Annotated in this window: 45 protein-coding genes, 1 pseudogene and 1 riboswitch (2 of these 47 cut by a window edge); of the genes and pseudogenes, 22 read left to right on the top strand and 24 right to left on the bottom strand. The window is 65.9% G+C overall.

Annotated features, from left to right (window positions below; all coding sequences use genetic code 11):
* The 3 genes from V9K84_RS19975 to V9K84_RS19965 all read left to right on the top strand — a co-directional run.
* Positions 1–4,791 carry the 3' portion of an Hpt domain-containing protein gene (locus V9K84_RS19975; protein WP_088514722.1) on the top strand. Its footprint begins 528 nt before the window's first position, so the window shows 4,791 of its 5,319 coding nt (coding positions 529–5,319); its start codon lies off the left edge, out of view; it ends in the stop codon at positions 4,789–4,791.
* Complete coding sequence (locus V9K84_RS19970; protein WP_043862137.1) at positions 4,784–5,248, top strand: chemotaxis protein CheW; 465 nt, start codon at positions 4,784–4,786, stop codon at positions 5,246–5,248. The genes V9K84_RS19975 and V9K84_RS19970 overlap by 8 nt, the downstream gene beginning before the upstream one ends.
* 77 nt (positions 5,249–5,325) lie before the next feature.
* The gene (locus V9K84_RS19965; protein WP_043862136.1) at positions 5,326–5,943 is read left to right on the top strand and encodes a hemolysin III family protein; all 618 of its coding nucleotides are present in this window, start codon (positions 5,326–5,328) and stop codon (positions 5,941–5,943) included.
* A 69-nt stretch (positions 5,944–6,012) separates the two neighbouring features.
* Here V9K84_RS19965 and V9K84_RS19960 read toward each other — a convergent pair whose 3' ends face one another.
* Both V9K84_RS19960 and V9K84_RS19955 read right to left on the bottom strand, forming a co-directional pair.
* The gene (locus tag V9K84_RS19960; protein ID WP_043859631.1) at positions 6,013–6,732 is read right to left on the bottom strand and encodes a 16S rRNA (uracil(1498)-N(3))-methyltransferase; all 720 of its coding nucleotides are present in this window, start codon (positions 6,730–6,732) and stop codon (positions 6,013–6,015) included.
* 107 nt (positions 6,733–6,839) lie between these two features.
* A complete protein-coding gene (locus V9K84_RS19955) occupies positions 6,840–8,246 on the bottom strand; it encodes an adenosylmethionine--8-amino-7-oxononanoate transaminase (protein ID WP_088514689.1) in 1,407 nt (468 codons plus the stop codon).
* A gap of 190 nt (positions 8,247–8,436) precedes the next feature.
* On the opposite strand from V9K84_RS19955, the gene V9K84_RS19950 reads away from it, so the two are divergent.
* The 3 genes from V9K84_RS19950 (at position 8,437) to V9K84_RS19940 (ending at position 11,608) form a co-directional block, all read left to right on the top strand.
* A complete protein-coding gene (locus V9K84_RS19950) occupies positions 8,437–10,209 on the top strand; it encodes a flavin monoamine oxidase family protein (protein WP_088514690.1) in 1,773 nt (590 codons plus the stop codon).
* Between the two features lie 236 nt (positions 10,210–10,445).
* Positions 10,446–10,997 (top strand): cytochrome b, encoded by a 552-nt coding sequence (locus tag V9K84_RS19945; RefSeq protein ID WP_043863618.1) that lies wholly within the window; start codon positions 10,446–10,448, stop codon positions 10,995–10,997.
* Positions 10,998–11,029: 32 nt separating this feature from the next.
* Positions 11,030–11,608 carry a YceI family protein gene (locus V9K84_RS19940; RefSeq protein WP_088514691.1) on the top strand — a complete coding sequence of 193 codons (579 nt, stop codon included), beginning with the start codon at positions 11,030–11,032 and terminating at the stop codon, positions 11,606–11,608.
* Between the two features lie 65 nt (positions 11,609–11,673).
* Here the strand turns inward: V9K84_RS19940 and V9K84_RS19935 are convergent, their stop codons facing one another.
* From V9K84_RS19935 to ahcY, 5 genes are all read right to left on the bottom strand, one after another.
* Positions 11,674–13,566, bottom strand: coding sequence for a DEAD/DEAH box helicase (locus V9K84_RS19935; RefSeq protein ID WP_043863616.1), 1,893 nt, complete (start codon positions 13,564–13,566; stop codon positions 11,674–11,676).
* A gap of 222 nt (positions 13,567–13,788) precedes the next feature.
* Positions 13,789–14,574: a transporter substrate-binding domain-containing protein gene (locus V9K84_RS19930; RefSeq protein ID WP_088514692.1), complete on the bottom strand. Its 786-nt coding sequence runs from the start codon at positions 14,572–14,574 to the stop codon at positions 13,789–13,791.
* Between the two features lie 48 nt (positions 14,575–14,622).
* Complete coding sequence (locus tag V9K84_RS19925; protein WP_088514693.1) at positions 14,623–15,705, bottom strand: hypothetical protein; 1,083 nt, start codon at positions 15,703–15,705, stop codon at positions 14,623–14,625.
* Positions 15,706–15,809: 104 nt separating this feature from the next.
* Positions 15,810–16,655, bottom strand: a complete 846-nt coding sequence (metF, locus tag V9K84_RS19920) for a methylenetetrahydrofolate reductase [NAD(P)H] (RefSeq protein ID WP_088514694.1) — start codon at positions 16,653–16,655, stop codon at positions 15,810–15,812.
* A 95-nt stretch (positions 16,656–16,750) separates the two neighbouring features.
* Positions 16,751–18,160: an adenosylhomocysteinase gene (gene ahcY, locus V9K84_RS19915; protein ID WP_054915763.1), complete on the bottom strand. Its 1,410-nt coding sequence runs from the start codon at positions 18,158–18,160 to the stop codon at positions 16,751–16,753.
* 21 nt (positions 18,161–18,181) lie between these two features.
* Positions 18,182–18,287: riboswitch (S-adenosyl-L-homocysteine riboswitch) on the bottom strand.
* A gap of 183 nt (positions 18,288–18,470) precedes the next feature.
* On the opposite strand from ahcY, the gene V9K84_RS19910 reads away from it, so the two are divergent.
* Positions 18,471–18,869: a hotdog domain-containing protein gene (locus tag V9K84_RS19910; RefSeq protein ID WP_043863612.1), complete on the top strand. Its 399-nt coding sequence runs from the start codon at positions 18,471–18,473 to the stop codon at positions 18,867–18,869.
* Between the two features lie 18 nt (positions 18,870–18,887).
* On the opposite strand, the gene V9K84_RS19905 is transcribed toward V9K84_RS19910, so the two are convergent.
* Together V9K84_RS19905 and V9K84_RS19900 are read right to left on the bottom strand one after the other, a co-directional pair.
* Positions 18,888–20,183, bottom strand: coding sequence for a cation:dicarboxylase symporter family transporter (locus V9K84_RS19905; protein ID WP_256582819.1), 1,296 nt, complete (start codon positions 20,181–20,183; stop codon positions 18,888–18,890).
* A 45-nt stretch (positions 20,184–20,228) separates the two neighbouring features.
* Entirely contained in the window at positions 20,229–20,642 is a 414-nt protein-coding gene (locus V9K84_RS19900) for a VOC family protein (RefSeq protein ID WP_088514695.1), read from the bottom strand.
* A 92-nt stretch (positions 20,643–20,734) separates the two neighbouring features.
* On the opposite strand from V9K84_RS19900, the gene V9K84_RS19895 reads away from it, so the two are divergent.
* Positions 20,735–21,616, top strand: a complete 882-nt coding sequence (locus tag V9K84_RS19895) for a LysR family transcriptional regulator (protein WP_043863610.1) — start codon at positions 20,735–20,737, stop codon at positions 21,614–21,616.
* On the opposite strand, the gene V9K84_RS19890 is transcribed toward V9K84_RS19895, so the two are convergent.
* Positions 21,600–22,835, bottom strand: coding sequence for a sodium:proton antiporter (locus V9K84_RS19890; RefSeq protein ID WP_043863609.1), 1,236 nt, complete (start codon positions 22,833–22,835; stop codon positions 21,600–21,602). The genes V9K84_RS19895 and V9K84_RS19890 overlap by 17 nt on opposite strands.
* 170 nt (positions 22,836–23,005) lie before the next feature.
* On the opposite strand from V9K84_RS19890, the gene V9K84_RS19885 reads away from it, so the two are divergent.
* Positions 23,006–23,839 (top strand): DMT family transporter, encoded by an 834-nt coding sequence (locus V9K84_RS19885; RefSeq protein WP_088514696.1) that lies wholly within the window; start codon positions 23,006–23,008, stop codon positions 23,837–23,839.
* 23 nt (positions 23,840–23,862) lie between these two features.
* Entirely contained in the window at positions 23,863–24,249 is a 387-nt protein-coding gene (locus V9K84_RS19880) for an MAPEG family protein (protein ID WP_054915760.1), read from the top strand.
* A 1-nt stretch (position 24,250) separates the two neighbouring features.
* Here the strand turns inward: V9K84_RS19880 and V9K84_RS19875 are convergent, their stop codons facing one another.
* A complete protein-coding gene (locus V9K84_RS19875) occupies positions 24,251–25,408 on the bottom strand; it encodes an MltA domain-containing protein (RefSeq protein ID WP_054915759.1) in 1,158 nt (385 codons plus the stop codon).
* Between the two features lie 131 nt (positions 25,409–25,539).
* Here V9K84_RS19875 and V9K84_RS19870 point away from each other — a divergent pair, with 131 nt between their 5' ends.
* The gene (locus V9K84_RS19870) at positions 25,540–25,983 is read left to right on the top strand and encodes a cytochrome c (RefSeq protein WP_173925103.1); all 444 of its coding nucleotides are present in this window, start codon (positions 25,540–25,542) and stop codon (positions 25,981–25,983) included.
* A 98-nt stretch (positions 25,984–26,081) separates the two neighbouring features.
* Here V9K84_RS19870 and V9K84_RS19865 read toward each other — a convergent pair whose 3' ends face one another.
* The 4 genes from V9K84_RS19865 to V9K84_RS19850 all read right to left on the bottom strand — a co-directional run bounded on the left by V9K84_RS19865 (position 26,082) and on the right by V9K84_RS19850 (position 30,507).
* Positions 26,082–26,477 carry a DUF1090 domain-containing protein gene (locus V9K84_RS19865; protein WP_043863604.1) on the bottom strand — a complete coding sequence of 132 codons (396 nt, stop codon included), beginning with the start codon at positions 26,475–26,477 and terminating at the stop codon, positions 26,082–26,084.
* A gap of 59 nt (positions 26,478–26,536) precedes the next feature.
* On the bottom strand, positions 26,537–28,189 hold the full coding sequence (ligB, locus tag V9K84_RS19860; protein WP_088514697.1) for an NAD-dependent DNA ligase LigB: 1,653 nt from the start codon (positions 28,187–28,189) through the stop codon (positions 26,537–26,539).
* 112 nt (positions 28,190–28,301) lie between these two features.
* Positions 28,302–29,492, bottom strand: coding sequence for a methionine adenosyltransferase (metK, locus tag V9K84_RS19855; protein WP_043863602.1), 1,191 nt, complete (start codon positions 29,490–29,492; stop codon positions 28,302–28,304).
* Positions 29,493–29,511: 19 nt separating this feature from the next.
* Positions 29,512–30,507 (bottom strand): metalloregulator ArsR/SmtB family transcription factor, encoded by a 996-nt coding sequence (locus V9K84_RS19850; protein WP_043863601.1) that lies wholly within the window; start codon positions 30,505–30,507, stop codon positions 29,512–29,514.
* 257 nt (positions 30,508–30,764) lie between these two features.
* On the opposite strand from V9K84_RS19850, the gene tkt reads away from it, so the two are divergent.
* From tkt to V9K84_RS19805, 9 genes and pseudogenes are all read left to right on the top strand, one after another.
* Positions 30,765–32,762 carry a transketolase gene (tkt, locus tag V9K84_RS19845; protein WP_043863600.1) on the top strand — a complete coding sequence of 666 codons (1,998 nt, stop codon included), beginning with the start codon at positions 30,765–30,767 and terminating at the stop codon, positions 32,760–32,762.
* Between the two features lie 145 nt (positions 32,763–32,907).
* Complete coding sequence (gene epd, locus V9K84_RS19840; protein ID WP_043863599.1) at positions 32,908–33,975, top strand: erythrose-4-phosphate dehydrogenase; 1,068 nt, start codon at positions 32,908–32,910, stop codon at positions 33,973–33,975.
* A 12-nt stretch (positions 33,976–33,987) separates the two neighbouring features.
* Entirely contained in the window at positions 33,988–35,151 is a 1,164-nt protein-coding gene (locus V9K84_RS19835; protein ID WP_043863598.1) for a phosphoglycerate kinase, read from the top strand.
* Between the two features lie 32 nt (positions 35,152–35,183).
* Entirely contained in the window at positions 35,184–35,402 is a 219-nt protein-coding gene (locus tag V9K84_RS19830) for a hypothetical protein (RefSeq protein ID WP_043863597.1), read from the top strand.
* Between the two features lie 51 nt (positions 35,403–35,453).
* On the top strand, positions 35,454–35,780 hold the full coding sequence (locus tag V9K84_RS19825) for an MliC family protein (protein WP_043863596.1): 327 nt from the start codon (positions 35,454–35,456) through the stop codon (positions 35,778–35,780).
* 100 nt (positions 35,781–35,880) lie between these two features.
* Positions 35,881–36,945 carry a class II fructose-bisphosphate aldolase gene (fba, locus tag V9K84_RS19820; protein ID WP_043863595.1) on the top strand — a complete coding sequence of 355 codons (1,065 nt, stop codon included), beginning with the start codon at positions 35,881–35,883 and terminating at the stop codon, positions 36,943–36,945.
* Between the two features lie 263 nt (positions 36,946–37,208).
* Positions 37,209–39,317, top strand: a pseudogene (locus V9K84_RS19815) (EAL domain-containing protein); the annotation flags it as partial.
* Positions 39,318–39,378: 61 nt separating this feature from the next.
* Complete coding sequence (locus V9K84_RS19810) at positions 39,379–39,879, top strand: M48 family metallopeptidase (RefSeq protein ID WP_043863594.1); 501 nt, start codon at positions 39,379–39,381, stop codon at positions 39,877–39,879.
* A 17-nt stretch (positions 39,880–39,896) separates the two neighbouring features.
* A complete protein-coding gene (locus V9K84_RS19805) occupies positions 39,897–40,193 on the top strand; it encodes a winged helix-turn-helix domain-containing protein (RefSeq protein ID WP_043863593.1) in 297 nt (98 codons plus the stop codon).
* Between the two features lie 67 nt (positions 40,194–40,260).
* On the opposite strand, the gene V9K84_RS19800 is transcribed toward V9K84_RS19805, so the two are convergent.
* On the bottom strand, positions 40,261–40,713 hold the full coding sequence (locus V9K84_RS19800; protein ID WP_043863592.1) for a GNAT family N-acetyltransferase: 453 nt from the start codon (positions 40,711–40,713) through the stop codon (positions 40,261–40,263).
* A gap of 242 nt (positions 40,714–40,955) precedes the next feature.
* Between V9K84_RS19800 and V9K84_RS19795 the strand changes: the two genes are divergently transcribed.
* Positions 40,956–41,693: a transporter substrate-binding domain-containing protein gene (locus V9K84_RS19795; protein ID WP_088514699.1), complete on the top strand. Its 738-nt coding sequence runs from the start codon at positions 40,956–40,958 to the stop codon at positions 41,691–41,693.
* Here V9K84_RS19795 and yccS read toward each other — a convergent pair whose 3' ends face one another.
* From yccS to putA, 8 genes are all read right to left on the bottom strand, one after another.
* Entirely contained in the window at positions 41,694–43,874 is a 2,181-nt protein-coding gene (gene yccS, locus V9K84_RS19790) for a YccS family putative transporter (protein ID WP_043863622.1), read from the bottom strand. It abuts the gene before it with no gap.
* A gap of 121 nt (positions 43,875–43,995) precedes the next feature.
* The gene (locus V9K84_RS19785) at positions 43,996–45,177 is read right to left on the bottom strand and encodes an NAD(P)/FAD-dependent oxidoreductase (protein WP_043863590.1); all 1,182 of its coding nucleotides are present in this window, start codon (positions 45,175–45,177) and stop codon (positions 43,996–43,998) included.
* Between the two features lie 111 nt (positions 45,178–45,288).
* On the bottom strand, positions 45,289–46,626 hold the full coding sequence (dbpA, locus tag V9K84_RS19780) for an ATP-dependent RNA helicase DbpA (RefSeq protein ID WP_229589801.1): 1,338 nt from the start codon (positions 46,624–46,626) through the stop codon (positions 45,289–45,291).
* Positions 46,627–46,731: 105 nt separating this feature from the next.
* Positions 46,732–48,159, bottom strand: coding sequence for a multidrug transporter subunit MdtD (gene mdtD, locus V9K84_RS19775; protein WP_043863589.1), 1,428 nt, complete (start codon positions 48,157–48,159; stop codon positions 46,732–46,734).
* 110 nt (positions 48,160–48,269) lie between these two features.
* On the bottom strand, positions 48,270–49,601 hold the full coding sequence (locus tag V9K84_RS19770; protein ID WP_054915755.1) for a TldD/PmbA family protein: 1,332 nt from the start codon (positions 49,599–49,601) through the stop codon (positions 48,270–48,272).
* Positions 49,601–51,043 carry a TldD/PmbA family protein gene (locus V9K84_RS19765; protein WP_088514700.1) on the bottom strand — a complete coding sequence of 481 codons (1,443 nt, stop codon included), beginning with the start codon at positions 51,041–51,043 and terminating at the stop codon, positions 49,601–49,603. Before V9K84_RS19765 ends, V9K84_RS19770 begins: the two co-directional genes overlap by 1 nt.
* Before the next feature lie 31 nt (positions 51,044–51,074).
* The gene (locus V9K84_RS19760) at positions 51,075–52,877 is read right to left on the bottom strand and encodes an acyl-CoA dehydrogenase (protein ID WP_338792138.1); all 1,803 of its coding nucleotides are present in this window, start codon (positions 52,875–52,877) and stop codon (positions 51,075–51,077) included.
* A 204-nt stretch (positions 52,878–53,081) separates the two neighbouring features.
* Positions 53,082–57,035 (bottom strand): trifunctional transcriptional regulator/proline dehydrogenase/L-glutamate gamma-semialdehyde dehydrogenase, encoded by a 3,954-nt coding sequence (gene putA, locus V9K84_RS19755; protein WP_088514702.1) that lies wholly within the window; start codon positions 57,033–57,035, stop codon positions 53,082–53,084.
* Positions 57,036–57,386: 351 nt separating this feature from the next.
* Here putA and putP point away from each other — a divergent pair, with 351 nt between their 5' ends.
* Positions 57,387–57,671, top strand: partial view of a sodium/proline symporter PutP gene (gene putP / locus V9K84_RS19750; RefSeq protein ID WP_088514703.1) — the 5' portion only. The gene runs 1,200 nt beyond the window's last position; 285 of the gene's 1,485 nt are visible here — the first part of the coding sequence; the start codon lies at positions 57,387–57,389; the stop codon falls past the right edge of the window.

Genomic DNA, 57,671 nt, shown 5'->3' with positions numbered 1-57,671 from the left:
GCAGTGCGCGAAGACCTGGTGCGCATCAAGGAGCAACTGGACCTGTTCGTGCGCAGCGACCGCCAGCAGGTCGAGGCGCTGGCCCCGCTGCTGGCGCCGTTGCGCCAGATCGCCGATACCCTGGCGGTGCTCGGCTTCGGCCAGCCGCGCCGGGTGATCATCGACCAGGTGGCGGTGCTTCAGGCCCTGGCCCAGGGCCAGCGGGTGCCCGAGGACGCGCTGCTGATGGATGTTGCCGGGGCGCTGCTGTATGTCGAGGCGACCCTGGGCGGCATGGTGGGCTCGATCGAGTCGGTCAGCCAGGCCAGCGTACCCGGCACCGACCTGGACGACATTCGCCGACTGGTGCTGGACGAGGCCCACGGCGTGCTGCTGCAGGCCAAGGACCTGATCGCCGATTGCCTGGAGGCCGGCTGGGATCGCCTGCGCCTGCAACCGCTGCCGGGGCTGTTCACGCAGATCCGCGGGGCGCTGGCGATGCTCATGCTGCCCCGGGCGGCGGCGCTGGTGCGGCGCTGCCATGATTACGTCGAGACCCACCTGCTGTACGCCGAGCGGCTGCCGGACAACGCCGCGCTCGATCACCTGGCCGATGCCCTGTGCAGCCTGGAACTGTACCTGCAATGGCGCGCCATCGACCCCCAGGCCGACCTGGACGAATGGCTCGAGCGCACCCAGCTGGCCCTGGCCGCACTGGGGTTCCCGAGCCTGCCGCCGGCCCCGCCGGCACCAGCGCCTGCGCCCGAGAGGCTTGAGGCGCCGCTGGACGACGAGCTGCGCGAGGTGTTCCTGGAGGAAGCCGAGGAGGTGCTGCAGCAGTTGCAACAGCACTGGGCGATATGGCGGGGCAACCCGGCGGCACGTGACGCGCTGGTGGAAATGCGCCGCGCCTTCCACACCCTCAAGGGCAGCGGCCGCATGGTGCGCGCCCAGGTGCTGGCCGAGCTTGCCTGGGCCGCCGAGCACCTGCTCAACCGCATGCTCGAAGGCCGGGTCGAAGCCAGCGGCGATGTGCTGGCCGGGCTCGAGCAGAGCATTGCGCTGCTGACGCCGTTGCTGGATGAATTCGCCCAGGCCCAGGCTCTGCCTCATGCCGAGGTCGAGCGCCTGGCCACGCGCCTGCATGCGCTGGCGATGAACGACCCGCTGGGCGTCACAGCCCCGGAGCCGGCCTTCGACCCGCGCCTGCTGGAGATCTTCCGCAACGAGGCGCAGACCCACCTGGCCAGTGTCGACGAGTTTCTGCAGGCCGCCGAGGCGCAGTTGCCGGTGCCGGTCAGCGACAGCCTGCAACGGGCGCTGCATACCCTCAAGGGCAGCGCCGCGATGGCCGGGGTGGTGCCGATCGCCGAGCTGGCCAGCGCACTGGACCTGCTGGCCCGCGAATTCAAGGCCCACCAGCTGGGCCTGGACCTTGACGAGCTGTACCTGCTGCAGATGGCCGAACCGCTGCTGCGCCGCGGTCTGGCACAGCTCGACAGCACCCCGCTGGCACCCATCGGCGGTGCCCGGACCCTCATCGAACAGATCGACCAGGTGGTTGCTGCGCGCCTGCAGGCACTGCGCGATGCGCCGAGCCAGGGCCTGCGGGTCAAGCGCGACCCGCAACTGATCGCCAGCTTCCTGGCCCAGGGCATGGACATCCTGCTGGACGCCGAAACCCTGTTGCAACGCTGGCAGGAGCACCCCGGCGAGCGCCAGGAGCTGACTGCGCTGCTGGATGAACTGACCACCCTGGGGCAGAGCGCGCACCTGGCCGACCTGTGGCAGGTGGACGAACTGTGCGAGGCGCTGCTGGACCTGTACGGCGCGGTGGAGGAGAGCAGCCTGGCGGTCAGCGAGCGCTTCTTCGGCGAGGCGCAACGGGCCCATGAAGCCCTGATCGACATGCTCGACCAGATTGCCGCCGGCCAGGAAGTGGACCCGCAACCGCAACGCCTGCACGCATTGCGCGAGCTGCTCGAGCAAGGCCTGGCGCCGGATGCCATGGGCCTGGTGCGCAGCCAGGGCGAGCAGCCCGGACAGATCGCCGAACTGGGCGATGCCACCCGCGCGCTGCAACGCCAGGCGCACGACAGCGAGGTGGTCGAGCTGTTTCTGGAAGAGGCCCGCGACATCCTCGAAGGGGCCGACCAGGCCCTGGCGCGCTGGGCCGGCGACCCCGACAACGGCTCGGCGCTGTCGTCGCTGCAGCGCGACCTGCAGACCCTCAAGGGTGGCGCACAGCTGGCGCAGGTGGGGGCGGTCGAGGTGCTGGCCCAGGAGCTGGAGTTGCTCTACGAAGGCCTGGTCGATCGCCGTTACCAGCCCGGCAACCTGTTGCCGGGCCTGCTGCGTGAAAGCCATGCGTTGCTCGGGCGTCTGCTCGAGCAGGTGCAGCAGGGACAGGCAACGGAGCTGGTGGTGGAACAGCTGGCAGCCCTGCGCGAGTTCCGTCACACCGCACCGGCACCCGAGCCCCAAGGCAAGCCGGCGGAGCCCCAGCGTCACGAGGGCGACAAGGAACTGCTGGAGATCTTTCTCGAGGAAGGCTTCGACATCGCCGAAAGTGCCGGTGCCGCGCTGCTGCGCTGGCAGGCCGACCCGCGCAACGGGGTGGAGGTGGAGAACCTGCTGCGCGACCTGCACACCCTCAAGGGCGGTGCGCGCATGGTCGAGATCGCGCCCATCGGCGACCTGGCCCATGAACTCGAATTCCTCTATGAACACCTGGCGGCCGGGCAGCTGCAACCCAGCCCGGCGCTGTTCAGCCTGCTGCAGAACTGCCATGACCGCCTGGCGCACATGCTCGATGCGGTGCGCCTGCACCAGCCGCTGCACGCCGCCACGGCGCTGATCGACTATATCCGCAATTTCAGCAGTGCTGCCCTGAGCGACACCGCCGCCGCGACGCCCGGCGCCGAGGTGGCCCCGGTGGAAGTGGCGGCGCCGAGCCCGGAGCGTGCCCCGGCCGACATGGTCAAGGTAACGGCCGAGCTGCTCGACGACCTGGGCAACCTGGCGGGCGAGAACTCGATCATTCGCGGGCGCATCGAACAGCAGGTGAACGATGCGCAGGTGGCCCTGGGCGAGATGGAAACCACGCTCGAGCGCATGCGCGACCAGCTGCGCCGGCTCGATACCGAGACCCATGGGCGCATCCTCAGCCGCCAGCAGAGCGAAGGCGAGGCGCTGGGCTATGACGACTTCGACCCGTTGGAAATGGACCGTCATTCACAGTTGCAGCAGCTGTCGAGGGCCCTGTTCGAGTCGGCCTCCGATCTGTTGGACCTGAAGGAAACCCTGGCCGTGCGTGCCCATGACGCCTACAGCCTGCTGCAACAGCAGGCGCGGGTGAACAGCGAGTTGCAGGAAGGCCTGACGCGCACCCGCATGGTGCCGTTCGAGCGCCTGGTGCCGCGCCTGCAGCGGGTGGTGCGCCAGGTTGCCAGCGAGCTGGGCAAGCAGGTCGAGCTGGTGGTGGGCAATGCCGAGGGCGAGCTGGACCGCAGTGTGCTCGAACGCATGGTGGCGCCGCTGGAACACATGCTGCGCAATGCCGTCGACCACGGCATGGAAAACCGTGCGGCGCGCCTGGCGGCGGGCAAGCCGGAGCAGGGCACCATCGCCCTCAACCTGCTGCACGAAGGCGCCGATATCGTCATCGAAATGACCGACGATGGCGCCGGCGTGCCGCTGGAGGCGGTGCGGCAAAAGGCGATCAAGCGCGGCCTGCTGGACCCGGCCACCGAACTGAGCGACCACGAGGTGATGCAGTTCATCCTGCGGCCCGGGTTCTCCACTGCCGAGAAGATCACCCAGATTTCCGGGCGTGGCCTGGGCATGGACGTGGTGCACGAAGAGGTCAAGCAACTGGGCGGCTCGATGGTGATCAACTCGGTGCCGGGCAAGGGTGCGCGTTTTCTGATTCGCCTGCCGTTCACCGTGTCGGTCAATCGCGCACTGATGGTGAACTACGGCGAAGAACAGTACGCGGTGCCGCTGAACACCATCGAGGGCGTGGTCCGTGTACCGCCGGCCGAGCTCGAGGCCTGCTACCAGCTGGACCCGCCGTGCTACCGCTACGCCGGCCACCGCTATGAACTGCGCTACCTCGGCGAACTGCTGCAGGGCGAGGTGCAGCCGCGCCTGCTGGGGCAGAGCCTGCCGCTGCCGGTACTGCTGGTGCAGGCCCACGACCAGCAGTTCGCCGTGCAGGTGGACAGCCTGGCGGCCAGCCGTGAAATCGTGGTCAAGAGCCTTGGCCCGCAGTTTGCCGCAGTGCACGGGCTGGCCGGGGCGACCCTGCTGGGCGATGGCCGCGTGGTACTGATTCTCGACCTGCTGGCGCAACTGCGTGCGCTGCACCTGCAGTTGTCCAAGGTGGCCCAGGGCGCCGCACGCCTGCGCCTGGAGCACCCTGGCAATGCCGCCGCACGTCCGTTGCTGGTGCTGGTGGTGGACGATTCGGTCACGGTGCGCAAGGTGACCGGGCGCCTGCTGGAGCGCCATGGCATGAACGTGCTGACGGCCAAGGATGGGGTCGATGCCATGAGTGTGCTGGCCGAACACCGTCCCGACATCTTGCTGCTGGACATCGAGATGCCACGCATGGACGGCTTCGAGGTGGCCACCCAGGTGCGCCAGGACCCGCACCTGAAGGACCTGCCGATCATCATGATCACCTCGCGCACCGGCCAGAAGCACCGCGACCGGGCCATGGCCATTGGCGTCAACGACTACCTGGGCAAGCCCTACCAGGAGTCGGTGCTGCTGCAGAGCATTGCCCGCTGGAGTACCCCGCATGCTTGAACAGACCCCTCGCAACAATCGGCGCAACACCCTCACCGGGCTGTTGCTGCCGTTGAGCGACCGCAGCCTGGTGCTGCCCAACGTGGCGGTGGCCGAGCTGATCGGCTACCAGCCGTGCACGCCCTTGCCGCATCAGCCGGCCTGGTTGCTGGGCTGGATCGACTGGCGCAGCCAGCGCCTGCCGCTGCTGAGCTTCGAGGCGGCCTGCGGTGGCCAGACCCAGGTTGGCGAGCGCGCGCGCATCGTGGTGCTCAATGCCCTGGGCGATACGCCGCGGCGTTTCTTCGCCCTGCTGGTGCAGGGCATACCGCGCACGTGCAAGCTCGACAGCCAGCTCAACTACGTCGATGTGCCGCTGGCGCCGCTGGAGCTGGCGGCGGTGCAGGTGGGCGAGCAGGTGGCGCGGGTACCGGACCTGCCCGGGCTGGAACAGCTGTTGCAGACGGCCGGGGCCTAGTACCAACCGCGTAATGCACTTGATGCCGGGCTTGTGTAGGGTAGGGGAGCGAATCATTCTACGGAGGGCATCAATGCATGTACCACGGTGAACGTTTCAATGCCTGGACCCACCTGGTGGGCGCGGTTCTGGCCTGCATCGGCGCGATCTGGCTGCTGGTGGTGGCCGGGATGCAGGGCGACCCCTGGAAGATCGTCAGCCTGGCCATCTACGGCTTCACGCTGATGCTGCTGTACAGCACTTCGACCCTTTATCACAGCGTGCGCGGGCGGGCGAAGGTGATCATGCGCAAGCTCGATCACCTGTCGATCTACCTGCTGATTGCCGGCAGCTATACCCCGTTCTGCCTGGTGAGCCTGCGCGGTCCGTGGGGCTGGAGCCTGTTCGGGGTGGTGTGGGGGCTGGCGGTTATCGGCATGCTGCAGGAGATCAAGCCGCGCTCCGAGGCGCGCGTGCTGTCCATCGTTATCTACGCACTGATGGGCTGGATCGTGCTGGTGGCGGTCAAACCGCTGCTGGCCAGCCTGGGTACGGCGGGGTTCGCCTGGCTGGCGGCGGGGGGCGCGCTGTACACCATCGGCATCATCTTCTTTGCCTATGACAGCCGCTTCCGCCATTGGCATGGCATCTGGCACCTGTTCGTGATTGCCGGCAGCCTGCTGCACTTTATCGCGATATTTTTCTACGTGCTTTAGGGCCCCTTCGCCGGCAAGGCCGGCTCCTGCAGTAGGAGCCGGCCTTGCCGGCGAACGCCGCGACGCGGTCTAGAAGTCGCCCCACAGCTGCTGCGCCACTGCCAGCGCCACCACTGGCGCGGTTTCGGTACGCAGCACCCGCGGGCCCAGGCGCGCGGCATGGAACCCCGCCGCCTTGGCCTGCTCCACTTCTACCTCCGACAAGCCGCCCTCCGGCCCGATCAGAAACGCCAGGCTCGCGGGCCTGGCATGGCTGGTCAAGGGTTCGGCCACCGGGTGCAGCACCAGTTTCAGCGCTTCGTCTCGCGCCTTGAGCCAGTCTGCCAGCAGCACCGGCGAATGGATCGTCGGCACTGTCGAGCGCCCGCATTGTTCGCAGGCACTGATCGCCACCTGGCGCCAGTGGGCCAGGCGCTTGTCGGCACGTTCGTCCTTCAGACGCACCTCGCAGCGTTCGCTGACGATCGGGGTGATCACGCTGGCGCCCAGTTCGGTGGCCTTCTGGATCGCCCAGTCCATGCGCTCGCCACGGGACAGGCCCTGGCCCAGGTGCACGTGCAGGGGGGATTCGGCCTGGCCGGGGAGGGCCTGGGCGAGCGTGACGCGCACGCTCTTCTTGCCGACCTCGAGCAGTTCGCCCAGGTATTCCTGGCCGCTGCCGTCGAACAGTTGCACCGCATCGCCCGGCGCCATGCGCAGCACGCGGCCGATGTAGTGGGCCTGGGCCTCGGGCAGGTCGTGCTCGCCCAGGCTCAGGGGGGCGTCGATGAAGAAGCGGGACAGTCTCATGGTTCTGCTCTGAATAAGATGGAGGCAGTTCGGGCGCCATCGCGGGTCAAGCCTGCTCCTGCAGGGTTACAGGTGATCCCTGTGGGAGCTGGGACCCGCGATGCTGTTTAGCCCGGATCGCGGAAATCAGGATGGAAATCGGTCGGCACCGCCACGCTCACGCTGCTGCGCGTGGCGATATCGATGCCCTCGCTGGCCACCTCGGCCAGGAAGTCGATCTGTTCGGGGGTGATCACGTACGGCGGCAGGAAGTACACCACGCTGCCCAGCGGGCGCAGCAGCGCACCACGGGTCAGGGCATGCTCGAACACCTTCAGGCCACGCCGCTCCTGCCACGGGTAGGCGGTCTTGCTGGCCTTGTCCTGCACCATCTCGATGGCCAGGGCCATGCCGGTCTGGCGCACTTCGGCCACATGCGGGTGGTCGACCAGGTGCGCGGTGGCCGCGGCCATGCGTGTGGCCAGGGCCTTGTTGGCCTCGATCACGTTGTCCTGCTCGAAGATGTCCAGGGTCGCCAGTGCCGCGGCACAGGCCAGCGGGTTGCCGGTATAGCTGTGCGAGTGCAGGAACGCGCGCAGGGTCGGGTAATCGTCGTAGAACGCGCTGTACACCTCGTCGGTGGTCAGGCACGCGGCCAGCGGCAGGTAGCCGCCGGTGAGGGCCTTGGACAGGCACAGGAAGTCGGGGCGGATGCCGGCCTGCTCGCAGGCGAACATCGTGCCGGTGCGCCCGAAGCCTACGGCGATCTCGTCGTGGATAAGGTGCACGCCGTAGCGGTCGCACGCCTCGCGCAGCAGCCTGAGGTACACCGGGTGGTACATGCGCATGCCGCCGGCGCCCTGGATCAGCGGTTCGACGATCACGGCGGCGATGCTCTGGTGGTGCTCGGCCAGGGTCTGTTCCATGGCGGCGAACATCGTGCGCGAATGGTCTTCCCAGCTCACGCCCTCGGGGCGCAGGTAGCAGTCGGGGCTGGGCACCTTGAGGGTGTCGAGCAGCAGTGCCTTGTAGGTCTCGGTGAACAGCGGCACGTCGCCCACCGACATCGCCGCGATGGTCTCGCCGTGGTAGCTGTTGCTCAGGGTGACGAAGCGCTTCTTGTCCGGCTGGCCCTTGTTGAGCCAGTAATGGAAGCTCATCTTCAGCGCCACTTCGATGCACGAGGAGCCATTGTCGGCGTAGAAGCAGCGGTTCAGGCCCTCGGGGGTGAGCTTGACCAGGCGCTCGGACAGCTCGATCACCGGCTGGTGGCTGAAGCCTGCGAGGATCACGTGTTCGAGCTGGTCGACCTGGTCCTTGATGCGCTGGTTGATCTTCGGGTTGGCGTGGCCGAACACGTTGACCCACCAGGAACTCACCGCGTCGAGGTAGCGCTTGCCTTCGAAGTCTTCGAGCCATACGCCTTCGCCACGCTTGATCGGGATCAGCGGCAGGTGCTCGTGGTCTTTCATCTGGGTGCAGGGATGCCACAGGACCTTGAGGTCACGTTCCATCCACTGTTGATTCAGGCCCATGGGCTCTCTCCTGGCGACGCGGGTTCGGGTAACCGCGCAAGCCTATGCAAAGCGCCGGGGCAGGACAACCCATAAGGCGCAAACGGTGCGGGCATTAGTGGCAGGCCCGGGCGGCCTGACGTATCCTTCACCGACGTTTTTCCCGGGGGGTTCACCCCGCATTTTCCGCCTTTGATCCGGAGTTCGCCGAATGTCTGCTGGTTGGCTGCGCGCCTGCGCGCTGGTAATGATAGGGCTGTTCAGCGCGGGCGCCCTCGCGGCTGCCAAGCAGCCGACGGCCATCGTGGTCGGTGGCGGCCTGGCAGGCCTCACCGCCGCCTACGAACTGCAAAACAAGGGCTGGCAGGTGACCCTGCTGGAAGCCAAGCCGGGCATGGGCGGGCGTTCGGGCCTGGCCACCAGCGAGTGGATCGGCAACAGCAAGGCCCAGCCGACCCTCAACCGCTACCTCGACACCTTCAAGCTGGCCACCCTGCCGGCGCCGGAGTTCGTGCGCGTACCGAGCTACCTGATCGATGGCGAGTACTTCAGCGCCGCAGACCTGGCCACCAAGCAGCCGGCCACCGCCGAGGCACTCAAGCGCTACGAGAAGACCCTCGACGACCTGGCGCGCTCGATCAGCGACCCTGAAAACCCGGCGGCCAACAGCACCCTGTTCGCCCTCGACCAGCTCAACGTTTCCGGCTGGCTGGACAAGCTGCAACTGCCACCGACCGCGCGCCAGCTGGTCAACCAGCAGATCCGTACCCGCTATGACGAGCCTTCGCGCCTGTCGTTGCTGTATTTCGCGCAGCAGACCCGCGTGTACCGCGATGTGAGCGATCGCGACCTGCGCGCCGCCCGTCTGCCCGGCGGCAGCCCGGTGCTGGCGCAGGCTTTCGTCAAGCAACTGAAGACCATCAAGACCAGCGCACCGGTCAGCGCGATCATCCAGGACAAGGACGGCGTCACGGTCAAGGTCGGCGCGGTGGGCTACAGCGCCGACTACGTGGTGCTGGCGGTACCGTTGCGCGCCCTGGCCAAGATCCAGATGACCCCGGGCCTGGACAACCAGCACCTGGCGGCGCTCAAGGGCACCAACTACGGCTGGCGCGACCAGCTGCTGCTCAAGTTCAAGACCCCGGTCTGGGAAAGCCGTGCGCGCATGTCGGGCGAAATCTACAGCAACACCGGCCTGGGCATGCTGTGGATCGAACCGGCGCTCAAGGGTGGCGCCAACGTGGTGATCAACCTGTCCGGTGACAACGCGCGCCTGCTGCAGGCGTTCGGCGACAAGCAGATGGTCGACCAGGTGCTGATTCGCCTGCATGCGTTCTACCCGCAGGCGCGTGGCGCGTTCACCGGCTATGAAGTGCGTCGCTACAGCACCGATGCCGGCACGGGCGGTGCGTACCTGGCCTACGGGCCGGGGCAGATCAGCAAGTTCTGGCGCCTGTGGGAGCGTCCGGTGCAGCGCGTGGCGTTTGCCGGCGAACACACCGATGCGCTGTACCCCGGCACCCTGGAAGGCGCTCTGCGCAGCGGCCAGCGCGCGGCGGGCCAGGTGGTGGACATGTCCAATGGCAAGTCGTTCGACCCGGCCAAGCTGGCGCCGGTGGCGGCCGGGGCCGCAGCGGCAGCGGTGGCGGCCAAGGACAGCAAGCCTGGCTTCTTCTCGAGGTTGTTCGGTGGCGGTGACAAGCCGGTAGACAAAGCGCCGGCCAAGCCGGTTGATGCGGCGCCAGCTCCTGCGCCAGCCCCAGCCCCAGCCCCAGCCGCTGCACCTGCGCCGGCGCCAACGCCCGCTGCGGCTGCGCCGGTAGCCAGGCAGGCGCCGGCAAAGGCGGCGCCTGCTGCCAAGAAGGCCCCGGCGAAAGCCGCGCCAGCCAAGAAGCCTGCGGCCAAGGCCCAGCCGGTCAAAAAGCCTGCGGCCAAGCCGGTGGCGAAGAAGCCAGCCACAGCGACCCAGGCCAAGGCGCAGTGATGCGTTGAACCCTTCGCCGGCAAGGCCGGCTCCTACAGGTGCAGCACAAGCCCGTAGGAGCCGGCCTTGCCGGCGAAGGGGCCACCTCAATTCCTTCCTGCCGAGTTAATGTTTCCTTAACCTGTTCGTCTCACACTAAAGATCATGTTTCTCGATCGTTCAAAGCGAAATTTTCCGCTTTAATTCGATAGATAACCGGTTAGTCTTGGGCACAGTTCTTACAGGGAAACACGGCAATGCAACTGCGCAATTCTCCTTCTCGCTATGGCGTGGTCAGTATCGTCCTGCACTGGGGCGTGGCCCTGGCGGTCTTCGGCCTGTTCGGCCTGGGGCTGTGGATGGTCGGCCTGGACTACTACAGTGCGTGGCGCAAAACGGCACCCGACCTGCACAAGAGTATCGGCCTGACCCTGCTGGCGATCATGCTCGGTCGCGTGCTGTGGCGCTTCATCAGCCCGCCACCACCGGCCCCGGCCAACCACGGCCCGCTTACCCGCTTCGCCGCCAAGGCCGGCCACGGCCTGCTGTACGTGGGCCTGTTCGGGGTGATGATCACCGGTTACCTGATCTCCACCGCCGACGGCGTGGGCATCCCGGTGTTCGGCCTGTTCGAGGTGCCGGCACTGGTCAGCGACCTGCCCAACCAGGCGGATGTCGCCGGGGAAATCCACTTCTACCTGGCCTGGGGGTTGGTGATCTTCGCCGGCCTGCATGGCCTGGCCGCCCTCAAGCACCACTTTATCGACCGTGACGCGACCCTCACCCGCATGCTGGGCCGCAAAGCTTGATGTTCAACCTCAACTCCAAAGGAATAGAAGTAATGTTGAAAAAGACTTTTGCCGCTCTGGCGCTCGGTACCGCCCTGTTCACCGCTGGCCAGGCCATGGCTGCCGACTACAAGATCGACAAGGAAGGCCAGCACGCCTTCATCGACTGGAAAGTCAGCCACCTGGGCTACAGCTTCATCCACGGCACCTTCAAGGACTGGGACGGTACCTTCAGCTGGGATTCCGCCAAGCCGCAGGACAGCAAGATCTCGGTAGACGTGAAGACAGCCAGCCTGTGGTCCAACCACGCCGAGCGTGACAAGCACATCGCCAGCAAGGACTTCCTGGACGTTTCGAAATTCGCCGACGCCAAGTTCGTCTCCACCGCCGTCAAGCCCACTGGCGACAAGACTGCCGACGTTACCGGCGACCTGACCTTCCACGGCGTGACCAAGCCAGTGACCTTCAAGGCCACCTTCAACGGTGAAGGCAAGGACCCATGGGGCGGCGAGCGCGCCGGTTTCAACGCCACCACCACCCTGGACCTGAACGACTTCGGCATCAAGCTGCCTGGCGACGTGGCACAGACCGCCCAGCTGGACATCTCGCTGGAAGGCGTCAAGCAGAAGTAATTGCCTGGCCTGTAAACAAGAACGCCGCCCCTAGGGGCGGCGTTCTTGTGTGCGCAGTGGCGGGATCAGCGGTTGCGCGTCAGCAGCGCAGGCTTCTCGCCACGTGGGCGGCTTGGCAGCTGCTCGAGCTGTTCGGCGGTCGGGAACCGGTCGATCTTGGATTCCTTGTGCACGATCTTGGGCTGCGACTGGCCGTCACGCGGGTTGCGCACTGCCGGTTCCTGCGACGACTGATCGTCACGGGCCGGGCGGCGGTTGCGGTTGTTGCTGCCGTCGCGGCGCGCCTGGCCATCGCGACCACCGCCACCGCTGCGTGCACCACCGCGCTTCTCGCCATTGCTGCCGGCGCCACCGCTACGTGCACCACCACCGGTGTTGCTGCGTGGCTGGCCACCGCGGGGTGCGCCGGTGCCGGTACCGGCGGCTGCCGGTGCGCCCGGGCGACGGTTGCGGCCCTGGCCGCCCTTGTTCTGGTACGGGCTGACGTAGTCGGCACGGTTGCCGAAGTTGTCCACTTCGTCGTCCAGGAAGGCTTCAGGGTCACGGTCGGCCGGGATTTTCGGAACTACTGCTGCCTGACCCGAGGGTGCCTGGCGGGTTTTGCTGTTGTCACGGGGCTTGCGCTCTTGGCGCCCGCCGGCGGCCTTCTCAGTGGCTCTGTCGCCTGCGGGCTTATCCTTTTCCTGGCCTTTGTCCTTGCCCTTGTCCTTGCGCCCGCCGGCATTGCTGCCGTCGGCACGCTGGCCACGGCCACCGCGCGGGTTCATCTGCGGACGTTCACGGGCTTCGGGTTTTTCGGCTTCGACCGTCGAGGCATCGAAGCCCATCAGGTCGCCGTCCTGGATTTTCTGGCGGGTGACGCGCTCGATGCTCTTGAGCAGCTTCTCTTCGTCCGGCGCCACCAGCGAGATGGCCTCGCCGGAACGGCCCGCACGGCCGGTACGGCCGATACGGTGCACGTAGTCTTCCTCGACGTTGGGCAGCTCGAAGTTGACCACGTGGGGCAACTGGTCGATGTCCAGGCCGCGGGCGGCGATGTCGGTGGCGACCATGATGCGCACGGTGCCGGCCTTGAAGTCGGCCAGGGCCTTGGTGCGCGCGTTCTGGCTCTTGTTGCCGTGAATCGCCGCGGCAGTCAGGCCGTGCTTCTCGAGGTACTCGGCAAGGCGGTTGGCGCCGTGCTTGGTACGTGTGAAGACCAGCACCTGCTCCCAGGCACCCTGGGTGATCAGGTGGGCCAGCAGGGCACGCTTGTGGCTGGCGGGCAGACGGTACACACGCTGCTCGATACGCTCGACCGTGGTGTTGGGCGGCGTGACCTCGATGCGCTCGGGGTTGTGCAGCAGCTTGTCGGCCAGGTTGGTGATGTCTTTGGAGAAGGTCGCCGAGAACAGCAGGTTCTGGCGCTTGGCAGGCAAGCGTGCGAGGACCTTCTTCACGTCATGGATGAAGCCCATGTCGAGCATGCGGTCGGCTTCGTCGAGCACCAGGATCTCAACGTGGCTCAGGTCGACGCTGCCCTGGCCGGCGAGGTCCAGCAGACGGCCGGGGCAGGCCACCAGCACGTCGACGCCGCGGGACATGGCCTGCACCTGCGGGTTCATGCCGACACCGCCGAAGATGCAGGCGCTGACGAACTTGAGGTCGCGGGCGTAGATCTTGAAGCTGTCGTGGACCTGGGCGGCGAGTTCGCGGGTGGGGGTCAGCACCAGTACCCGCGGCTGGCGTGGGCCATGGCGCTGGGACTTGTCGGGGTGGCCACCTGGAAACAGGCGTTCGAGAATCGGCAGTGCAAAGCCACCGGTTTTACCAGTACCTGTCTGCGCCGCGACCATCAGGTCGCGACCTTGCAACACGGCGGGAATGGCCCGCTGTTGCACCGGCGTAGGCTGGGTATAGCCCGCTGCCTCGATAGCGCGGACTAGAGCCTCGGAGAGACCGAGGGAAGCAAAGGACATGAGTAATCCTGTTCTAGTGGGGGCTAAGCCCTATGGGAAGTTCGTGCCTGGCGCGACGGGCATCAGGTGATGCTATCGCGTCCGGTCCTGCTGGGCCTTCAATGCGCATCCGGGGGGCGGCGGGCGGGCTCTGGGCGCGCTGTCCTGCCGATCGGGATGCCTTTTGCAAGGCCGAGCGTCCGGGCGTAAGCCTGGCGGGGTTGGCGGAGTATAACAGAGCAATCAGTGCGTGCTGCGTTCCTGCTGCTCAACGGTTTGCGGAATGTTCACCTCGGCGCCTGCGTAGCGTGCGTTCAGCTCGGCATAGGCCGGCTCCTGCTTGAAGCGGCGTAGCTCCGCGGCGAAGCGTTGCGCCAGCAGGTCCATGCCGGCATTGCGGCGTACTGCCAGGAACTGGGGCTGGCGGTCGATCACCAGCCCCAGTTCGCTGACCTGCTGCTCCAGGCCCAGGCTCTTGATCACATGCCGGCCAACCCGGCGATCAGTGACCAGCAGGTCGATGCGCCCCAGTTGCAGCTTGCCCAGGTTGGCTTCCAGGGTAGGTGCCGGCTCGCGCTTGAAGTCGGGTGAATCGGCAAACGCCGGGCCGTAGGTATAGCCGGGCGCGGTGCCCACGGTCAGCCCCTTGAGGTCTTCCAGGTGCCTGATGGCGTGGGGCCGGGCGTTGGCCTGGAACAGCACGAACTCCACGTGCGACAGCGGTTCGCTGGGGTAGAACAGCTGGGCGTCGCGCTGCTCGGTCTGGAAGATGTCGAGCACGCCATCGGCCAGCCCCTGTTCGACCATCGCCAGGCAGCGCTTCCATGGCAGGAACTGCCATTGCACCTCGATGCCCAGGCGCTTGAACACCTCGGCGGTGACCTCGTAGTCGATGCCCTTGGCCTCTCCGTTTTCCTGGTACACATAGGGCGGCCAGGGGTCGGTGACGATGCGCAGCCTCTCGCCATGAGCCAGGGTACTCAGGCAGGCGAGAAACAGGGCGGCGAACAGTCGGTAAAGATCGGGCATGGCTGGAGAGTACGATGGCTGCTCGAGAATGGCCAGCGCGCCCAGGCTTCAGGCCTCGCGGCGCTGCTCCAGGTGAGCTTTCACGATCGGCAGCTGACGACCCAGGGCCAGGCGCATGCCTGGATGCCTGAACCACTGCCCGAGCTGGTTGGCGCAGGCGGGCTTGCCCTGGCGCCTCTCGACGTTCTCCAGGGCTTTTTCCCACCAGGCCTGGGCGCAGGCGCGATCGAACTCGTTGGCATAGGGATGACAGCCGTAGGCCAGCTCACGCATGAACTGACGTTGCCTTGCCGGCAGCAACAGCCCCAGCAGCTTGCAGTGCAGGCGTTGCAGCACCGGCGGGCGTGGCAGCTGTGCGGTGACCTGGGCGATATCGGCCACGGCCTGTGTCGAGAGGGGGTCGCTACCGTGCTTGTTCAGCCAGGCCTGGATCTTGGCTCGGAACAGTTGCTTGCGGCTCCAGTAGTGGTGGATCAGGTCGGGGCATTCCTGCACGTTCAAGGTGTCATGGGCGGCGACCGCCAGGCAGAACTCTTCGAGGGTATAGGCGCGCGGGGCCAGCGGATAGAACTCGTCCATCAAGGCGATGGACTGGTCGAGCAGGCCCGCGTCCTGCCGGTACAGGCCGATGACGCCCGAATTGAGCAATGGCATGCCGTCTTTGGCCAGGCCGCGTGCCTGCAGTGGGCCTGCAAGGTTTCGGTACAGTGCGCACTGCTGATCTACGCCGTATTTGCCGCCGACCGCATTGCACAGCAGTGTGCCGGGCTGCATGCGCCGGAACAGTTCGATGGGTGACTGATGGAAAAACGTGTCGGTGTCGATCAGCAGGGCGTGTTCGTGGTCCTGCAGCACCTGGCGCAGCAGCATGTGCTTGGTGCGAAAGTGATAACCGTGCGGCTCGCTCCACGCCTTGCGGGTGTCGGCATCGAGTGCATGCACCGTTACCGGCAAGTGGCGATAGGGGTGCGGGTCATCGCTGAACACCTGGATATCGAGGGGTTCCCCCGGCGTCTTGTGCAGGTTGGCCAAGGCGCTGGAGATGCTGAACTGCGCTTCCTGATGGTAAGTCTGGGCACCGAAGACAAGATAGATCAGTTGGGGACGTGCGGAAGGGGAAGCGAGGGGCATAGAAACGCGATGATCCGTATCTGGAAAGGAAAATGGAAAGGGCCTTAGCGTACGCTAAAGCCCTTACCGTTTTCGCAACTATTTATTACCGTCTTTGACAGTAATCAGCGTGGCAACTTGAGGTTGTTCCACACTGCCAGGCTGGGTTCGGCCTGGTTCAGGGTATAGAAGTGCAGCCCCGGTGCGCCGCCTTGCAGCAGTTTTTCGCACATTTCGGTGATGACCTGTTCGCCGAAGGCCTGGATGCTTTGCACATCGTCGCCATAGGCTTCCAGCTGCTTGCGGACCCAGCGAGGGATCTCGGCGCCGCACGCGTCGGAGAAGCGCGCCAGCTTGCTGTAGTTGGTGATCGGCATAATGCCGGGTACCACCGGGATGTCCACGCCCAGCTTCTGCACGCGCTCGACGAAATGGAAGTAGCAGTCGGCGTTGAAGAAGTACTGGGTGATGGCGCTGTCGGCGCCGGCCTTGACCTTGCGCACGAAATTGATCAGGTCGTCTTCGAAGTGACGGGCCTGGGGGTGCATTTCCGGGTAGGCGGCCACTTCGATGTGAAAGTGATCACCGCTTTCCTGGCGAATGAATTCGACCAGCTCGTTGGCGTAGCGCAGCTCGCCACTGGCCATGCCCATGCCCGACGGCAGGTCGCCGCGCAGGGCCACGATACGCTTGATGCCGGCGGCCTTGTACTGGGCCAGCAGGCTGCGCAGGTCGTCCTTGCTGTCGCCCACGCACGACAGGTGCGGCGCGGCCGGTACCTTCACTTCGCTTTCCAGCTGCAGCACGGTGTTGAGCGTGCGGTCGCGGGTCGAGCCACCGGCACCATAGGTGCAGGAGAAGAAGTCCGGGTTGTAGCTGGCCAGGGTGCGAGCCGTGGCGAGCAGTTTTTCATGTCCAGCGTCGGTCTTGGTCGGGAAGAACTCGAAGCTGTAACGGCGTTCCTGAGACATGGCGAAATCCTGGTAAACCGATCGTGCTGGCCAGCCGTGAGGCTGGCCACGAAAAAAGCCGGTGACGCTGTGGCAGCGTCACCGGCTTTGGCCCATCAGTAGCGGTAGGCGTCTGGTTTGAACGGGCCTTCAACAGTCACGCCGATGTAGTCGGCCTGCTGTTTGGTCAGTTGGGTTACCACGCCGCCGAAACCGCGGACCATTTCCAGGGCCACTTCTTCGTCGAGTTTTTTCGGCAGTACTTCAACGGTCAGGCGCTCGGCTTTCTGGGCAGGCGACAGGTCGGCGTACTTCTGGCCGAACAGGAAGATCTGTGCCAGTACCTGGTTGGCGAACGAACCGTCCATGATGCGGCTCGGGTGGCCGGTGGCGTTGCCCAGGTTCACCAGGCGGCCTTCGGCCAGCAGGATCAGGTAGTCGTCGTTCTGCGCGTCGAAATCGCCAGGGCCGGTACGGTGGATCTTGTGAACCTGTGGCTTGACCTCTTCCCATGCCCAGTTCTTGCGCATGAAGGCGGTGTCGATTTCGTTGTCGAAGTGACCGATGTTGCATACCACGGCGCGCTTTTTCAGGGCCTTGAGCATGTTGGCATCGCACACGTTGACGTTACCGGTGGTGGTCACGATTAGGTCGATCTTGCCCAGCAGGGCCTTGTCGACGCTGGCTTCGGTGCCGTTGTTGATACCGTCGATGAACGGCGAAACCAGCTCGAAGCCGTCCATGCAGGCTTGCATGGCGCAGATCGGGTCGACTTCCGAGACCTTGACGATCATGCCTTCCTGACGCAGCGACTGGGCCGAACCCTTGCCCACGTCACCGTAGCCGATCACCAGCGCCTGCTTGCCCGACAGCAGGTGGTCGGTGCCGCGCTTGATGGCGTCGTTGAGGCTGTGACGGCAGCCGTACTTGTTGTCGTTCTTGCTCTTGGTGACCGAGTCGTTGACGTTGATCGCCGGGATCTTCAGCTCGCCCTTGGCCAGCATGTCGAGCAGACGGTGCACACCGGTGGTGGTCTCTTCGGTCACGCCGTGAACGCGGTCCAGGACCTGCGGGTACTTCTTGTGCAGCAGCTCGGTGAGGTCGCCGCCGTCGTCGAGGATCATGTTGGCATCCCATGGCGCGCCATCCTTGAGGATGGTCTGCTCCAGGCACCACTCGTATTCCTGCTCGGTCTCGCCCTTCCAGGCGAATACCGGAATGCCGGCGGCGGCAATGGAGGCAGCGGCCTGATCCTGGGTGGAGAAGATGTTGCACGACGACCAGCGCACTTCGGCGCCCAGCGCGACGAGCGTTTCGATCAGCACGGCGGTCTGGATGGTCATGTGGATGCAGCCGAGGATTTTTGCACCCTTGAGCGGCTGTTCAGCGGCGTACTTGCGGCGCAGACCCATCAGGGCCGGCATTTCGGACTCGGCGATGATGGTTTCGCGGCGGCCCCAGGCAGCCAGGGACATGTCGGCGACTTTGTAGTCGGTAAAATCTGCAGGCGTGTTTACAGCGCTCATCAAGAGCCTCCATTCGTAGTGTGCGAATGGGCGCCGTTGTGCGTTTAGTGCCCGTGCGGGGAACCCCGTGCAGGCAACGCCCCATCCGAGCCTGACAGGAGAACCTGCTGCAGCGCCCCTCGGACAGGTGGCGGGAACGGCATCGAGTGGTGATGACCGTCTGTGAAGCGTTGGCGATTATAGCTGCGCCCGCGCATCGGCCCAAGGCTTTCTGTCAATTAATCGAGACGATAGTCGATGTTCAATGGAGGCCGCCGGCAGGCTCTGCCATCATTGTCGGCATCGATTGGCAAGACGGTCAGGAGTACGCATGAACTTTCACACCCGCAAATGGGTAAAACCCGAAGACCTCAACCCCAACGGCACCCTGTTCGGTGGCAGCCTGTTGCGCTGGATCGACGAAGAGGCGGCGATCTACGCGATCGTGCAACTGGGCAACCAGCGTGTGGTGACCAAGTACATCTCGGAGATCAACTTCGTCAGCGCCTCGCGCCAGGGCGACATCATCGAGCTGGGCATCACCGCCACCGAATTCGGCCGCACCTCCATCACCCTCAAATGCGAAGTGCGCAACAAGATCACCCGCAAGAGCATCCTCACCGTCGACAAGATGGTCTTCGTCAACCTGGGTGAGGACGGCTTGCCGGCACCCCATGGGCGTACCGAGATCAAGTTCATCAAGGATCAGTTCGATACCTCGGTGGAATGACGGCGGTAGCTGCACAGTTCAAGCTTTAAGCTTCAAGTCAGGGGCAGCGGGGCTGGCGGGGGCGGTTTGGCCAGGTGCCTTGAGCTGGCCCTCCCAGCGTGCGATCACCAGTGGCGCCAGCGCGTTACCCAGCACGTTGAGTGCAGTGACCGGCATGTCCATCAGCCGATACACCCCGGCGATGATCGCCACGCCCTCGACCGGCAGCCCTGCCGCGGTCAGCGTGGCGGTGAGGATGATGAACATGAAGCCCGGCACCCCCGCCGCACCCTTGGAGGTCAGCACCATGATCAGCACCAGCATCGCCTGGTCAGCCAGGCCCAGGTCGATGCCATAGGCCTGGGCGATGAACAGCGTGCCAAGCGCTGCGAACAGCGACGCGCCATCGAGGTTGAATGAATACCCCAACGGAATGACCATGCTGGTGATCGGGCGTGGCGCGCCGTAGCGCTCCATCTTCTCGATCAGTTGCGGCATCACCGTGGCCGAGGCGGCGCTGCTGTAGGCCAGCAGCAACTCGCTGCGTATCTCGCGCAACAGGTGGAAGAACCGCACCCCCGCCAGCCTGGCCACCGCCCCCAGCACGCACAGCGCAAACAGCAGCACCGCCACGTAGGTAATGCCGATCAGCTTGGCCAGTGGCAGCAGTGCGCTCAGGCCGAAGCTGGCAACGGTGACGCCGATCAGCCCGAAGATGCCGATGGGTGAGTAGTGCATCACCAGGTGGGTGACCTTGAACATGGTGTCCGATACGCCCTGCATCACGCTGATCAACGGTGCCTTCTGCTGCTGGGGCAGCATCGACAGGGCGCAGCCGAACAGGATGGCGAAGAACAGCACCGACAGCAGCTTGCCCTCGGCCATGGCCAGCACGATGTTGTCCGGCACGATGGCCACCAGGGTGCGCCCCAGGTTCTGCGTCTCGGTGCTGGATGCCAGCGTGGTGACCGGTGCCTGCAGCGTGCTGCTGAAGTCCGCGCCGGCGCCGGGCTGGAACACGTTGCCGACCACCAGCCCGAACAGGATCGCGATGCTGGTGATGGTGAAGAAGTACACGAACGTCTTCATCCCGACCCGGCCCAGGGCGCGCGTGCTGCCGGCGCCGGCGATGCCGACGGTCATGCAGGCGAACACCAGCGGTACCACGATCATCTTCATCAGCTTGATGAACAGGTCGCCGGCCGGCTGCAGCAGATTGTCGATGAACCAGGCCTTGTGCTCGGGGAACTGGTTGAGAAGGATGCCGACGATCACGCCGGCGACCAGGCCGATCATGATGCGCGTGACCAGGCTGGAAGGTGTGCGAATGCCCATGGGGTGCCCCTTGTTGTTGTGGTTGTGGGGAGTGCGGAGGGTGCGTTACTGCGCGAACAGGCCGGCGAAATCCTTGAAGCCCTTGACCTCGATCGGATTGCCGCTGGGGTCGAGGAAGAACATCGTGCGTTGTTCGCCCGGCTCGCCCACAAAGCGCACCACCGGCGGGATCTCGAATGCCAGGCCGCGCCGGGTGAGGCGCACGGCCAGGGTCATCCACTCGTCCAGTGGCAGTACCACGCCGATATGCGGCATCAGTACCTTGTGCGCGCCAACCTGCCCGGTACGGGTGGTGGCGAACGGCGTGCCCAGGTGCAACGAGAGCTGGTTGCCGAAGAAGTCGAAGTCGACCCAGGTCGCGGTGCTGCGCCCTTCGGTGCAGCCCAGAACATCTCGATAAAAAATACGCGCCTGTTCCAGGTCGCAAACGTGGTATGCAGCGTGAAAGGGTCTGTTCATGGCGTATCCCCCGTGTGGTTGAGCGTTGAGGGTAAGTAGGCCGTGTGACGGGGTAAAACGGCTTTGCCTTGCTCTGAGCGAAAGAAAAACTTATGGATGTGCGCTTTCTGAAAAGCCTGGTGGCAGTGGTGGAAACCGGCTCGATTGCTGCGGCCGCGCGTCGCGAGAACCGCACGGCAGCGGCGATCAGCCAGCGCGTGCAGGCGCTGGAACGCACACTGGGCTGCACCTTGCTGCTGCGTACTGCGCATGCCATCCGCCCCTCGGACCAGTGCCTGCTGCTGTTGCCCAGGATCCAGGCGATCATCGAGCAGGCGCGTGAACTGCAGCACGACCTGAGCCAGGACGGATTGACGGGGGACGTCAGGGTGGGCGCGGTGTCGACGGCGTTGACCGGGGTATTGCCGGGGCTTATCGAGCGTCTGGCGCGATCGGCGCCGGGGCTCAAGCTGCAGATCACCCCGGGTGATTCGCGCAGCCTGTACGAGAAGGTGCTCGGCGGCGAACTGGATGCCGCGATTCTGGTGCGCCCGCCCTTCACGCTGCCCAAGGCACTGGCGCTGCAGGTGCTCAAGGTCGAGCCGCTGATTCTGATAGCGCCGGCTGCACAGGCCGCGCTGACCCCCGATACGCTGCTGCGCGAGCACCCGTTCATTCGCTATGACGCACAGTCGTGGGGCGGGCAGATCGCCCAGCGCTACCTGGATGAGCAACTGATCACGCCACAGTTGCTGTGCGAGCTGGATGCGCTGGAAACCATCGTGATGCTGGTGGCCCAGGGCATGGGGGTATCGTTGGTGCCGCAATGGGCCGGCATGCCCCATGAGGGCATCTGTGCCTGGCCGCTGGGCGATGACCCGCGCCATGCGCGGGCACTGGTGGTGCTGCACGGCTCGACGCCGCGCCGGCCAGTGGCGATGCGGCATCTGCTGGGGCTGCTGGGCAGCCCCTCGCCGGTCAAGGCTGCTCGGTAACCCCGCGCACCACGCGACCGATGCTCAGGCCCTGCAGCAGGATCGACGACAGCACCACGATGTAGGTGATGCTCAGCAGCAGGTCACGTTCGGGACCCGATGGCAGCGACAGCGCCAGGGCCACGGACACACCGCCGCGCAGGCCGCCCCAGGTGAGCACGCGGATGGTGCCGCGCGGCACCGTTCTCCAGCGGCGCAGCATGACGATCGCCGGCGCCACGGTCAGCAGGCGCGACAGCAGGATCGCCACTGCCAGCACCCCGGCCGCAGCCAGGTGCATCCACGAGAACGGCAGCAGCAACAGCTCCAGGCCGATCAGCGCGAACAGCAGCGCGTTGAGCATGTCGTCGATCAGTTCCCAGAAGCCGTCCATGTAGCGCCGGGTCATGTCGTTCATAGCCAGGTTGCGACCCAGGTTGCCGATGATCAGGCCCGCTACCACCATCGCGATGGGCGCCGAGACGTGCAGTTCGTAGGCTGCGGCCGAGCCGCCGATCACCAGCGCCAGGGTCAGCATGACCTCCACCTGGTACTGCTCGATGCTCTTGATCATGCGGTAGGTGACGTAGCCGATCACCGCGCCGAACAGCGCGCCGCCGATGGCCTCGCGGGCGAACAGGATCGCGGTGTCGCTCACGCTCGGGGTCTCGCCCAGTTGTGCGATGCCCAGCAGCACGGTGAACACCACGACCGCGGTGCCGTCGTTGAACAGCGACTCGCCGACGATGGTGGTCTTCAGCGGCTTGGACGCATTGGCGGTACGCAGGGCGCCGAGCACCGCGATCGGGTCGGTGGGCGAGATCAGTGCGCCGAACAGCAGGCAGTACAGCAGGTTCACGTGCCAGCCGAACAGGGCGAAGATCCAGTGCGCCAGGTAGCCGATCACCACGGTGGCGATCAGCACGCCGACGGTGGCCAGCAGGCCGATCGGCCAGCGGTAGTCGCGCAGGTCGGCCAGGTTCACGTGCAGCGCCCCGGCGAACAGCAGGAACGCCAGCATCCAGTGCATCAGCAGGTCGTTGAAGTCGATCTGGCTCATCAGGCCCTGCACCCGTTCTTCCAGGCCCGGGTAGCCGATGACGCTCAGGCCCTGGAGGATCAGGGAAAACAGCAGTGCAGTGACCATCACGCCAATGGTCGGCGGCAGGCCGATAAAGCGGTAGTTCACATAGGTGAGGAGGGTGGTGAGGCAAATAAACGCGGCAACTAGCTCAAGCATCCTAGGTCCTGTAATGGCTTCCAAGTCAGTGCCCGAATGGCTCGGGCAGGGCTTGGATGCGCCGGCGCGAGGTTCAGGACACACTTTTTCGATCAACGTTGACCGCAGGCTGGCTGTTTTGTTGCGCCTGGTTGAAACTGCGCAGCCGTGCACTACCCAGGAACTCAACCGTGCTCGCCACTTCGCTGGTGCTGATCGCCGCCCTGCTGCATGCCACCTGGAACACCCTGATCAAGTTCAGCGGCGAGCGTCTGCTGGTGATTGCCAGCATGGACGTGGTGGCGCTGCTGTTCGCCCTGGCGATGGTGGCGTTCGTGCAGGTACCGCCGCCCGAGATCTGGCCGTGGATGCTGGCCTCGGCGGCGTTCGAGCTGTTGTACCGCTACCTGCTGATCAAGGCCTACCGGGTCGGCGACCTGGGCCTGGTCTACCCCCTGATGCGCGGGTTGTCGCCGCTGGTGGTGCTGGCGCTGACCCTGACCTTTGCCGGCGAGACGCTGAGCACCCAGCAGATCTTCGGCATTCTGCTGATCCCGTGCGGCATGGTCTGCCTGCTGTGGCAGGGCGGTGGCGGCGAACGTCTGCCCTGGTCGATGCTGCCGGTGGTGGCGCTGATCGGCCTGTGCATCGGCTGCTACACCTGGCTCGACGGCAGCGCGATCCGGCTGTGGTCGCAGCCGCTGGACTACCTGGTGTGGCTGACGCTGATCAGCGCCTGGCCGTTCCCGTTGCTGGCGACGGTGGCCCGGCGCGCGCCGTTTGTGCAGTTCTGGCGCAGCCAGTGGAAGCTGGGCCTGGCCGTGGGGTTGTGCGTGCTGTCCAGCTACGCGCTGGTACTGTGGGCCATGCAACTGGGCTCGGTGGCCGAGGCTGCGGCGCTGCGCGAGGTGAGCGTGATCCTGGTGGTGCTGATGGGCATGCGCTACCTCAAAGAACCTTTCGGCGGGCCGAGGCTCTTAGCTTGTGCACTGGTACTGATCGGCATGCTGATCATGAAACTCTGACCCCAACAACAAGGACCCCTGCCATGACCGTCGCTTTCTGGTGTGTATTGATCGCGTTGCTGCTGCCGTTCGTGTGCACCAGCATCGCCAAGTTCGGCAGTGGTCGCTTCAGCCTGCGACAGAACCATGACCCGCGCGGTTTTCTGGACAAGCTCGAAGGCCTGCCGCGCCGCGCCCATGCGGCGCAGCTCAACAGTTTCGAGTCGATTCCGGCGTTCGTCGCGGCGGTGGTGATCGCCGACATCGTCGGCAATGCCGAGCAGGTCACCCAGGACGTGCTGGCGGTGCTCTACATCACCAGCCGCCTGCTCTACATCATCTGCTACCTGGCCGACTGGGCCGCGCTGCGCTCGGTGGTGTGGTTCGCGGGCATCGGCCTGATCGTCAGCTTCTTCGTGGTCTCGGCCTGAGCTACTTGCCTTCCACCTGCGGCACCACCGGCAGTGCCGCGCCCTTGGGCCACAGCAGCCAGATCTGACCCTGCTGCTTCATGTCCCCGGCCAGAGCGCCGGCCTCGCTGCCGGTACCCCAGAACAGATCGGCGCGCACTTCGCCGGTGATGGCCCCGCCGGTGTCCTGCGCGGCCACCGGGCGTACCACCGGCGCGCCGTCCGGGCGGGTGGTCGACAGCCACAGCAGGCTGCCCAGCGGGATCACCTTGCGGTCGATGGCCACGCTGTAGCCGGCGGTCAGCGGCACGTTCAGCGAACCGCGCGGGCCTTCGTTGCTGTCCGGGCGAGTGCTGAAGAACACGTAGCTGGGGTTGCTGGCCAGCAGCTCGGGCACGCGGCTCGGGTTGGCCTGGGCCCAGGCGTGGATGCTGCCCATGGTCACGTCTTCCTTCTTGAGCTGGCCCTGCTCGACCAGCCAGCGGCCCACCGGGCGATACGGGTGGCCGTTCTGGTCGGCATAGCCCACGCGCAGCTGCTGCCCACTTTCGAGCTGGATGCGCCCGGAGCCCTGGATCTGCAGAAACTGCAGGTCCATCGGGTCGGTCAGCCAGGCCAGCACCGGCGCCTTGACGCCTTGCTGCTGGATCACCCCGGCGGTGTCGTAGGGCTTGAGCACGCGCCCGTCCAGGCGACCGCGCAGGCGCTTGCCCTTGAGTTCGGGGTAGATGCTGTCGAGCGCCACCACCACCAGGTCATCGGGGATGCCATACACCGGCACGTTGGCCGTGGCGGTACGGGTCATGCTGCCGGGGTACACCGGTTCGTAGTAGCCGGTGATCAGGCCGTTGGCGTTGTTTTCGGCCGAGCGCAGGCCGTACACCTCGAGCTGCGTCTGCAAAAAGCCACGCACCTGGGTGGCGTCGTCGGGCACCTGCACCGCAGCAGCGCAGGGGGTGGCCCAGACCGGATCGTTCTTGAGGCGCTCGCACGCGCTGCGCCAGGCATTGAAGCCGGCCAGCAGGTCGCTGTCGGAGACCTTGGGCAGGTCTTTCCAGGTGGCGGGGCTGTAGGTGGCGAGCGGGTGCGGTGCGGATTTATCCGGGGCGCTGCCGTTGCAGCCGACCAGCAGGGCCAGCAGCGCGGCGGTCAGGCCAAGGCGGCTCAGGGCGGTTTTCATGCGGGGTAGTCCTCTACGGTGTGCCTGGCGTTCAGGGCGGCCAGGCAACCCTTGTTTTTGGTAGGGGTATTGGTGTTTGCCGGCAAGGCGGGGATACTGGCCGCCTTTTTCCGTGTGCCGAGCCAAGCATGATGTTCAAGCGAATGACTGTGATCCTGGTGGCCTGCCTGGCCCTGAGCGCCTGTGGCGGTGTCGACCCCAACTCGCCGTTGGGCCAGCGCAAGGCGATTTTCAAGCAGATGCTCAAGACCAGCGAAGACCTCGGCGGCATGCTGCGTGGCCGGCTCGCGTTCGACGGGCAGAAATTTGCCGATGGTGCGGTGAAGCTCGACGCGTTGTCGCACCAGCCGTGGCAGCATTTCCCGCAGGTGCGCGAGGAGGACAGCAGCGCCACGCCCGATGTGTGGCAAAAGCAGGCGCGCTTCCAGGAGCTGGCGCGGCAGATGGAGCAGGTGACCGGCGAGCTGGTCGCCCAGACCCGTACCCAGCCATTGGAGCCTGCGGCGGTCGCGGCCCCGATGGGCAAGGTGGAAGCGGCGTGCAAGGCCTGTCATACCGAGTTTCGCAATCATTGATGGGGTGAGCTGGCCGGCCTTTTCGCCGCAGGGCCGGCTCCTACAGGTGGCGCGCTGTACGTAGGAGCCGGCCTTGCCGGCGAAGGGTTCAACGCGGACTACTTCTCCAGCTCATCCAGTGCCTGTTGCAGTTCCTTCTTCGACTCGGCCAGTTTGTCCTTGCGCTTGTTGATCTTGTCGGCGTCGCCTTTCTTCATGGCCTTGTCCAGGTCCTTGGTGCGCTGCGTCACTTCATGACGGGCATCCAGCACCTTCTGTTCACGCTGTTTCTTCAGGCCGGCATCGGTGCAGTGCTCGGTCACTTCGCTCAGGGCCTTCTCGAGGCCGGCCTGCTGGGCGCTGTTGCCGTGGGCGCGGGCCTGTTCGATCTGTTCGCTGATCGCCTGCTTCTTGGCAGCGCAGCCGGTCAGGCCGGGTTGTTCCTCGGCAGCCATCAGCGAAGTGGCGAGCAACGAGCAGGCGGCGAACAGGGCAAGCGGGGAAAGCAGTTTCATAGTGGCTCCGTGGTCGCGGGCTTGGCAGAAACACATGATGCTGCCCTGATCCGACAAATTTAGAAACCCTCGATTGTATGTTCACGTAACCGCGCCGCCAGGGCCTGCACCTGCGGGTGAGCGAAAAAGGCCAGCAACTGGCCGGCACGGTGGGCACCCACGCCGGGCTCGGCCTGCCATTGCGCCGCATCGCGGGCAGCCAGTGCGGCCCAGGTGTCCCCCGCTGCCAACGTACGCGGGGCCGGCATACCCAGGGCCCGCGCCCAGGTGGCAAAGGGTCGCTGACGGGCCTGTTCGAGGGCGGGGTACAACGGATGTTCGGCGGGCAGTTCCAGCACATCGGCCAGTGTGCGCAACTGGCCGGCGTCGACCAGGCGCTCCCAGCTGGCCGGCCCGGCACCTGGGAGTGCCAGGCCCTGCTTGCCGCCCAGCCATTGCAACCTGGCCAGGAACTGCGGACGACACCCGGCGCTCAGCTCCCAGCAGCTCAACGGATGAAACGTATCGGCCGCCGGTACCTCCATCTCGCGCCGTTCGAGGGCGCGGTGCACCACGCCGTCCAGACGGGGAATGGTCAGGCCTGCCAGGCTGATCGCCACCTGATCGCCCGGGCGAATGTCCAGTTGCTGCCAGCGACTTAGCGAGCCCACGCTGACCTGGCGCACCGTGCGGTCATCCAACTGCACCGGTGCCAGTTGCAGCACCGGGGTGATGCGACCGGTGCGCCCCACGTTGAACTGCACGCGTCGCACCTCTGCCAGCACCTGGGCGAAGGGGTATTTCCATGCCGCTATCCAGTACGGCGCCCGGGCCTGCCAGCGCTCGCCGGGCGGACGCCGGCCCTGGCGCAGCACCACGCCGTCGCTGGCGAATGGCAGTGGCGTGCGGTACCAGTGCTGGCGCCAGTGGGCGGCCTGGTCGAAGGTCTGCACCGGCTGGCTGAACGCCTCGCTGTAGGCAAAGCCCAGGGCGCTCAGGCGTGCCAGGCGCTCGCGCTGGTCCAGGGGGCCCTGCGGCCAGGCCCAGGCGAACAGCTCGACCACCGCGCCCTGCGCGGGGGTGAGCTGCTTGCGCGCCATCAGCCCGGCGACGTTGCCGCGGGCATTCCGGCTGCCCGCTGCGGCCTGCACATGCCCGTCCAGGCGCCAGAACAGCTCGCCTTGCAGTATCAGGTCCAGAGGTTCGGGCAACGTGTGGGGTAGGGCGCCCAGTGCCGGCAGGTGGCGGCTCCAGTCATGCCCGTAGGCGCCGTCGCCGCGGCTGATCAGGCGCACCAGCCGGCCCTTTGCATAGACCAGCGTGGCGGCCACGCCATCCACCTTGGGTTGTACCCAGAGGTCCTGCTTGCCGTGCATCCAGGCGCGCACGGCGGCTTCGTCGGGCAACTTGTTCAGGCCGGTGTGGGGGATGGGGTGGCGCAACGGGCCGGTGGCGGTTCCGAGCGGGTCTGCGGGGGGCGCACCGGTGCCGGGGAAGCAGGCTTGCAAGTGTTGCAGGCGCGCCCGGCTCTGGTCGTAGAGCTCGTCGCTGATCAACGCGACGCCCAGGCGATGGTAATGATCGTCCCAGTCGGCCAGGCGCTCGCCCAGCTGCTTGAGTTCGCTTTGCGCCACTGCCGGTGGCCAGTCGGGGCAGGGCCGGGCGAGGGCGGTGGCTGGGGTACAGACGAGCGTGCTGGCGAACAGCAGGCCGGACAACAGCTTGAAGGGCATGGCGAGCGTCCTTGCTCGGCGGGTGGAACTTCAAGCCTAGGCAAGAAAAAGCCCCTGCCAGTCGCCTGGCAGGGGCTCTTGTTTACCGGGTGTTGCTTGTACCGGGTGTTGCTTACAGCCCGGCGGCCGCGCGCAGCGCGTCGACACGGTCGGTGCGTTCCCAGGTGAACGTGGTGAAGGTGTCGTCGCCCACGGTCTTGACCTGCGGGGTGCGGCCGAAGTGACCGTAGGCTGCGGTTTCCTGGTACATCGGGTGCAGCAGGTCGAGCATGGTGGTGATCGCATACGGACGCAGGTCGAAACACTCGCGCACGATCTGGATGATCTTCTCGTCGGCAACCTTGCCGGTGCCGAAGGTGTTCAGCGAGATCGAGGTCGGCTGGGCCACGCCGATGGCGTACGACACCTGGATTTCGCAGCGCTCGGCCAGGCCAGCGGCAACGATGTTCTTGGCCACGTAGCGACCGGCATAGGCGGCCGAACGGTCAACCTTGGACGGGTCCTTGCCGGAGAAAGCGCCCCCCCCGTGACGGGCCATGCCGCCGTAGGTGTCGACGATGATCTTGCGGCCGGTCAGGCCGCAGTCGCCCACCGGGCCACCGATGATGAAGTTGCCGGTGGGGTTGATGTGGAACTGGGTGTCCTTGTGCAGCAGCTCGGCCGGCAGCACGTGCTTGACGATCAGCTCCATCACGCCTTCGCGCAGGTCGGCGTAGGACACGTCCGGGTTGTGCTGGGTGGACAGCACGATGGCGTCGATGCCAACCACCTTGCCGCCTTCGTAGCGGCAGGTGACCTGGGACTTGGCGTCCGGGCGCAGCCACGGCAACAGGCCGGACTTGCGCGCTTCGGCCTGACGCTGCACCAGCTGGTGCGAGAAGCTGATCGGGGCTGGCATCAGCTCCGGGGTTTCGTTGCTGGCGTAGCCGAACATCAGGCCCTGGTCGCCCGCGCCCTGGTCTTCAGGCTTGCTGCGGTCAACGCCCTGGGCGATGTCTACCGACTGCTTGCCGATGATGTTCATCACCGCGCAGGTGGCGCCATCGAAACCGACGTCGGAGCTGTTGTAGCCGATGTCGACGATCACGTTGCGCACGATGTCTTCGAGGTCGACCCAGGCCGAAGTGGTCACTTCGCCGGCGATGATGGCCACACCGGTTTTCACCAGGGTCTCGCACGCCACGCGGGCGAACTTGTCTTCGGCGATGATGGCGTCGAGCACCGCATCCGAAATCTGGTCGGCGATTTTATCCGGATGCCCTTCAGACACGGACTCGGAGGTGAAAAGGGAGTATTCGCTCATCTCGACGGGTTCCTAAAATTTACCGATGGTGAGTGTCGCCAGGTGGTCGCTGAAAGTGGCGAACCTGAATCTGGAAACCATTACGTAAGCCCACATAGAGGCTGTCCTCGGGAACCAGCCCCGCGGCGCTGGCCCAACGGGCCAAATCATCCTGTTCAAAGCCCAGCCAGAGATCGCCGCACGCCTGGCGCGCCCAGCTCTGGTCGTGGCTGCACAGTTCTGTTACCAACAGGCTTCCGCCTGGTCTGACACGCTTGGCCAGGTGCCCGAGGGCCTGGGCAGGCTCGCTGAAATGGTGCAGCACCATGTTCAGCACCACGCAGTCGGCCTGTACATCCGTTGCATGCAGGGCATCGGCCAACAGCAGGGTTACGTTAGCCAGGCGCTCGCGCTGGCACACCTGGCGCGCCAGCTCGAGCATGGTCGGGCTGTTGTCCAGGGCGGTGACGTGGGTGAAGCGCCGCGCCAGTTCGGGCAGAAACTCGCCATCGCCGGGGCCGACCTCCAGGGCGCTGGCCAGCGGGTCGAAGCTGAGCTTGTCGAGCAGCGCCAGCAGGCTTTCGCGGTACTGCGCCAGGCCGGCGATCAGGTCCTGCTGGGCGCGGAACTTCTCTTCCACACGCAGGAAGAAGTCCTGGCTGGTGGCGGCCCGGCGCACCTGCACCTGGCCGATGCGCGCCTGCACCTCGGCCGGCAGTTCCAGCGCGTCGACCTCCTCCAGCAGCGCCCCGTGCAGCTTGCCGCCCAGGCGCTGGCTGTCGGGCAGTGCGCGGCGATAGAAGATCGCGTTGCCTTCGCGCCGGGTGGCCACCAGGTCGGCCTGGGCCAGTACCTTGAGATGGTGGCTCATGCCCGACTGGCCGATGGCGAAGATCTGCGCCAGCTCCAGCACCCCGAACGAATCGCTGGCCAGCGCGCGCAGCACGTTCAGCCGCAGCGGGTCGCCGCCGGCCTTGCACAGGGCAGCCAGCGCGTCGCTTTGCTCGGGGTCGATGGAGGGGGCGTGAAGGTTCATGGGCGGCAGTCTAGTCAGCGTGCAGCGGCCTCGCAAGTTCTATATCAAAAAGTTTTGATATTGCTCGATGGGCGGGCCCGGCCCGGCATGGCAGGCGACAATTTCTGCCGTTTTGTCGGCGCAACACGGGATTAGTCGCTCAATCGCACTAAAAACGTCCCTCATCGACCATCCGTGATTGCCCCCGGGCACGTGCCTGGGCGAAAATGGCCGCCTTTTTCCGTTCGTTAATATTCAAGCCCCCCAGGAGACAAGCGATGCCCAGCCGTCGTGAGCGTGCCAACGCCATTCGTGCCCTCAGCATGGATGCCGTGCAAAAAGCCAACAGCGGCCATCCCGGTGCCCCGATGGGCATGGCGGATATCGCCGAGGTTCTTTGGCGTGACTTCTTGAAGCACAACCCGAGCAACCCGCACTTCGCCGACCGTGACCGCTTCGTGCTGTCCAACGGCCACGGCTCGATGCTGATCTACTCGCTGCTGCACCTGACCGGCTACGACCTGTCGATCGACGACCTCAAGGCGTTCCGTCAACTGCACAGCCGCACCCCGGGCCACCCGGAATTCGGCTACACCCCAGGCGTCGAGACCACCACCGGCCCGCTGGGCCAGGGTCTGGCCAACGCCGTGGGCTTTGCCCTGGCCGAAAAAGTGCTGGGCGCCCAGTTCAACCGTCCAGGCCACGACGTCGTCGACCACCACACCTATGTGTTCCTGGGTGATGGCTGCATGATGGAAGGCATTTCCCACGAAGTTGCTGCACTGGCCGGTACCCTGGGCCTGGGCAAGCTGATCGCCTTCTACGACGACAACGGTATCTCCATCGACGGCGAAGTCGAAGGCTGGTTCACCGACGACACGCCGAAGCGTTTCGAAGCCTACCACTGGCAGGTGATCCGCAATGTCGACGGTCACGACCCAGAAGAGATCAAGACCGCCATCGAGACCGCGCGCAAGAGCGCGCAGCCGACCCTGATCTGCTGCAAGACCACCATCGGCTTCGGTTCGCCGAACAAGGGCGGCAAGGAAGACTGCCACGGCGCGCCACTGGGCGATGCCGAAATCGCCCTGACCCGCCAGGCCCTGAACTGGAACCACGGCCCGTTCGAAATCCCGGCCGACATCTATGCCGAGTGGGATGCCAAGCAGGCCGGCGCCGCCGCCGAAGCCGCCTGGGACCAGCGCTTTGCTGCCTACGCTGCAGCCTTCCCTGAACTGGCCAGCGAACTCAAGCGTCGCCTGAGCGGCGAACTGCCAGCCGACTTCGCCGAGAAGGCTGCCGCCTACATCGCCGAAGTGGACGCCAAGGGCGAAAGCATCGCCAGCCGCAAGGCCAGCCAGAACACCCTGAACGCCTTCGGCCCGCTGCTGCCGGAGTTCCTCGGTGGCTCGGCGGACCTCGCCGGCTCCAACCTGACCCTGTGGAAAGGTTGCAAGGGCGTCAGCGCCGAAGATGCCAGCGGCAACTACATGTACTACGGCGTGCGCGAGTTCGGCATGACCGCCATCATGAACGGCGTTGCCCTGCACGGCGGCCTGGTGCCTTACGGCGCGACCTTCCTGATGTTCATGGAATACGCCCGCAATGCCGTGCGCATGTCGGCCCTGATGAAACAGCGCGTGATCCACGTCTACACCCACGACTCCATCGGCCTGGGCGAAGACGGCCCGACTCACCAGCCGATCGAGCAGCTGACCAGCCTGCGTACCACGCCGAACCTGGACACCTGGCGTCCGGCCGACGCGGTCGAATCGGCCGTGAGCTGGAAGCACGCCCTGGAGCGCAAGGACGGCCCTTCGGCGCTGATCTTCTCGCGTCAGAACCTGCAGCACCAAACCCGCGACGCCGGCCAGATCGCCGACATCAGCCGTGGTGGCTACGTGCTCAAGGACTGCGCAGGCGAGCCTGAGCTGATCCTGATCGCCACCGGTTCCGAAGTGGGCCTGGCAGTGCAGGCGTTCGACAAGCTGACCGAGCAGGGCCGCAAGGTGCGCGTGGTATCGATGCCATGCACCAGCGTGTTCGATGCCCAGGACGCCAGCTACAAGCAGTCGGTTCTGCCACTGCAGGTGGGCGCGCGGATTGCCATCGAAGCTGCCCACGCCGACTTCTGGTACAAGTACGTGGGCCTGGAAGGCCGCGTCATCGGCATGACCACCTACGGTGAGTCGGCGCCGGCTTCGGCACTGTTCGAAGAGTTCGGCTTCACCCTGGAAAACATCCTGGGTACGGCTGAAGAGCTGCTGGAAGACTGATGTAGAACGCCTGTAGGGGCTGCGCTGTCTGCTTCGCCGGCAAGGCCGGCTCCTACGGGTGGTCTGTGTAGGAGCCGGCCTTGCCGGCGAATGCTGCACCGCAGATCCCCAGGCTACAGATGATTTTCTGTTCCGTGAGCATCCCATGCCCCAACCGCGTCCCTACAAAGTTGCACTCAACGGCTACGGCCGCATCGGTCGTTGCGTCCTGCGCGCACTCTTTGAGCGGGGGGCCAGCGCGGGCTTCGAGATCGTTGCACTGAATGACCTGGCCGATCAGGCCAGCCTCGAATACCTGACACGCTTCGACTCCACCCACGGGCGCTTTCCCGGTGAGGTCAGGGTTGACGGCGATTGTCTGCATATCAATGGCGACTGCGTCAAAGTACTGCGCAGCGCCACCCCCGAAGGCATCGACTGGGCCGCGCTCGACGTCGACCTGGTGCTCGAATGCTCCGGGGCCTACAACACCCGCGCCGACGGCCAGCGTTTCCTCGACGCCGGCGCACCACGGGTGCTGTTTTCCCAGCCGATGGCCAGCGAGGCGGATGTCGACGCCACCGTTGTCTACGGCATCAACCAGGATTGCCTTGAAGGCGGCGAACGGCTGGTATCCAACGCCTCCTGCACCACCAACTGCGGCGTGCCGCTGCTGCGTGTGCTCGACCAGGCCTTCGGCATCGAGTACGTGCAGATCACCACCATCCACTCGGCAATGAACGACCAGCCGGTGATCGATGCCTACCACCACGAAGACCTGCGCCGCACCCGTTCGGCGTTCCAGTCGGTGATTCCGGTGTCTACCGGGCTCGCGCGGGGTATCGAACGCCTGCTGCCGGAACTTGCCGGGCGAATCCAGGCCAAAGCGGTACGCGTGCCGACGGTGAACGTGTCGTGCCTGGACATCACCCTGCAGACCGCCCGCGATACCACCGCGGCCGAAGTCAACCAGGTGCTGCGTGAAGCGGCCCTGAGTGGCCCGCTCAAGGGGTTGCTGGCCTACACCGAACTGCCCCACGCCAGCTGTGATTTCAACCATGACCCACATTCGGCCATCGTCGATGCCAGCCAGACCCGCGTTTGCGGCCCCCGCCTGGTGAACCTGCTGGCCTGGTTCGACAACGAATGGGGGTTCGCCAACCGCATGCTCGACGTCGCCGAACATTTTCTGCGCGTCGTGGACTCAACCAGCACCACTCGCAAACAGCCCTGAAGGACTGCATTCATGACCGTTTTGAAGATGACCGACCTCGATCTGCAAGGTAAGCGCGTACTGATCCGCGAAGACCTCAACGTGCCTGTGAAGGACGGTGTGGTCAGCAGCGACGCGCGCATCCTGGCCTCGCTGCCGACCATCAAGCTGGCCCTGGAGAAGGGCGCGGCCGTGATGGTCTGCTCGCACCTGGGGCGCCCGACCGAAGGCGAGTTCTCGGCCGAGAACAGCCTCAAGCCGGTGGCCGACTACCTGAGCAAGGCGCTGGGCCGTGAGGTGCCGCTGGTGGCCGACTACCTGGGCGGCGTGGACGTGAAGGCCGGCGACATCGTGCTGTTCGAGAACGTGCGCTTCAACAAGGGCGAGAAAAAGAACGCCGACGAACTGGCCCAGCAATACGCCGCCCTGTGCGACGTGTTCGTGATGGACGCCTTCGGTACCGCCCACCGTGCCGAGGGCTCGACCCACGGCGTGGCCAAGTTCGCCAAGGTCGCCGCTGCCGGTCCGCTGCTGGCCGCCGAACTGGATGCACTGGGCAAGGCCCTGAAGGCCCCGGCCAAGCCGATGGCCGCCATCGTCGCCGGTTCCAAGGTATCGACCAAGCTGGACGTGCTCAACAGCCTGAGCCAGGTGTGCGACCTGCTGATCGTCGGTGGCGGCATCGCCAACACCTTCCTGGCCGCTGCCGGCCACCCGGTGGGCAAGTCGCTGTACGAAGCCGACCTGATCGACACCGCCAAGGCCATCGCGGCCAAGGTCAACGTGCCGCTGCCGGTGGACGTGGTGGTGGCCAAGGAATTTGCCGAAAGCGCCACGGCTACCGTCAAGCTGGTGGGCGAGGTGGCCGAGGACGACATGATCCTGGACATCGGCCCGCAGACCGCCGAACAGTTCGCCGAGCTGCTGAAGTCGTCCAAGACCATCCTGTGGAACGGCCCGGTGGGCGTGTTCGAGTTCGACCAGTTCGGCAACGGCACCAGGACCCTGGCCAAGGCCATCGCCGACAGCGCCGCGTTCTCGATTGCCGGCGGTGGCGACACCCTGGCGGCCATCGACAAATATGGCGTGGCCAGCCAGATCTCCTACATTTCTACCGGTGGCGGTGCATTCCTCGAGTTCGTCGAGGGCAAGGTGCTGCCGGCGGTGGACGTGCTGGAACAACGGGCCAAGGCCTGACTCGCTCAGCCTGGCAAAGGGAGTGTGGCCTGATGGTCAAGCGGTTGCCTGTGTTTATCCTGGCCGGTCTGCTCAGCGCCTGCGCTGGCAGCCCGGAGCCTGCGGCGGATGCCCCCGGCAAGCCGAAGGGCGGTTGCTACCAGTCGCAGTGGCAGGCAGAGACCGTGCCGGTGATCAACAAGAGGCTCGGCCCGGACGGGCTGGAGAAGTATGACGAGGAACACCAGCGCCAGGCCCCGGGTTGCCCTTGATCGGTTCGAGGCAACCTGTTGGCCGGTTCGTGGTCTTCTAGAGGATATTCGATGAAAAGCGTTGTAGCCCTGATGGCCCTGGTTCTGATGGCAGGTTGCGCAAGCCTCAAGCCAACCCCGGCCCCGACCGACAACTGGACCCGCTGGGTCTGTGACAGTCAGGCCGAGGTGCTGTGGCGGTTTGCCGATGCCAGCCAGGAAGAGGTGGATGTACGCCTTGGTGGCGGCGATCAGGTCTACCGGCTCAAGCCGGAGCCCGGTGCGTCGGGTGCGCTGTACAGTGATGGCGTGCTGGCCCTGCACACCAAGGGCGATGAAGGCCTGGTGTACTGGGTAGCGACCAACGATTTGATAGGGCGGGGCTGCAAGGCACCGTGACTGGCCGGGCCGACCGCTGTCGGCCCACACTACTTGAATAGCAACCGCCGCTGCGGCAGGCTTGCACGAAAAACGACGCTTGTCGGGAGAGAGATACACAATGGCACTCATTAGCATGCGCCAGATGCTGGACCACGCCGCCGAGTTCGGCTACGGCGTTCCGGCTTTCAACGTCAACAACCTCGAGCAAATGCGCGCCATCATGGAAGCCGCCGACAAGACCGACTCCCCGGTGATTGTCCAGGCCTCGGCCGGTGCCCGCAAATACGCCGGTGCGCCGTTCCTGCGCCACCTGATCCTGGCGGCGATCGAAGAATTCCCGCACATCCCGGTGTGCATGCACCAGGACCACGGCACCAGCCCTGACGTGTGCCAGCGTTCGATCCAGCTGGGCTTCAGCTCGGTGATGATGGACGGCTCGCTGGGCGAAGACGGCAAGACCCCGACCGACTACGACTACAACGTGCGTGTCACCCAGCAGACCGTGGCCATGGCCCACGCCTGCGGCGTTTCGGTAGAGGGCGAGCTGGGCTGCCTGGGTTCGCTGGAAACCGGCATGGCCGGTGAAGAAGACGGCATCGGCGCCGAAGGCGTGCTGGATCACAGCCAGATGCTGACCGACCCTGAAGAAGCTGCCGATTTCGTCAAGCGTACCCAGGTCGATGCCCTGGCCATCGCCATCGGCACCAGCCACGGCGCCTACAAGTTCACCAAGCCGCCTACCGGCGACGTGCTGGCGATCGACCGCATCAAGGAGATCCACAAGCGCATCCCCAACACTCACCTGGTGATGCACGGTTCGTCTTCGGTGCCGCAGGAGTGGCTGGCGATCATCAACCAGTACGGTGGCGACATCAAGGAAACCTACGGCGTACCGGTTGAAGAAATCGTCGAAGGCATCAAGTACGGCGTGCGCAAGGTCAACATCGACACCGACCTGCGCCTGGCGTCCACCGGTGCCATGCGGCGCCTGATGGCCACCAACCCGAGCGAGTTCGACCCGCGCAAGTTCTTCGGTGAAACCGTCAAGGCCATGCGCGACGTGTGCATCGCTCGCTACGAAGCCTTCGGCACCGCCGGCAACGCCTCGAAGATCAAGCCGATCTCCCTCGAAGCGATGTTCCAGCGCTATGCCAAGGGCGAGCTGGCCGCCAAGGTCAACTAAGCCTGGTTGGTTGTACGAAAAACCCGCAGCGATGCGGGTTTTTTGTGCCCGTGCGGCCTGCTTCACCGGCCGGAACCGGGGGTTTTCGACTGCGGGGCCGCCACGGACACCGGATCTGGCCCAACGCGACAGACCGTTAGTCGGGCAACACTTTGTTTATACCGATGATGCCAATGTGCTGACTTCAGATTTGTTTCAGCCAGGTCTAGAGTAAAGCCTCAAGTTCCATCCGGAATCTGGCGTCGTTACACAAGAGAAGCAGCATGGATTGCGCGCACCCTCACACTCACGACAGCGGTTCGGTTTTACTGATCGTCGATGACTACCCGGAAAACCTGATCAGCCTGCAAGCCTTGCTTGCACGTGAGGACTGGCGTGTGCTGACCGCAAGCTCCGGTACCGAAGCCCTGAGCACGCTGCTCGAGCATGAGGTGGACCTGGTGCTGCTGGATGTGCAGATGCCCGGCATGGACGGCTTCGAAGTCGCCCGCCTGATGCGCGGCAGCCAGCGCACCTGCCTGACCCCGATCATCTTCCTTACCGCCAACGAACAGTCCCAGGCGGCCGTGCTCAAGGGCTATGCCAGTGGCGCGGTGGACTACCTGTTCAAGCCATTCGATCCGCACATTCTCAAGCCCAAGGTCCAGGCCCTGCTCGACCAGCAGCGCAACCGGCGTGCCTTGCAGCGCCTGAGCCGCGACCTGGAGGCCGAGCGCGCATTCAACGCCTCGGTGCTGGACAACGCCGCCGAAGGCATCCTGGTGGTGGCCGAGGACGGTCGCATCCGCTTTGCCAACCCGGCCATCTCGCGCCTGCTCCAGGCCCCGGTGGAGCAATTGCAGGGCGCAGACCTGCTGGGCTTCGTGCAGTCGCCCGTGCCAACCCGGTGGCGCGACTCGGCGTTCTACCAGGCCTACCAGGAGCGCGACATCTACCGCCTGCACGACGCCGTGCTGCTCACCGCCTCCGGGTTGCCGCTGCCGGTGGCGCTGTCGTGCGCGGCGCTGCCCGGTGAGCAGCGGGCGATGGTGGTGACGGTGCTGGACATGTCGGTGGTGCGCAACCTGCACCAGCAGCTGGAGTTCCAGGCCGTTACCGACCCGCTGACCGGGCTGCTCAACCGCCGCGGGTTCTGCCAGGCCGCCGAAGCTGCGCTGCTGCGCAGCGAGCATTCCGACAAGGCCCAGGCCTTGATGTACATGGACCTTGACGGTTTCAAACGGATCAACGACTCGCTCGGCCATGCGGCCGGCGACCGCGTGCTGCACTGGGTGGGCGAACAGCTCAAGGAATGCCTGGGCGCCTACGCGATTCTCGGGCGTATGGGCGGCGACGAGTTCACGGCCTTGCTCGATACCCTGGAATACCCGGAGCAGGCGGCGCGCTTTGCCGAAAAGCTGATCGAGCGCATGTCCATCTGCCAGCAGATCGACGGCCTGGAGGTGACGCTTGGCGTGAGCATCGGCATCGCCACCTACTCCGATTGCGGGCCGCACCTGGACGGCCTGCTGCGTGCGGCGGACGCGGCCATGTATGCCGCCAAGCAGGCCGGCCGCCAGCAGTACCGCTACTACGACCAGGAGCTCAACGGTCGTGCTCGCTCGCGCCTGATGCTCGAAGACAGTGTGCGCGATGCGATCGAGCGGCACGACTTCAGCCTGGTGTATCAGCCGCAGGTGGCGTTTGCCGATGGTCGCCTGCGCGGGTTCGAGGCGTTGTTGCGCTGGCAGCACCCCAGTGTCGGCGATGTGCCGCCGGGGTTGTTCCTGCCGTTGCTTGAGGAGGCCAGGCTGGTCTCGCGGCTGGCCAGCTGGATCTACACCCAGGGTGCGGCGCAGCGGCGCGCCTGGGAGGCGCGGTTCGAGCCGGACCTGGTGCTGAGCATCAGCCTCAGCCGCGTGCAGTTCGCCATGCCCAACCTGGTCGAGGAACTGGGGCGGGTGATCGCCAGCCATGGCCTGCGCCCGGCCCAGCTTGAGGTGGAGGTGGCGGAAACCTCGCTGGCCGCCAACCTCGACATCGCGCTGCGTCAGTTGCGCAGGCTGCGCGAGCTGGGCGTGCGAGTGGCGCTGGACGATTTCGGCGCCGGAGAGTGCTCGCTGCGCCTGCTGCGCGACCTGCCCATCGACACGCTCAAGCTCGACCGGCACCTGGTGGCGCGCCTGCCCGGTTCGGCGCCGGATGCGGCGCTGGTCCGCAGTGTCATCGGCCTGTGCCGCGACTATGGCGTGTGTGTGGTGGCCGAGGGCGTCGAGACGCGGGAGCAGGCGCAGTGGCTGCAGGCAAACGGTTGCGCCTATGCCCAGGGATTTCTGGTGGCGCGGCCCCTGACGGCGCAGCGCGCCGGTGATTTCCCGGCTTTTTTCGACTGGCGCAACGAGGCGGCCGGGGAATTGAGTACACTGACGCCTTTGCCTGCAATGCCCCGTGCCCATGACCGTACTCAAGTACCTGCAAGCCTATCCGCCTGCCCTGCAAGACCAGGTGCGCCAGATGATTGCCCAGAACCGTCTGGGTGACTACCTGCGCCAGCGCTACCCCGAGCGCCATGCGGTACAGAGCGACAAGGCGCTGTATGCCTATGCCCAGGCCCTGAAGCAGGAGCACCTGCGCAATGCGCCGAACCTGGACAAGGTGCTGTTCGACAATCGCCTCGATCTCACCCACCGCGCGCTGGGCCTGCACACCGCGGTATCGCGCGTGCAGGGCGGCAAGCTCAAGGCCAAGAAGGAAATTCGCATCGCCTCGCTGTTCAAGGACGCGGCGCCGCAGTTTCTGAAGATGATCGTGGTGCACGAACTGGCGCACCTCAAGGAGAGCGACCACAACAAGGCGTTCTACCAACTCTGCGAATACATGCAGCCGGGCTACCATCAACTGGAGTTCGACCTGCGCATCTACCTGACCTGGCGCGACCTGTCCGGTGCCCAGTGAGCGAAAGGGAATTGCCAATGGAAGTGAGCAAGACCAAGACCAGTTTCTATCGTCGCCTGTACGTGGCGTGGCTGATCGACAGCCGTACCGCCAGCAGCGTGCCGGCGCTGATGGAGGCCACCGGCATGCCGCGGCGCACGGCGCAGGACACCATCGCGGCGCTGGCCGACCTGGACATCGTGTGCGAGTTCGAGCAGCAGGAAGGTGCGCGCAACCATGCCGGGCATTACCGGATACGTGACTGGGGCGCGATCGACAAGCAGTGGATCACCCAGCATCTGCGCAGTATCCGCCAGGTGCTGGGCTACCCCTGAAGCCCCTCCGCCGGCAAGCCCGGCCCTGCACCTACCCCTGTAGGAGCCGGCCTTGCCGGCGAAGCGTCTAGCCCCGGCGCATGCCGATGTGCGGGATGCCATCCTCCAGATACGCCTCCCCGGCCACCTCGAACCCGTGCCGCGCATAGTAGGCTTGCAGGTGCGCCTGTGCGGACAGGTACACCGGCACCCCTGGCCAGTGCTTCTCGGCCTGTGCCAGCCCCTGCACCATCAGTGCATGCCCCAGCCCCTCGCCCCGCGCCGACGGCGCAATCACCACCCGCCCGATCACCACGTCGCCGCCCTGTGACTCGGGGTCCAGCAGGCGCAGGTACGCCACCAGCTCGCCATCGCGCCAGGCCATCAGGTGGCAGGTGTCGCCCTCCAGGTCCTGGCCATCGATTTCCAGGTACGGGCATTTCTGCTCCACCACGAACACCTCGATGCGCAGCGTCAGCAGCGCGTACAGCTGTTGCTTGCCAAGGTCGGTGTGATGCTTGCAGATCCAGTCGATGCTCATCGCGTTTCTCTCCTGTGTAATGCCCCGATCATAACCACGCCGAGCACCTCAGGGCGAAGGTCGCGAATTGCCATGGATCAAGTCGGCGCGGAATCGGCAAAAATAGAGGCAATTAGCTATCACCCGGCACTGCCCGATACCGGAATCTTTGTGTAATCTGGCCGTGCAGCCTAGCTTTGCGCCAACAGAAATCTCATGCCATTCAACAAGAACGCGGACCCGATCCGCTAAGGGATTTGAGCATGCGGCCACTGCTTCGAGCCTTGGGTTTGCTTGGATTGCTGCTCTGTGCCCAGTCGGCCCAGGCCGAAAAACTGCGCCTGGTGGCCGATGCCTGGCCCCCCTTCACCGACGCCCGCCTACCCAGGGGCGGGCTGGCCACCGCCCTTGTCACCACCGCCCTGGAGCGTGCCGGGTTTGCCAGCGAGTTCGAGCAGGCGCCGTGGGCGCGCGCGCTGCTGGGCATCGGCGAGGGCCGCTACGATGTGCTGATCAACGCCTGGCAGAGCGATGCGCGTACCCGCATCGGGGCCTTCTCCCAGGGCTACCTGAGCAACCGCGTGCGGCTGCTCAAGCGCAAGGGCGACGTGCTGCGTTTCGATACCCTGAGCGATCTCTACCCGCACGCCATCGCGGTGGTGCGCGACTATGCCTATGCGGCCGAATTCGACATTGACGGGCGCCTGCAGAAGGTGCCGGTGCGCGACTTTTCGGTGGCGGTGGGCATGCTGGCTGCCGGGCGGGTGCGCCTGACCCTGGAGGACGAATACGTGGCGCGCTACTACTTGCAGCGTGAAAGTGCGGACGTACGCAACCGCGTGCAGTTCTTCGGCAAGCCGGTGAGCGAGAACAGCCTGCACATCCTGGTCAGCCTCAGGCATCCGCAGCATGCCCAGATCGTGGCCGGCTTCGACAAGGCCATCGCCGCCATGAAGGCCGATGGCAGCTATGCCCGGTTGCTCAAGGACTACGGCCTGTAGTCAGGCCGGGGTGTCCTTGATCAGGTGCGCGGCCAGGGTGCGCAGCGGGCCCAGCTGGCGGCAGATCAGTGCCAGCTGGGTCTGCACCAGGCGCTGGTTCTCGTCCATTTCCTCGGGCATCTGCTCAAGGCTCGCCGCCAGGGCTTCCTCGGCGTCGCTGTGGATCGCCACCGGGGTCTTGCTGGCAAGGCCAGTGGCGATTTCGTCGAGGCTGGCGGCCAGGCTGGCACCCGCGCCGTCGATCAACTGCTCGTGGGCCTCGGGTGCCAGTGCGCTGTCACGGTGTGCACCCAGCCCGGAGAGGTAGCTGAGCAGGGTGTGCGAGAGCACCAGGAAGCGAAAGCCCACGTCGGCCTCTTTGCGAAAATGCCCCGGCTCCATGAGCATGTTGGCCAGCGTGGTCGACAGCGCCGCGTCGGCGTTGTGCGCGTTGCGCCGGGCCAGGCGGTAGGCCAGGTCGTCGCTCTTGCCCTGGGCGTACTGCTGCATGATCTGGCGCAGGTAGGTGCTGTTGCAGCTCAGGGTGTTGGCCAGCACCTTGTTCAACCGACGGCCCTGCCAGTCGGGCAGGAACAGGAACACCGCCAGGATCGCGATCAGGCTGCCCACCAGGGTGTCGAACAGGCGCGGCAGGAACAGGCCGTAGCCGTCGCCGATCTGGTTGAAGCAGAACAGCACCATCAGCGTGATCGCCGCCGTGGCCAGGGTGTAGCGGGTGGTGCGGTTGACGAAGAACACCACCCCGGCGGCCACCGCGAACAGCGACTGGATGATCGCGCTGGGGAACAGGTCGAACAGCGCCCAGCCCACGGTCAGGCCGATGGCGGTGCCGATGATCCGCTGCACCAGCTTGCGCCGGGTGGCGCCATAGCTGGGCTGGCACACGAACAACGTGGTGAGGATGATCCAGTAGCCCTGGGTGGGGTGGATCAGGTGCACCATGCCGTAGCCGATCGACAGCGCCAGCGGCAGGCGCAGGGCGTGGCGAAAGATCAGCGAGGTCGGCGTGAGGTGCTGGCGCAGGCGGCTCCACACATCCTTGAGGCTGCGCGGCGAGCGGTCGAGCAGGCTCGAGTCGCTGTTGTCGGCCAGGTTGTCGGGGTTGCTGGCATCGCCGAGCAGGCGGTCGAGGGTTGCCAGGTTCGCCGCCAGCGCCCGCAGCGAGCGCAGCAGGCCACGCCAGGCCGGGTTGCTCTGGATGCGCAGGTGCTCGAGCGAGGCGTGCAGGTCTTCCAGTGCGGCGGCAAAGCTGGTGTCGTAGACGAACGGCTGGCGCAGCTGGATCGACTCGGACAACTGCACGCACGCCTTGCCCTGCTGGCGCAGCAGGCGTTGGCAGCGAAACAGCACGTCGCTGTGGAAGAACGCCTCGGTGAGCGCGTTGTAGGGGTAGTGCGAGGAACTGGCGCGCTCGTGGATGTCCTGGGCCAGAAAGTACAGCTTCAGGTAGCGGCTCACCTTGGAGCCGGGGCGGCCATTGCCCACGCGGTGCAGGATGATTTCCTTGGCGGCGTTGAGGGCGGCCACCACCTTGCCGTTCTGCTGGGCCAGTTCCAGGCGGCGGGCCTCCACGTCCAGCTGGCGGATGGGCTCGAACAGGGTGGCCTTGAGCTTGAGGTAGCGGCCCAGTTCGCGAAACAGCCGCGCCAGGCTCTGCTGCACCGGCTGGTTGGAGAACAGCGCCTGCCACAGCACCGACAGCAATCCGTACCAGGCGGCGCCTGCCACCAGCAGCAAGGGCTCGTGCCAGAAGTCGGTGACCTGGCCGCCGCGCTGGTCCACGCCGATCATGGTGTACACCGACAGGATCAGTGTGGCCGAGGCGATGGCGCCGTAGCGCTCGCCCAGCGCGCCGAGCATGGTCAGCGCGAATGCCGCCAGCGCCAGGGCGCAGCCGAAGAGGATCGGGTAGGGGAACAGCAGCTCCACCGACAGCGCAGCGACGGTGAAGCACACCAGGGTCACGGCCAGGGCGTTGAGCCGGCCCTGCCAGCTGTCGTCGGTCTCGGCCAGGGCGCTGGCGATGATGCCCAGGAATAGCGGGATCAGCAGCCCCATCTCGTCCTGGTACCAGCACAGCGCCATGCTGCCGGTCAGCGCGATCAATACCCGGATGCTGTAGCTGAACTTGTCCAGGGCCCACAAACGACGCAGCGAGTGACGCAAGGAAGACGATGACATGATAGGGCGGCAGGCCTGCTTGGCGATGATCGAAATTGAGCCGGTCACGGTGGCAGCGAACTGTCACCGTGGTCACGTACCAGCAAAATTTGTTCCGTGATGCGCGATTCTAACGCGAAGGTTAGACGAACTGCGCGGCCGCGTAGGCCGATGCCCAGGCCCACTGGAAATTGAACCCGCCCAGGTGCCCGCTGACGTCCAGCACTTCGCCCACGAAATACAGGCCGGGGCTTTTCAGCGACTCCAGGGTCTTGGACGACACTTCGCGGGTGTCGACCCCGCCCAGGGTGACTTCGGCGGTGCGGTAGCCCTCGGTGCCGGCCGGCACCACCTGCCAGGCCGCCAGTTTGTCGGCGACCTCGGCCAGTTCGGCCGGGGTGTACTGCTTCATCGGGCGGGACACGAACCAGTGCTCGGCCAGCAGGTTGGCCATCTTCTTGGTGAAGACCTCGCCAAGCAGGGTCTTGAGTTCGCTGTTGGGGCGTTCGGCCTGTTGCTGTTGCAACCAGGCGAGGGCGTCATGCTCGGGCAGCAGGTTGATCTCGACGCTGTCGCCGCTGTGCCAGAACGACGACACCTGCAGGATCGCCGGGCCGCTGAGGCCACGGTGGGTGAACAGCAGGTTCTCGCGAAAGCTGGTGCCGTTGCAGCTGGCCACGCAGTCCACCGAGGTGCCCGACAGCTCGGTGCACATGGCCTTGAGCTGGGGCTCGGTGATGGTGAAGGGTACCAGCCCGGCGCGGGTCGGCAGCAGGGTGTGGCCGAACTGGCGGGCCACCTGGTAGCCGAAACCGGTGGCGCCCAGGGTCGGGATCGACAGGCCGCCGGTGGCGATCACCAGCGACTGGCATTGCAGCGTGCCCATGCTGGTTTCGAGCAGGTAACCGTGCTCGAGCTTTTCGATCTGCTCGATGCGCGTGTCCATGCGCAGCTCGGCGCCGGCGCTCTGGAGCTCGCTGAGCAGCATGTCGAGGATGTCGCTGGACTTGTTGTCGCAGAACAGCTGGCCGAGTTTTTTCTCGTGATAGGGCACGGCGTGCTTGCCGACCATCTCGATGAAGTCCCACTGGGTGTAGCGGGCCAGGGCCGACTTGCAGAAGTGCGGGTTGTGCGAGAGGAAGTTGGCCGGCTCGGTGTACAGGTTGGTGAAGTTGCAGCGCCCGCCACCGGACATCAGGATCTTCTTGCCGGGCTTGTTGGCATGGTCAAGCAGCAGCACCTGGCGGCCGCGGTTGGCGGCGTGGATGGCGCACATCAGGCCGGCGGCGCCAGCGCCGATGATGATCACTTCGGTGGAACGCACTGCAAAATCCTCAAGAATGGTGGTGACGCATTCGCCGGCAAGGCCGGCTCCTACACAACCCCGTAGGAGCCGGCCTTGCCGGCGAAGGGGCCCTGAAGGGCGACGAAGACCTCAGACGATGCGAACCCGCAGCGAGCGCCCCTTGATCTTGCCGCTGTTGAGCCGCTGCAGCGCCTGCTTGGCCACGCCGCGTTCCACCGCCACGAAGGCCTGGAAATCGAAGATCGCGATCTTGCCCACCTGGGTGCCCGGGATGCCGGCATCACCGGTCAGCGCACCCAGGATGTCGCCCGGCCGCAGCTTGTCCTTGCGCCCGGCACCGATGCACAGCGTGCTCATGGTCGGCACCAGCGGGCCGCCGGCCTGGGGTTTGAGGCTGTCGATCTGCTCCCAGCGCAGGGGCGCCTTCTGCAGCTGCTCGATGGCCTGGGCGCGGTGCGCTTCGGACGGGGCCACCAGGCTCGCCGCCAGGCCCTTCTCGCCGGCACGCCCGGTGCGGCCCACGCGGTGCACGTGAATTTCCGAGTCCCGCGCCAGCTCCACGTTGATGACCATGTCCAGCGCGTCGATATCCAGCCCGCGCGCGGCCACGTCGGTGGCCACCAGCACCGAGGTGCTGCGGTTGGCGAACAGGGTCAGCACCTGGTCACGGTCGCGCTGCTCCAGGTCGCCATGCAGCGACTCGGCGGCGATGCCCTTGGCCTTGAGGTGATCGACCACTTCCTGGCACTGCTGCTTGGTGAAGCAGAACGCCACGCACGACTGCGGACGAAAGTGCGCCAGCAGGGTAGTCACCGCGTCCATGCGCTGCTCGGGCGAGATCTCGTAGAAGCGCTGCTCGATCTGCGTGTCGGCATGCAGCGACTCGGCCTTGACCTGCTGCGGGTTGCGCATGAATGCGGCCGACAGCTGCTTGATGCCGGCCGGGTAGGTGGCCGAGAACAGCAGGGTCTGGCGACGCTCCGGGGTTTGCCCGAGGATGTCGGCGATGGCGTCGTAGAAGCCCATGTCGAGCATGCGGTCGGCTTCATCGAGCACCAGGGTGTTGAGCCCGTCGAGCACCAGGGTGCCCTTGCGCAGGTGCTGCTGCACGCGGCCCGGGGTGCCCACGATGATGTGCGCGCCGTGTTCCAGCGAGGCGATCTGCGGGCCCAGGGACACGCCGCCACACAGGGTCAGGATCTTGATGTTGTCTTCGGAGCGGGCCAGACGGCGCAGCTCCTTGGCCACCTGGTCGGCCAGCTCGCGGGTGGGGCACAGCACCAGGGCCTGGCAGCCGAAGTAGCGCGGGTTGATCGGGTTGAGCAGGCCGATGCCGAACGCGGCGGTCTTGCCGCTGCCGGTCTTGGCCTGGGCGATCAGGTCCATGCCCTTGAGGATCACCGGCAGGCTCTGGGCCTGGATCGGGGTCATCTGGGCGTAGCCGAGGGCGTCCAGGTTGGCCAGCATGGCGGCGGACAGCGGCAAGGTGGCGAATTCGGTGGCAATGGTGGTCACGAGGCGGGCCTGCAAAACAAAATGTCGCGCAGTGTACCAGCCTCGTGGCCATTAGCCCTAAGCCTCGATCTCCGGTTCCGGACGACGGGCACGCCTTCCGTCCGCCCTGGATAGCTGCATGAAGATCGCCGCCGCCAGCATCGACATCAGGCCGATGGTCAGGAAGGTCAGCTGGAACGCGCCCAGCGTGGTCTCCACCCCATCGCCGCTGCCGGCGCCGGTAAAGCCGCCCAGCAGTGCGCCGGCGCAGGCCACACCCAGGCTCAGCGAGAGCTGCGCCACCACCGACAGCAGGCTGTTGCCGCTGCTGGCGCTGGCGTCGTCCAGGTCGATCAGGGTCACGGTGTTCATCGCCGTGAACTGCAGCGAGTTCACCGCCCCCAGCAGCCCCAGTTGCACCAGCAGCAGGGCATACGGGGTGTGTTCGTTGACCAGCCCCAGGCTGCACAGCAGCACGCCCAGCAGCAGGGTGTTGCCGGTGAGGATGGTGCGGTAGCCCAGGCGCTCGATCAGCGGCCGGGCGATGGACTTGGCGACCATCGCCGAGGCGGCCAGCGGGATCATGCTCATGCCGGCCTGGGACGGCGAATAGCCCAGCGCCACCTGCAGCAGCAACGGCACCAGAAACGGCAGTGCGCCGCTGCCCAGGCGGGCGAACAGGTTGCCGAGGATGCCCACCGAGAAGGTACGGGTGCGAAACAGCCGGGGCGAGAACAGCGGGTTGTCGATGCTGCCGGCGCGCAGCCAGTAGGCGGCCAGGCACGCCATGCCGGCGAACAGCAGCAGCATCACGCGCAGGTGCGGCAGGTGCAGCTCGCCCAGGCCCTCCATGGCGATGGTGATCAGCACCATCGCGGCGCCGAACAGCACAAAGCCCACGCCGTCGAAGCGTGTGCGCTCGGAGCCGCGCAGGTCGGGGATGAACTTCCACACCGCGTAGCAGCCCAGCGCGCCGACCGGCAGGTTGAGCAGGAAGATCCAGTGCCAGCTCAGGTACTCCACCAGCCAGCCGCCCATGGTCGGGCCCAGCAGCGGGCCGAGCAGGCCGGGGATGGTGATGAAGCTCATGATGCGCACCAGTTCGGTGCGCGGGTAGGCGCGCAGCACCACCAGGCGCCCCACCGGCAGCATCAGCGCGCCGCCCAGGCCCTGGATCACGCGGGCGCCGACCAGCATGCCGAGGCTGTTGGACAGTGCACACAGCAGCGAGCCGATGCTGAACAGCAGGATCGCGCTGAAGAAGATGCGCTTGGTGCCGAAGCGGTCGGCGATCCAGCCCGAGGCCGGGATCAGCAGGGCCACGGTGAGCATGTAGGCGATGATCACCGACTGCATGCGCAGCGGGTTTTCCGCCAGGTCGCGGGCCATGGCCGGCAGCGCGGTGTTGAGGATGGTGCCGTCCAGCGACTGCATGAAGAAGGCGATGGCCACCACCCAGGGAATCCAGCGGGCGGTGACGGGGTCCAGCGGGGTGCGGTTGGGCATGCTCTATGTCCTTGAGGGCCCCTTCGCGGGCAAGTCGAAGCGTCGAACCGCAGCTCCCACAGGGGCGGCGGTGATCCCTGTGGGAGCGGGCTTGACCCGCGATGGCGGCATCACAATGTCAGCGTCAGGCGTTTGACCAGCGCCCCCGGCAAATGGCTCGAACTGGTCTGGCGCTGTCCGTAGGTGCTGGTCGACAGGATCAGCTCGCGCTCGGTCGTGAGCGCCTCCAGCTGCGAGCCGAGCAGGCTGTATACGCTGTCGTCGAAGCGCATGGTGCTGACCGGCGCCTGGATCTGACCGTCCTCGACCCAGAATGTCGCAAAGCGCGTCAGCCCGGTCATGCGCGCCGCCGGCAGGTCGGAGTAGTTCAGGTACCACAGGTTGCTGATGTACAGCCCCGTACCCAGCCTGGCGAGCACCTCATCCAGCGCCAGCTCGCCGGCGGCCAGGCTCAAGGCGCTCGGCCACTCGTGGGCCTCGGCGCCATTGGCGACCTGCTCGAACTCGGCGGCGCTGCGCGCATTGGTCAGCTGTTCGCGCGCCTGCCCTGCGTCCACCAGCTGCACGTCGCTGCGTGGGTAGCCTTCGCCGGAGAACGCCGGGCTCAGCGAGCCGCTGACCTGTTCGGTGATGTTCACCAGCGGGCTCAATGCCGCATCGCCGGCATACAGGCGTTGCAGCGGGCTGTCCTTGCTGGCGATGGCCTGCGCCGAAAAACCGCCCCAGCACAGCATGCCCATGATCTCGTCCATCGCTGCCGGTGCCAGGTAGGCGCGGTACTGGCCGGGGGCGAGGGTCTTGAGTGGACGACCCAGGTACTCCAGCTGCTCGCGGGCCTGGGCCAGGCGCCGGGCGAACGCGGCGTTGTCCCACACCTGCCCGGCGTAGTTGGCCTTCACCGCCTGGCCGTTGGCGTGGAACAGGCTGAAGTCGAAATTGAAGCTGTTGGCCTGATGCCAGCCAGAGGCGCCGAACGAACTGGCAAAGCCGCGACTGATCGGCCCGGCGGCATAGATGCCCACCAGGTCCAGCGCGCCGGCGCCGTGTTCGATCTGCTCGAGCACCCGTGCGGTATCCGGCAGCGGGCCGTCCTGTACCTGATGGCTGTGCCAGGCACTGTCGTTGAGCAACAGGTACGGGTCGGCAGGGATCAGCGGCAGGATCTGGCGCAGCTCGGCCAGTGCCTGGTGCAGGCGCTCGCGGTCCAGCGCCGGCTCGCCGCTGAGGGTCAGGTGCAGGTCGGCCTGGCGACCGTCGGCAATCAGCTTCAGGCTCGCACCGGCCTGTTGCACGTCGCCGGCCTGGCGCACCCTGGCATGGTTGAATCGGATGAATTGCGACTGCTCGGCGCTGTAGCTCAGGGTGAACTGTTCGGGGGCGCGCACGTTGTCGCGCAGCCATGCGACCAGGTCCTGGAAGTTGTGCAAAGGGCTGGCGGCCATCAGGCGTCTCCTCCGAATACGTCGATCTGGCTGAACACGCAGGCCGGCGAGGCATGGCCCACGCGCACCACCTGGTTGGGTTCGCCCTTGCCGCAGTTGGGCGTGCCGAGCACCTGGAAGGTACTGGCGTCGCCCACGGCGCTGAGGTTGCGCCAGAAACCGGCGGAAATACCGCGGTAGTTGGGGTTCTTGACCACGCCCTTGAGTTCGCCGCGCTCGATCAACTGGCCCCATTCGCAGCCGAACTGGAACTTGTTGCGCGCATCGTCGATGGACCACGAGCGGTTGGTGCGCATCAGGATGCCGTGCTCGATGCCGCCGATCAGTTGCGCCAGGGACTTGTCGCCCGGCTCGATGTTGAGGTTGGCCATGCGGTCGATCGGTGCGCGGTTCCAGCCGCAGGCGCGGCTGTTGGCCACGCCGTCCAGGCCCGAGCGGAACTGTGACAGCGCACCGCCCAGCGGGCGCACCAGTACACCATCACGAATCAGGAACTGCTTGTGGGCCGGGGTGCCGTCGTCATCGTGCGCGTAGCTGGCCAGCTCTTCGGGGATGGCCGGGTCGAAGGTCACGTTGAGCAGTGCCGAGCCGTACTGCAGGTGGCCGAAGTCCTGGGCCTTGATGAAGCTGGTGCCGGCGTAGTTGCGCTCGTCGCCCAGGATGCGGTCCATCTCCAGCGGGTGGCCGATGGACTCGTGGATCTGCAGCATCATCTGGTCGGGCATCAGCAGCAGGTCGCGTACCCCGCTCGGGGTGTTGGGCGCCAGCAGCAGTTGCAGGGCCTGGTCGGCCACCTGGGCCCCGGCACCGAGCAGGCCGCAGCGCTCGATCACATCCACGCCGCCCTGCTGGCCGAAGTTCTCGCGGCCCAGGCTGCGGCTCTGGCTGTCGCTGCCGTCGAAGGCGGTGACGCTCATGCCGGGGAACACGAAGCGTTGCGCCTGGCGCAGTTCGGCGCCGGCACTGTTGAGGTAGATCTGCTCGACCGTGCTCAGGCCCAGGCTGGCCTGCCAGTTCACCAGGCGCGAATCGCCCGGCACGCTGGCCGATTCGCGGGCCAGCAGTTCATAGCAGTCGGCCAGGGCCGGGAAGGCGCTGTTGAGGTTGGGCGAGCAGTAGTCGGCGCGGGCGCTGGACACCGGTTGCTCGCGCAGGTCGAGCAGGGCGTGGCGCGCGATCTGGCGGGCCAGCGCCTCGGCCTGGTCAAGGGCGCGTTGCAGGCCGGCCTGGGACAGGTCGGCGGTGGCCGCGTAGGCCTCCACGCCGTTGACGCGCACGGTGAGCATCGCGCCCTGGTCGCGGGTCAGGCTGGGTGGTTCGGCGATGTTCTTGCGCACCGACAGGTGCTGGTGGGCTTCCTGCACATAGCGCAGGGAGAAAAACTCGGCGCCGCTGTTCAGGCCAGCGAAACGCTGGCGCAGCGGCGCGGTGAAATCGAACATGCGCGAACCTCCGGGTGACGGTGGTTCCCCCTCAGAACCACTCCTCGTGCATGCCCGGGCAGGTATCGTCGCGGGCCTCGAGCAATGCGAGGTCATTATGGCAGGCCGGTACTTCCCAGGTGAGGAAAAACCGTGCGGCCTGCAACTTGCCCCGATAGAACCCGGTATCAGCCGGGTTGCCGCGGGCCAGGCCCTGTTCGGCGCGAATCGCCTGCTCCAGCCAGCGCCAGCCGATCACGCAGTGACCGAAGGCCTTGAGGTACAGCGCCGAGTTGGCCAGGGCGCTGTTGACCTGGCCTGTGGACAACTCGCCAAGCAGGCCCAGGGTCACGTGCTGCAGGCGGCTGAGCAGTTGTTCCAGCGGTTCGCGCAACGGGTCCAGGCGGGTGTAGGCCTGGGCCTGGGCGCAAGTGCCGGCGATCAGGCGTACCAGTTGCTTGAGGCCGGCGCCACCGTGCTGGGCCAGCTTGCGCCCGAGCAGGTCGAGTGACTGGATGCCGTGGGTGCCTTCGTGGATCGGGTTCAGGCGGTTGTCGCGGTAGTACTGCTCTACCGGGTAATCGCGGGTGTAGCCGTGGCCACCGAGGATCTGGATCGCCAGCTCATTGGCCTTGAGGCAGAACTCGGACGGCCACGACTTGACGATCGGGGTCAGCAGGTCGAGCAGTTGCTGGGCCTGCTGGCGCTCGTCTTGGGTGGCGGCGGTATGGCTGTCGTCGAACAGCCGGGCGGCGTACAGGCCCAGGTCGAAGGCGCCTTCGACGTAGGCTTTCTGCGTCAGCAGCATGCGTTTCACATCGCTGTGCTGGATGATCGGCACGGCGGCGGTGGCGGGGTTCTTGTTGTCGGGTAGGCGGCCTTGCGGGCGCTGGCGGGCGTAGTCCAGCGAGTACAGGTAGCCGGCGTAGCCGAGCATCACCGCGCCCATGCCCACGCCGATGCGCGCCTCGTTCATCATCTGGAACATGCAGGCCAGGCCCTGGTGCGGCTGGCCGATCAGGTAGCCGACGCACTGGCCGTTGTCGCCGAAGTTGAGTGCGGTGGAGGTGGTGCCGCGCCAGCCCATCTTGTGGAACAGGCCGGCCAGTACCACATCGTTGCGCTGGCCCAGGCTGACGTCCGGGTTGACCAGGAACTTGGGCACGATGAACAGCGAAATGCCCTTTACCCCGGGTGGTGCGTCGGGGAGTTTGGCCAGTACCAGGTGCACGATGTTCTCGGACAGCGTGTGATCGCCCCCGGAGATGAAGATCTTGTTGCCCTTGAGGCGGAAGCTGCCGTCGGCGGCGGGTTCGGCGCGGGTGCGGATATCGGCCAGCGAGCTGCCGGCGTGGGGTTCGGTGAGGGCCATGGTGCCGAAGAAGCGGCCCTCGATCATCGGTTGCAGGAACAGGCGCTTTTGCTCGTCGGTGCCGAAGTTCTCGATCAGGTTGGCGGCGCCCATGGTCAGGAACGGGTAGGCGGTGGTGCCGGCGTTGGCGGCCTGAAAGTGGGCGAAGCAGGCTTGCGAGAGCAGGGTGGGCAACTGCATGCCGCCGGCCTCGAAGTCGCGGTTGGCGTTGAGAAATCCGGCGTCGAGGAAGGCGTCGACGGCAGGTTTGACCTCGGGGATGAGGATGGCCTGGCCGTTCTCGAAGCGTGGCTCGTGCTCGTCGCCCTTGCGGTTGTGCGGGGCGAAGTACTTTTCGGCCAGGGTGCGAGCGGTGTGCAGCGCGGCGTCGAAGGTTTCGCGGCTGTGCTCGGCGAAGCGTGGGCGTTGGGTGAGGGCCTCGGCGTCAAGCACTTCGTAGAGTTCGAAGGCCAGGTTGCGGGCGCTGAGCAGGGTGTCGGACATGGCGGCCATACCTTGGTGGGGATGGGGCCGAGTCTAGGCATGCGGGCGGGAGGTGGACAGGTTAATAGGTGGGGGTGATGAGGGGTCAGAACCGTTGTCAGGTGTGTGTCCGCAAAAAAAATCGCGGGCCAGGCCGGCCCCCACAAGAATCTGCATCGATCCTGTGGGGGCGGGCTTGACCCGCGACTGGCAACGCGTCGGTGGTTAGCCGATGGTCATCAGGCTGGCATTGCCGCCCGCCGCGGCGGTGTTCACGCTCAACGCACGCTCGATCACCAGGCGCTCCAGCGCAATCGCGGTTTCACCCGACGACAAGCCCTGCACACCCACGATCGCACCGGCACGCTTGGCCACCTGCTCGCATACTGCGCGCAGCTGGTCCGAATGGCCGTGATGCAGCACCGCGTCGAACACCACCTCGTCCTTGGCCCAGTCGCTCACCAGCTTGATGCGCGCCTGCACATCCTTCGGCAAGCGCCCACGCAAGGCCTTGCCCGGCTCGCCGTCGACGAACACTGCCGAGCTGCCCACCGCCAGTACCGCTGCCAGTTGAGTCAGCAGATCAGCCTCCGACTCGGCCAGGCACAGCACGTGCTCGCGCGGCAGGATGGTGTAGCTGTTGCGCTCGCCGGTCGGGCCGTTGAGCAGGCGGGTGACGCCGCTCTGCGACTGCTGCGCGAACTGCTCGCACAGCTGCGCCAGCTCGGCCTGCTGGTTGCTGCCGGCCCACGCCTTGAGCGATTGCAGCGGCTTGAGCAACTGCTCGCGCAGACGCACGTCCGGGACAGTGCCGGCGTCGCTGCGCTGGAACGACTGCTCGATGGCATCGGCCGGGCGCGTGGACAGCAAACGGTACAGGTACAGCGGGCCACCGGCCTTTGGGCCGGTACCCGACAGGCCTTCACCACCGAATGGCTGCACGCCGACCACGGCGCCGACGATGTTGCGGTTGACGTAGACGTTGCCGGCATGGACGTTGTCGATCACCTTGGCGATGGTCTCGTCGATGCGGGTGTGCACGCCCAGGGTCAGGCCGTAGCCGGATGCATTGATCTGCTCGATCAGCTGGTCGAGGTGCTTGCGGTTGTAGCGCACCACGTGCAGTACGGGGCCGAAGATCTCACGCTGCAGTTCATCGAAGCTTTCCAGCTCGATCAGGGTCGGCATCACGAAGGTGCCGCGCTTGATCTCTTCACCGTCGGCAATGGCCACCTGATACACGTTGCGACCCTTGTCGCGCATGCCCTGGATGTGTTTTTCGATGCCAGCCTTGGCCTCGGCGTCGATCACCGGGCCGATGTCCACGCTCAGGCGCTCCGGGTTGCCCAGGCGGCTTTCGGCCATGGCGCCCTTGAGCATCTCGATCACGCGGTCGGCCGAGTCTTCCTGCAGGCACAGCACGCGCAGGGCCGAGCAACGCTGGCCGGCGCTGTCGAAGGCCGAGGAGACCACGTCGATGACCACCTGCTCGGTCAGCGCCGAGGAGTCGACGATCATCGCGTTCTGGCCACCGGTTTCGGCGATCAGCGGGATCGGACGGCCCTGGCTGTCCAGGCGGCCGGCAATGTTGCGTTGCAGCAGGCGCGCCACTTCGGTGGAACCGGTGAACATCACGCCTTTGACCCGGTCATCGCCTACCAGGCGCGCACCGACGGTCTCGCCACGGCCCGGCAGCAGTTGCACCACGCCTTGCGGGATGCCGGCCTCGAGCAGCAGGCGCACGGCCTGGGCGGCCACCAGCGGGGTCTGCTCGGCAGGCTTGGCCAGTACCGGGTTGCCGGCAGCGAGCGCTGCAGCCACCTGGCCACTGAAGATCGCCAGCGGGAAGTTCCACGGGCTGATGCACACCACCGGGCCCAGCGGGCGGTGGGCGTCGTTGCTGAAGTCGTTGCGTGCCTGCACCGCGTAGTAGCGCAGGAAGTCGACCGCTTCGCGCACCTCGGCGATGGCGTTGGCGTAGGTCTTGCCGGCTTCGCGGGCCAGCAGGCCCATCAGCGGCTGGATCTCGCCTTCCATCAGGTCGGCGGCACGTTCCAGGATCGCGGCACGCTCGGCCGGCGGGGTGGCCTGCCAGATCGGTGCGGCGTTGAGTGCGCACTGGATGGCGTTGTCGGCGTCCTCGACGGTGGCTTCCTGCACGTGGCCGACCACGTCACGGTGGTCGGACGGGTTCAGCACCGGTGCGGCAGCTTCGTCGCTGGACGCGCAACCGAGCATCGGCTCGGCCTTCCAGTCGTTGTGCGCGGTGGCCAGCAGGGCGCACGACAGCGAGGCCAGGCGGTGTTCGTTGGCCATGTCGATGCCGCTGGAGTTGGCGCGCTCGGCACCGTACAGGTCACGCGGCAACGGGATGCGCGGGTGCGGCAGGCCGAAGCCGCCTTCCTGGGTGGCCATGCGCTCGATGGTCGCGACCGGGTCGGCCACCAGTTCCTGGATCGAGATCGACTGGTCGGCGATACGGTTGACGAACGAGGTGTTGGCGCCGTTTTCCAGCAGGCGACGCACCAGGTAGGCCAGCAGCGTTTCGTGGGTGCCGACCGGGGCGTACACGCGGCACGGACGGTTCAGCTTGCCGTCGGCCACCTTGCCCACCACCTGTTCGTACAGCGGCTCGCCCATGCCGTGCAGGCACTGGAATTCGTACTGGCCCGGGTAGTAGTTCTGCCCGGCGATATGGTAAATGGCCGACAGGGTGTGGGCGTTGTGGGTGGCGAACTGCGGGTAGATGGCTTCGGGCACCGACAGCAGCTTGCGGGCGCAGGCGATGTAGGAGACGTCGGTGTACACCTTGCGGGTGTACACCGGGTAGCCTTCCAGGCCTTCGACCTGGGCGCGCTTGATCTCGCTGTCCCAGTACGCGCCCTTTACCAGGCGGATCATCAGGCGGTGACGGCTGCGGCGTGCCAGGTCGATGACGTAGTCGATCACGTAAGGGCAGCGCTTCTGGTAGGCCTGGATCACGAAGCCGATGCCGTTCCAGCCGCTCAACTGCGGCTCGAAGCACAGGCGTTCGAGCAGGTCCAGCGACAGCTCCAGGCGGTCGGCCTCTTCGGCGTCGATGTTCAGGCCGATGTCGTACTGCTTGGCCAGCAGAGTCAGCGACAGCAGGCGCGGGTACAGCTCGTCCATCACGCGCTCGTACTGGGCGCGGCTGTAGCGCGGGTGCAGGGCCGAGAGCTTGATCGAGATGCCCGGGCCTTCATAGATGCCGCGGCCATGGGAGGCCTTGCCGATGGCGTGGATGGCCTGCTCGTAGGAGGCCAGGTATTTCTGCGCGTCGTGCTCGGTGAGCGCGGCTTCACCAAGCATGTCGTAGGAGTAGCGGAAACCCTTGGCTTCGAACTTGCTGGCATTGGCCAGGGCTTCGGCAATGGTCTCGCCAGTGACGAACTGCTCGCCCATCAGGCGCATGGCCATGTCGACGCCCTTGCGGATCATCGGCTCGCCGCTCTTGCCGATGATGCGGCTGAGCGAGGAGGTGAGGCCGGATTCGTTGTGCGTGGACACCAGCTTGCCGGTCAGCAGCAGGCCCCAGGTGGCGGCGTTGACGAACAGCGACGGGCTGTTGCCCAGGTGCGGCTGCCAGTTGCCGGTGCTGATCTTGTCGCGGATCAGCGCATCGCGGGTGCCCTTGTCGGGGATGCGCAGCAGGGCTTCGGCCAGGCACATCAGCGCCACGCCTTCCTGGGACGACAGCGAGAACTCCTGCAGCAGGCCCTGGACGATGCCGGCGCGGCCGCTGGCGCTCTTCTGGTTGCGCAGCTTTTCGGCAATGCCGGCGGCCAGCTTGTGGGTGGCCTCGGCCATGGGCGCGGGCAGGCGTGCCTGCTCCAGCAGCATCGGCACCACTTCCGGTTCCGGACGACGGTAGGCGGCGGTGATCGAGGCGCGCAACACCGACTGCGGCAGGATGCTTTCGGCGAACTCGAGGAAGCACTGGTGCGAGTGGTCGGCCTGCACATCGCCGGCGTCGTCGCCCTGATTGCCGGGCTGACCGCTGAGTTCGGTCAGGGTGGCGCCACCCTCGAGCTTCTCCAGGTAGTTGAAGATCGCCTGCTTGATCAACCAGTGCGGGGTGCGGTCGATGGACTGCGCAGCCGTTTTCAGTCGCTCGCGGGTAGGGTCGTCGAGTTTGACCCCAAGGGTGGTCGTCGCCATTTCTTATCCTCATTATTGCCACTGGGCCGTGGCTAAGCTGGCGCCAAGATTAGCCGGGCGCCTTTGTGGGTGCAACCTAGTGCAACCCAAATAATCGCGTTGAGGAGTGCTACTCGTCCGGTGGCTAAAACCCCACAGCATAAATGGCTGTTCAAGGTGCATTTGCTTATGTAAACGGCGGTTTTTGCTCCCAAATGGAGCAAAAACACGTTGTTATGCGAAATATCCGACCAGGTGCAACTTGACTGAAGAAACTGGTTGCACCTTGTTCGCGTTGTTGCATAGGATTCGCCGCCTGGGTGCAACCGTTAGCGGCTGTCACTACATAAAAACAAACGCCAGGGCGCAACAATGAGTTTTAGCAATCCACTCACGATCACGTTCGTGATCTATATCGCGGCAATGGTGCTGATCGGCTTCATGGCCTATCGCTCCACCAACAACCTTTCCGACTACATCCTCGGTGGCCGCAGCCTCGGCAGCGTGGTGACCGCGCTCTCGGCCGGTGCCTCGGACATGAGCGGCTGGTTGCTGATGGGCCTGCCGGGCGCCATCTACATGTCGGGCCTTTCCGAAGCCTGGATCGCCATCGGCCTGACCGTCGGCGCCTACCTGAACTGGCTGTTCGTGGCCGGT

Origin of the sequence: Pseudomonas sp. AE27, from assembly GCF_037113495.1 — a bacterium.
GTDB classification, from domain to species: Bacteria; Pseudomonadota; Gammaproteobacteria; order Pseudomonadales; family Pseudomonadaceae; genus Aquipseudomonas; species Aquipseudomonas palmensis.
Note: the sequence above shows the minus strand (reverse complement) of the source record. Positions and strands in the feature narration are given on the sequence as shown.

Excerpts from the sequence above, each read along its gene's own strand:
- V9K84_RS19970 (WP_043862137.1), top strand. The coding sequence starts at position 4,784 with ATGCTTGAACAGACCCCTCGCAACAATCGGCGCAACACCCTCACCGGG.
- V9K84_RS19965 (WP_043862136.1), top strand. The coding sequence starts at position 5,326 with ATGTACCACGGTGAACGTTTCAATGCCTGGACCCACCTGGTGGGCGCG.
- V9K84_RS19960 (WP_043859631.1), bottom strand. The coding sequence starts at position 6,732 with ATGAGACTGTCCCGCTTCTTCATCGACGCCCCCCTGAGCCTGGGCGAG.
- V9K84_RS19955 (WP_088514689.1), bottom strand. The coding sequence starts at position 8,246 with ATGGGCCTGAATCAACAGTGGATGGAACGTGACCTCAAGGTCCTGTGG.
- V9K84_RS19950 (WP_088514690.1), top strand. The coding sequence starts at position 8,437 with ATGTCTGCTGGTTGGCTGCGCGCCTGCGCGCTGGTAATGATAGGGCTG.
- V9K84_RS19945 (WP_043863618.1), top strand. The coding sequence starts at position 10,446 with ATGCAACTGCGCAATTCTCCTTCTCGCTATGGCGTGGTCAGTATCGTC.
- V9K84_RS19940 (WP_088514691.1), top strand. The coding sequence starts at position 11,030 with ATGTTGAAAAAGACTTTTGCCGCTCTGGCGCTCGGTACCGCCCTGTTC.
- V9K84_RS19935 (WP_043863616.1), bottom strand. The coding sequence starts at position 13,566 with ATGTCCTTTGCTTCCCTCGGTCTCTCCGAGGCTCTAGTCCGCGCTATC.
- V9K84_RS19930 (WP_088514692.1), bottom strand. The coding sequence starts at position 14,574 with ATGCCCGATCTTTACCGACTGTTCGCCGCCCTGTTTCTCGCCTGCCTG.
- V9K84_RS19925 (WP_088514693.1), bottom strand. The coding sequence starts at position 15,705 with ATGCCCCTCGCTTCCCCTTCCGCACGTCCCCAACTGATCTATCTTGTC.
- metF (WP_088514694.1), bottom strand. The coding sequence starts at position 16,655 with ATGTCTCAGGAACGCCGTTACAGCTTCGAGTTCTTCCCGACCAAGACC.
- ahcY (WP_054915763.1), bottom strand. The coding sequence starts at position 18,160 with ATGAGCGCTGTAAACACGCCTGCAGATTTTACCGACTACAAAGTCGCC.
- V9K84_RS19910 (WP_043863612.1), top strand. The coding sequence starts at position 18,471 with ATGAACTTTCACACCCGCAAATGGGTAAAACCCGAAGACCTCAACCCC.
- V9K84_RS19905 (WP_256582819.1), bottom strand. The coding sequence starts at position 20,183 with ATGGGCATTCGCACACCTTCCAGCCTGGTCACGCGCATCATGATCGGC.
- V9K84_RS19900 (WP_088514695.1), bottom strand. The coding sequence starts at position 20,642 with ATGAACAGACCCTTTCACGCTGCATACCACGTTTGCGACCTGGAACAG.
- V9K84_RS19895 (WP_043863610.1), top strand. The coding sequence starts at position 20,735 with ATGGATGTGCGCTTTCTGAAAAGCCTGGTGGCAGTGGTGGAAACCGGC.
- V9K84_RS19890 (WP_043863609.1), bottom strand. The coding sequence starts at position 22,835 with ATGCTTGAGCTAGTTGCCGCGTTTATTTGCCTCACCACCCTCCTCACC.
- V9K84_RS19880 (WP_054915760.1), top strand. The coding sequence starts at position 23,863 with ATGACCGTCGCTTTCTGGTGTGTATTGATCGCGTTGCTGCTGCCGTTC.
- V9K84_RS19875 (WP_054915759.1), bottom strand. The coding sequence starts at position 25,408 with ATGAAAACCGCCCTGAGCCGCCTTGGCCTGACCGCCGCGCTGCTGGCC.
- V9K84_RS19870 (WP_173925103.1), top strand. The coding sequence starts at position 25,540 with ATGTTCAAGCGAATGACTGTGATCCTGGTGGCCTGCCTGGCCCTGAGC.
- V9K84_RS19865 (WP_043863604.1), bottom strand. The coding sequence starts at position 26,477 with ATGAAACTGCTTTCCCCGCTTGCCCTGTTCGCCGCCTGCTCGTTGCTC.
- ligB (WP_088514697.1), bottom strand. The coding sequence starts at position 28,189 with ATGCCCTTCAAGCTGTTGTCCGGCCTGCTGTTCGCCAGCACGCTCGTC.
- metK (WP_043863602.1), bottom strand. The coding sequence starts at position 29,492 with ATGAGCGAATACTCCCTTTTCACCTCCGAGTCCGTGTCTGAAGGGCAT.
- V9K84_RS19850 (WP_043863601.1), bottom strand. The coding sequence starts at position 30,507 with ATGAACCTTCACGCCCCCTCCATCGACCCCGAGCAAAGCGACGCGCTG.
- tkt (WP_043863600.1), top strand. The coding sequence starts at position 30,765 with ATGCCCAGCCGTCGTGAGCGTGCCAACGCCATTCGTGCCCTCAGCATG.
- epd (WP_043863599.1), top strand. The coding sequence starts at position 32,908 with ATGCCCCAACCGCGTCCCTACAAAGTTGCACTCAACGGCTACGGCCGC.
- V9K84_RS19835 (WP_043863598.1), top strand. The coding sequence starts at position 33,988 with ATGACCGTTTTGAAGATGACCGACCTCGATCTGCAAGGTAAGCGCGTA.
- V9K84_RS19830 (WP_043863597.1), top strand. The coding sequence starts at position 35,184 with ATGGTCAAGCGGTTGCCTGTGTTTATCCTGGCCGGTCTGCTCAGCGCC.
- V9K84_RS19825 (WP_043863596.1), top strand. The coding sequence starts at position 35,454 with ATGAAAAGCGTTGTAGCCCTGATGGCCCTGGTTCTGATGGCAGGTTGC.
- fba (WP_043863595.1), top strand. The coding sequence starts at position 35,881 with ATGGCACTCATTAGCATGCGCCAGATGCTGGACCACGCCGCCGAGTTC.
- V9K84_RS19810 (WP_043863594.1), top strand. The coding sequence starts at position 39,379 with ATGACCGTACTCAAGTACCTGCAAGCCTATCCGCCTGCCCTGCAAGAC.
- V9K84_RS19805 (WP_043863593.1), top strand. The coding sequence starts at position 39,897 with ATGGAAGTGAGCAAGACCAAGACCAGTTTCTATCGTCGCCTGTACGTG.
- V9K84_RS19800 (WP_043863592.1), bottom strand. The coding sequence starts at position 40,713 with ATGAGCATCGACTGGATCTGCAAGCATCACACCGACCTTGGCAAGCAA.
- V9K84_RS19795 (WP_088514699.1), top strand. The coding sequence starts at position 40,956 with ATGCGGCCACTGCTTCGAGCCTTGGGTTTGCTTGGATTGCTGCTCTGT.
- yccS (WP_043863622.1), bottom strand. The coding sequence starts at position 43,874 with ATGTCATCGTCTTCCTTGCGTCACTCGCTGCGTCGTTTGTGGGCCCTG.
- dbpA (WP_229589801.1), bottom strand. The coding sequence starts at position 46,626 with ATGCTGGCCAACCTGGACGCCCTCGGCTACGCCCAGATGACCCCGATC.
- mdtD (WP_043863589.1), bottom strand. The coding sequence starts at position 48,159 with ATGCCCAACCGCACCCCGCTGGACCCCGTCACCGCCCGCTGGATTCCC.
- V9K84_RS19770 (WP_054915755.1), bottom strand. The coding sequence starts at position 49,601 with ATGGCCGCCAGCCCTTTGCACAACTTCCAGGACCTGGTCGCATGGCTG.
- V9K84_RS19765 (WP_088514700.1), bottom strand. The coding sequence starts at position 51,043 with ATGTTCGATTTCACCGCGCCGCTGCGCCAGCGTTTCGCTGGCCTGAAC.
- V9K84_RS19760 (WP_338792138.1), bottom strand. The coding sequence starts at position 52,877 with ATGTCCGACACCCTGCTCAGCGCCCGCAACCTGGCCTTCGAACTCTAC.
- putA (WP_088514702.1), bottom strand. The coding sequence starts at position 57,035 with ATGGCGACGACCACCCTTGGGGTCAAACTCGACGACCCTACCCGCGAG.